Raw genomic sequence first — 56,199 nt, 5'->3', positions numbered from 1 at the left:
TCCTCCCAAACAGGATGAATCACAATCAGCCTCCAAAAGGAATCCCTCACGATTCAGGTTTTTCTAGAAACGCTTTAATTGAAAGGGAACCGCTTTTTTGAGGTGTCCATAGACTCTAATTCACATGGCTTCTATAGCTAGGGCAATCCCCTGCCCACCACCGATACACATGGTAATCAGCGCGCGTTTTGCGCCGGTACGCTCCAGCTCGTAGAGCGCTTTGACAAAGATAATGGCCCCCGACGCCCCGATAGGATGTCCAAGAGCAATTGCGCCGCCGTTGGGGTTCACCTTGTTGCCATCCAGACCAAGAGTTTTACTCACGGCCAAAGCCTGAGCCGCGAAGGCTTCGTTTGACTCGATGACGTCGAAATCAGAAACTGTCAGGCCTGTACGTTTCAAAAGTCCTTCGACAGCCGGAATTGGCCCGATTCCCATGATGTCCGGGCGTACTCCTGCAATATGATATCCAAGCAGGCGTGCGCGCGGTTTCAACCCTGCATCTGATGCAGAATCTGCCGTGGCCAGCACAACTGCGGCGGCCCCATCATTGAGACCCGAAGCATTCCCCGCCGTCACGGTGCCATCCTTCTGGAAGGCCGGACGCAGTTTGCCGAGCATTTCAACTGTGCTCGCCTTGGGGTGTTCATCGGTGTCGAAAAAAGCAGTGTTGCGTTTGACCTTGACCTCGACGGGAACGATCTGGGATTTGAAATACCCCTCTTTGAGCGCGTTCAGAGCGCGCTCCTGGCTTTGAAGGGCAAACGCATCCTGAGCTTCGCGCGTGATGTCGTATTCGGCGGCGACGTTTTCCGCTGTTACGCCCATATGCCCGGTGCCAAACGGACAGTTCAACGCGCCGAGCATCATGTCAGTTGCACCCGTGTCACCCATTTTCTGCCCCCAGCGAATGGCTGGCACGATATAGGGCGAGCGGCTCATGCTTTCGCTGCCACCGGCAAGAGCCATTGTTGCATCACCCAGCATCAGCGACTGCGCCGCTGACACAATCGCCTGTAGCCCAGAACCGCAGAGCCGATTGACGTTCATTGCGGGCGCCATTTCTGGCACTCCAGCGGCAATAGACGCCGCGCGGCTAAGATACATGTCGCGCGGCTCTGTGTTAATAACATGGCCAAAAACAACGTTTCCAACCTGCTTGCCTTCGACACCTGAACGCGCAAGCGCCTCTTTCGCCACGATGCTACCCAGTTCGATCGGAGACGTGCCCGCAAGAGAGCCGCCAAAGGTTCCGATGGCTGTTCGCACACCATCCAATACTACGATATCTTTCATTTTCACTCCGGTTCTTCATTTTTTGCGTCACGCAGGCCGTGTACTGCCCAGTGTCAGCCCGTTACCCTGACCTGCGCGTTCGGTGCCTTGGTGGAACTTGCTTGGGAGTAGGAAGTTGATACCGCGCCTGTTCAGGAAAGCCGTCTCTAGCAAGATAACGCTGTGTTTGCCTTGAGACTGGGCCATTGCCGAAAAAATAACAGATGTTAGATTTATGGCAACACCAACCTTAAGAATGGATTCCAACATGTCTCTGATCACGAATAGTTCGGCCTGGACCGCGGATGAACACAAGATGTTCGCGGATAGCACACGCAAGCTTTTTGATGCCGAAATGGCTCCAAACATCGAAAAATGGGCTGAGCAGGGCATTGTTGACCGCGACTTCTGGAAAACAGTCGGTCAACAGGGTGTCATGGGCGGCTCGATTGCCGAAGAATATGGCGGGTTCGGCGGCGGCATCGGGTTCGATGCAATTACCGTTTATGAGCAGGGGCGCACCGGTGACACGGGTTGGGGCTATGGCATCCAGTCCATCGTAATCCATTATATCAACGCCTATGGCAGCGAAGAACAGAAGAAAAAGTGGTTGCCGAAGCTGGTCAGCGGCGACAGTGTCGCGGCGATCGCGATGACCGAGCCAGGAACGGGCTCTGACCTCCAGAACGTCCAGACCCATGCGGAAAAGGATGGCAACCACTACAAGATCAACGGCTCGAAGATCTTCATCACCAACGGACATACAGCCGATCTAGTTGTTGTCGTGGCAAAGACCGACCGTAACGCTGGCGCCAAGGGCGTTTCGCTGATCGTTCTGGAAACCGAGGACGCCGAAGGCTTTCGTAGGGGACGAAACCTGAAGAAGTTGGGCATGAAGGGATCGGATACGGCTGAGTTGTTCTTCGAGGATGTGCGCGTGCCTACGGCAAACCTGCTTGGCCCGGAAGAAGGGCAAGGTTTCTACCAGTTGATGAAGCAGCTCCCTTGGGAACGGCTGATGATTGGCGTTACCGCGCTAGGCTTCATTGACTTTGCCATCGATGAAACTGTGAAATATGTACAGGACCGCAAGGCATTTGGTAACCGCATCATGGATTTCCAGAACACACGCTTCAAATTGGCGGAATGCAAGACCAAGGCCGAATTGCTGCGCACCTTCGTCAATGACGGGCTCGTGCGCCTCGAAAAGGGCGAACTTGATGCGGCCACGGCGTCGATGGCGAAATGGTGGGGCAGCCAGACGCAAAACGAGGTCATGCATGAATGCCTGCAACTGCACGGCGGTTATGGTTTCATGATGGAATACCCGATCGCGCGCCTGTATGCCGATAGCCGGGTCCAGATGATCTATGGCGGCACCAACGAGATCATGAAAGAACTGATCGCACGTTCGATGGATGTTTGATCCGCCCGGTGCCGGGGGGGGTTATTCTTCTCCCGGCCCGATGATATCTTCGCTGTGCTCCCCCAGTCGAGGGGCAGGGCGGTGATCATGCCGCGCCGGCGTTGCCGAGAATCGTATCGGCGGGCGTGTCGTCCAGATCGCCCCTTCGGTTGGGTGATCAATCTGTTGAAAGAACCCGGTCGCGGCAAGATGGGGATCGTTCGGCAAATCCGACAGGTTGCGCACCGGCATGGCGGGTATGTCGGCCTGCTCCATCAAGGCAAGCCAGTCATCTGTTGTCCGAGTTAGGGCAATCTGCGCCACCATATCGTATACAGCGCCGATGTTGCGGCTACGGGTGTCCATGTCAGTGACCCAGACGTGGTCGATCATGTCATCGCGCCCGACCGCCTTGAAGAACCGCGCCCATTGTACGTTGGTGTAGGGCAGAATTGTGATATATCCATCTGCCGTCTTAACCGGACGCCTATGCGGAACCAGCATCCGGGCATAGCCGAAATCCTGCGGGGTCTCTTCGAAGGTGGCACCATCCAGATGTTCGGCCAGCAGGAAGGCGGCCAGCGTCTCAAACATCGGCACCTCGACATGCTGGGCTTCTCCCGTACGCTCGCGGTGGAACAGGGCTCCCATCACGGCGCCAAGCTTGTCGGCGAGAATCGTAGGGCATATGCGGGCGGCGCTTCGCGATCGCGCAATGTTGCCAGGCTAGCCAACCCAGAAACCGACTGGACAGCATCGTCGAACGCGGGTCGGGCGGCATAGGGTCCGTCCTGCCCGAATCCAGTGGAAGATACCGTGATCAGGTTCGGATTTTCCTGGCGTAGGGTTTCGAGATCGAGAGACAATCTGGCTAGCGCCGTCGGCCGTATGCTTGAAATCATCACGTCGGCATCGGCCAGTAGCTTGCGCAGCCGATTGTGACCGGTTTGCGTTTTCAGGTCGAGTACGACACTGCGCTTGTTACGGTTGGTGCCCAGAAAAGCGGCACCCATCAGATTGTTGCGTGAAGGCTGGACCTGGCGAAGAAGATCGCCCTCGGGACCTTCCACCTTGATCACATCGGCCCCCAGATCGCCCAGCATTTGCGTGGCCAAAGGTCCGAAAACCACAGAAGTAAGGTCGACGATCTTCACGCCCTGAAGGATCGCGGGTTTTTTCTCAGCGGTCATTTAGTTGCCCAACCTTTTTATGAACGAGGGCAGAACTCGGCGCGAAGGGCTTTGCCTTCAGCATCGAAGGCCGGGCAGGGGCCCAGTGTCGTTTCGCCTATGCTGCGCCGGATCGGGGGTGTCGGGACCTTGATCTCGCCGGAGGGTGTGCCAATCACGGACCGGTCAAGCTGCGGGTGATCGGACAGGGTCGCCACGTCGTTCACGGCCCCGGAGGCAATGCCCGCAGCGTCAAACCGCTTCAGCATCTCGGCGCGGTCATGAGAGGAGAACACGGCCTTGATGAGCGCCTCGAGCGCGGGCTTGTTTTCAATTCGCGCCGTGTTGTCATGAAACCGGGGGTCGTTAGCCAGAGTCGCGTCGCCCAGTATGTGTTCACAGAACCGTAGCCATTCGCCGCTGTGCTGCACGGTAATGACGACAAGCTGACCGTCCTTGCACGCATAGGCCCCGTATGGGCAGATGACCGTGTGGTTCAGTCCGACACGCGGTGTCGGCTTGCCAAGGTAATCGTGATAAAGCAGCGGAACCGACATCCAGTCGGCCATCACGTCAAACATTGCCACCGAAACACCGCTGCCCTTGCCGGTGCGATCACGCCCGACAAGTGCTTCGCAAATTCCGGCATGGGCTGTCATACCGGTGGCGATATCGCAGACGGAAACGCCAACCCGCCCCGGTCCGTCCGCCGTGCCGGTCACCGATGCCAGACCGCTTTCGCATTGCACCAGAAGATCATAGGCCTTGGCATTGCGCATCGGGCCGTCCTCACCGTATCCGGTGATGTCGCAGGTCACGAGACGCGGGAACCTCTCTCGCAGACTCGCGGAATCGAGCCCGAGCTTGGCCAGCGCGCCCGGCAGCAGGTTTTGAACAAACACATCCGCGTTTTCCAGCATCCTGAGCAGGATTTCCCGGTCCTCGTCAGCTTTAATGTCCAGGGCGACCGATTCTTTGCCTCGGTTCAGCCATGTGAAATAGGCGCTTTCACCGTTGGCGGCGGCATCGTAGGCGCGGGCAAAATCGCCTGCGCCCTTGCGTTCGATCTTGATCACGCGCGCGCCGGCATCGGCCAGCCGCGAGGAGCAAAAAGGCGCTGCGACTGCCTGTTCGAGCGCAACGACGAGTTTGCCAGAAAGGGGGGCTAAATCTGAACCTGACATGAGTATCCCGCAAATGTTCCAAAGAGGTTGACTAAATCTAACATTTGTTAGAAATATTATCAATACGCTTAACCAGAGACTGGATTACTTGAAGGAGAACGCCGGTGCCGGACGCCAAAGGACCAGACCATATTTTCCAGGGCGCGCTGACAAAGGGAGAGATCCTGCTGCCAAAGTGCGAAGACTGCGGGGCCTATCATTTTTTCCCGCGAGTCCTGTGTCCCCATTGTCATGGCACTGCGATTTCGTGGAAGCAGGCTACCGGCAAGGGACGGGTCCACACCACAACCGTCGTGCGCCGAAAGCCTGAACGGGGGGGCGACTACAACGTGTGCGTTGTCGAACTGGACGAGGGCGTCCGGATGATGAGCCGGGTCGAGGGCATTGCTCCGGGTGAGGTCGCCATCGACATGGCTGTAACCGCTTTCGTGGGCGAGGCCGAGGGCGCTCCGGCCGTGCTTTTCAAGCCGTCGGAGGGATAAGATATGACCGCTGAACTTCGGGGAAAATCCGCCATCGTGGGAACCGGTCATGCCGGTTTCGGCGAGGCCCATGGTCTGACGGCATATGATGTCATGGCGCAGTCCGCACTTGCAGCGCTTGGCGATGCCGGGCTGAAACTGTCCGACGTGGACGGGCTGTTCTGCACCATGATGGAAGACAGTATGCCGGCGCTTATGGCGGCAGAGTATCTGGGCATTCAGCCGCGTCTCATTGATGGCACGATGTCGGGCGGATCATCCTTCGTGAATTATCTGACGTCTGCGACCATGGCGCTTGATGCCGGTCTGTGTGCTGTCGCCCTGATTGTCTATGGCTCCAATCAGCGCACCGCGTCGGGCAGACTGGTGACCGCCTCGCGCCCGCCGGCCCATGAGGCGCCGTACAATCCGCGCTATCCGATCTCGGCATATGCGATGGCCGCGGCGCGGCACATGCATGAATATGGCACCACCCGCGAACAGCTGGCCGACGTGGCCGTTGCCGCGCGGGCCTGGGCGCAGCACAACCCCGAAGCTTTCGAGCGCGGCCCGCTGACCCGCGAGGACGTGTTGGGCGCGCGCATGGTGGGCGATCCGTTGACCGTGCGCGATTGTTGTCTTGTCACCGACGGCGGCGGTGCGATTGTTCTGGTACGCGCGGACCGCGCCCGGGATTTCCCAAAGGCGCCTGTCTATGTGCTGGGCAGTGCTGCGGAAAGCTCGCACCGGCAGATTTCGCAGATGAAAGATTTCACCGTGACCGCCGCCCGCGACTCAGGCGCGCGCGCCTTTGCGGCGGCCGGAGTGACCGCTGCGGACATCCAGGCGGTCGAGCTTTATGATGCCTTCACCATCAATACCATCCTGTTTCTTGAAGATCTGGGGTTCTGCGCCAAGGGCGAGGGCGGGGCCTTCGTCGAAGGCGGGCGAATCGCGCCTGGCGGCGTCTTGCCTGTGAACACGAATGGCGGGGGCCTGTCCTGCGTACACCCCGGTATGTACGGCATCTTCACGGTGATCGAGGCTGCGCGTCAGATCCGTGGCGACGCGCCTGGCATTCAGTTGAGGGATGTCGACCTGGCGCTGGCGCATGGCAACGGCGGTGTGCTGTCCAGTCAGGTCACGGCAATACTTGGATCGCAAAACACGCTCTGACGGCAATTAAGGGAGGAAAGATAATGCCATTGGATTTTGATGCACTGTCGAACTGGGACTTTGAGGAAATTGAACAGACACTGACCGAGCGGGATACCATCCTGTATGCGCTCGGCCTTGGGTTCGGCGAGGATCCGACCGACAAAAAGGAACTGGCCTATGTCTATGAGAACGGGCTTAAGGCGGTGCCCGCAATGGCGGTCACTATGGGGTACCCCGGCTTCTGGCTGCGCGATCCCAAGACCGGTGTGAACTGGCAGCAAGTGCTACATGGTGAACAGTGGCTGGATATCTACAAGCCGCTGCCGACCCATGGCCGGATTATCGGCCGCAGCAAGATCGACTTCATCTCCGACAAGGGCGAGGGCAAGGGTGCCGTCATCTACCAAAGCCGCGATATTATCGACGCGGACAGCGGTGAAAAGCTGGCGCGCGTGGCGATGTCGGCCTTCTGTCGCGGCGATGGCGGCTTTGGCGGTGAAAACAAGGCGGGCCCGGCACCGGCAGCGCTGCCTGACCGCGCGCCCGATCACGTCTGTGAAATCGAAACCCTGCCACGTCAGGCGCTCATTTATCGCCTCAGCGGCGATTTCAATCCGCTTCACGCTGACCCGGATGTCGCCCGTTCGGTTGGGTTCGATCGCCCGATCCTGCATGGTCTGGCAACCTACGGGCTGGCGGCCCGGGCGATCCTCAAGACGTTGCTCGACTATGATGCGGCCCGGCTTGTCGGCTTGGATGTTCGGTTCTCGGCGCCGGTCTATCCCGGCGAAACCGTGCGGTTCGAAATTTGGGAAGAGGACGGCGAGGCCCGGTTTCGCGCGTCGGTCCCGGCACGCGACGTCGTTGTTCTGAACAATGGCGCCGCGCGCTTCGCGTGAAGAGCAGAAGATGACCCAACCGCTCAAGGGTATTCTGGTGTTGGATTTCAGCACCCTTCTTCCCGGTCCGATGGCAACGCTCATGCTTTCCGAGGCCGGCGCCGAAGTTGTCAAGTTCGAACGGCCTGGGGTCGGTGAGGACGCGCGCCACACTGAACCCATGATCGAAGGAGAGAGCATCGGCTTTGCTGTGTTGAACCACGGCAAGCGATCGGTGGCCATCGACCTAAAATCAAGGGGCGCAGTGAATCTTCTGCGCCCCTTGATCGAGAAGGCCGATATTCTGGTAGAGCAGTTCCGTCCCGGCGTGATGGGCCGGCTCGGTCTTGGTTATGAAGCTGTGCGCGAGATCAATCCCGGTCTCATCTATTGTTCGATCACCGGCTATGGCCAGACCGGACCAAAGGCCAGCGCCGCTGGCCACGACCTTAACTACGTCGGTGATGCGGGTATCCTGTCGCTGAGCTGCGGACCGGATGACCAACCAACGGCACCGTTCGGGCTGGTCGCCGATATCGGAGGCGGAACCTATCCGGCGGTGATGAATATCCTGCTGGCCCTGATTGCGCGGCAGGCAAACGGGCAGGGGACGCATCTGGATATCGCCATGTCCGAGGGGGTGTTCGCCTTTGCCTATTGGGCCCATGCCGAAGGTGTGATCGCCGGGCAAAACATCGAAAGCGGCGGCAGCCGCCTGACGGGCGGCCTGGCCCGGTATCGGCTTTATACGGCTGCGGACGGGCGTCAGATCGCCGTTGGCGCGTTGGAAGAAAAGTTCTGGCAGTCGTTCTGCGATGTCATCGGTTTGCCGTCGGCGCTTCGCGATGACTGGTCCGAGCCTGATTCCTGTGCTGCGGAAGTTGCGCGTCGTCTGGGGAAACAGCCCTCGACCCATTGGGAGCCTTTGCTGGCGACGGCCGATTGTTGCTGTTCGGTCGTAAAAACGCCCGCCGAGGCGTCGCGTGACCCGCATTTCAAAGCGCGTGACGTTTTTGGGCGAACCCTGAGCGTATCCGGCCAGAATGCGCCCGCATTGCCGCTACCAATTGCGCCGGAGTTCCGGTCTCCGGCCAACTCGGTCGGAGTTGCGGCCGCCTTGGGAGAAGACAATGCGCGTTACGGGCTGGACGCGCCGGATACAGATTAAATCCCGTTGACGTGCTGGTGGTGAATCACTATTCTAACAATTGTTAGAAAAATGGAGAGATCCAATGGCCGAGTCCGATGATCACCTGCCTGCAGAAGCCGAGCGCTATGTCATGCCGTCGCACTATGTCGAAAGCGACAGCCTCGAAGTGCAGGAGTTTGTGACAGCGGCTTTGCGCGATCTTTCGCCGGATGCAACCAAGCGGGACAAGGCGATCCGTCTGTTTGAAGCGGTTCGCGACGACATTCGTTACGACCCATATTGTTTTGCGCTGGATGAAGATTCTTACCGTGCCAGCCGGATCGCAGGGGCAGAAGCGGCATTTTGCGTTCCCAAGGCGATCCTGCTTGCGGCCTGTTTGCGTGCTGTGGGTATCCCCGCCGCACTTGGGTTTGCCGATGTGCGCAACCACCTGAACACCCCTAAGCTGCAGGAGTTGATGGGAACTGACCTATTCATCTATCACGGCTACGTTCAACTGTGGCTGGATGGTGAGCCCTACAAAGTAACACCTGCATTTAACATGGAGCTGTGTAAAAGATTCGGGGTCAAACCACTGGTCTTCGACGGCTATCACGATGCGCTTTTCCACGAGTTCGATGAGCTGGACCACCGGCACATGGAATATGTAAACGATCGGGGACTCTATTTCGACGCGCCCATGGGCGAATTCCTAGTGGCCTTCAAGGAAACCTATCCGAAGCTGGAAGAATTCAACCGCGTACGAATTTCCCGGGATGCCAACGGATATGATTCCGGTTTCGCAAAGGAGGGTGCTTCTTGAAGTATCTGGAGGATTTCGCGCCGGGCCAAGTCTATCACTTTCGCAGTGCCCCGATGAGCGCAGACTCGATAAAGGCATTTGCCGAGGTATGGGATCCGCAGCGGCTCCACACCGACGAAGCCTATGCGGCCACCATTCACGGCAGCCTGATTGCCTCGGGCTTTCAGACGATGCTGGAGGCATTCAAGCCCGTCATGACCGAAATGATGGTCGATGTTGCCAATATCGGTGGCATGGGCTTTGACAATCTGCGCTGGCTGCGGCCGGTGCGCCCGAACGAACCCCTTGATGTCGAACTGACAGTCAACGCGGTCACGCCTTCAAGAAGCAAGCCCGACAGAGGTGTTTTGCACTATACGCTTAGCGCCAAAAACCCCGAGGGCGAGGTCGTTTTTTCGACCGACACCCCCGTGATGATCCAGCGAAAACAAAATGACACAGACTGATACAATTTCCAGCGAACAAGAAGACCTTCGCCTGTTGCGGGAGAGCGCGCGCACCCTGTTCGAACGCGCGGGCGGAAGTGGAAGAGCCCGAAAACTCCGTGATGCCGGGGGCAGTTTCGACCCGAAGATGGTCCGGGAACTGGCTGAGGCCGGCGTTTTCGGCGTGGCGGTGCCCGAAGAGCAGGGGGGTCTTGGCATGGGCCTGGCCGCCGGGGGCGTTATCGCAGAAGAGGCCGGTCGCGTGATTGCACCGGAACCGGTCGTGTTGACGATCGGTCTGAGTCTCGGCCTTCTGCGTCGCCTTTGCCCGGAACATCCGAAGATGGCGCAGCTCATCGGCGGCGAGGTTTCACTGGCGGTTGCCTGGCAGGAACGTGGCCCGGGCGGGGCGCCCGCCGATGCGACCTGCCGATACGCGGACGGGCGGCTAACCGGAAACAAGGCTTGGGTGGTCAGTGCGACCGGATCGCGAGGGTTCCTCGTCGTGGCCGAACAAGATGGTGGACCGGTTCTCGTCTTGGCCGAGGCCACCGCGGACGGGGTTGTCATCGACAAGCGGGCGCAGGCCGACGGCAGTTCCCTGGGCGAGCTTTCGTTTTCAGGAACACCGGCCGCGGAACTGGCCAGCGGCGACGCGGTTCAGGCTGCGCTTGCCGAGGCTGTCGCCGATGCAACGGCGCTTGCCGCGGCCGAGCTTGTCGGCCTGAGCGAGTGCGCCTTCGAGATTACGCTCGAGTACATCAAGACCCGCGAGCAGTTCGACAAGCCGATCGGGTCATTCCAGGTCATCCAGCATCGTGCTGTCGACCTCAACGTGATGTGCGAGGTTGCACAGGCGGGCGTCCGCGAAGTTCTGGCGCTGATGGACAGCGAAACCGATCCGAAAGTTCGGGCGCAGCTTGCCAGCCGTGCCAAGGCGCGTGCGGTTACGGCCGGCAAAAGAATTACCCGTGATGCGATCCAGTTGCACGGGGCGGTCGGGTACACGGATGAGTTCGATATCGGGCTCTACCTGAACCGGGCGCTGGTGCTGTCGGCCTGGTTGGGCGACGACGCCTATCACAGGCGGATTTGGTTCGATGCACGCGAAGCAGAGGGGGCAGCACAATGACCGACTGCAACGCAATGAGCGATGCGGACTTCCGCAAAGAAGTGCGCCAGTTCTTCGAGGCGGAATATCCCGAGGAGCTGCGCCACCTGCCGCATCGTCCCAAGTTCGCCGAGATCGAACATTGGCACCGCAAGCTGCACGCCAAGGGCTGGGTCGCGCCGGCCTGGCCTGCGGAATACGGCGGCATGGGGCTGAACGCCGCCAAGCTTCTGATTTTCTACGAGGAGCAGCAACGCTGGGGCGTCAATCGTGGCCGCGACATGGGCGTGCAGATGGTCGGCCCGCTGATTATCAAGTTTGGCACCCAGGAACAGATAGACTATTGGCTGCCGCGTATCCTGAGTTGTGAAGACATCTGGTGTCAGGGCTATTCGGAACCCGGCGCCGGATCCGATCTGGCCAACCTGCGCACACGCGCAGAGATTGATGGCGGCGAATTTGTCATCAACGGACAGAAGATCTGGACCACGATGGCGCATGATGCCACGCACATCTTCATGCTGGTGCGCACCGATCCGGACGCGCCCAAGAAACAACAGGGCATCAGTTTCCTGCTCGCTCCGATGGATCAACCTGGAGTCGAGGTGCGCACGATCACTACCCTGTCGGGCGAGACCGAGTTTTGCGAGGTCTTCTTCGACAATGCCCGTACGCCCAGTGAAAACCTCGTGGGCGAGTTGAACAAGGGCTGGACGATGGCCAAGGCGCTTCTGAGTTTCGAGCGCATCTTCATCGGCTCACCAAGCCTGGCCCAGAACGCACTGGGGCAACTGGAAAGCTTTGCCCGGGGCCGTGGCGCTTTCGATGATCCGGTGTTCCGCGACCGCTTTGCCCAAGCCGCACTCGATGTTGAAGATCACGCCGCGCTATACGCCCGTTTTGCCGATCAGCTCAAGCGAGGTGAAACGCTCGGCGCGGATGTCTCGATGCTCAAAATCTGGGTGACTGAGTGCTTTCAGCGCATTACCGAGCTTATGATCGAAGCGGCCGGCCCCGACGGTGGCACAATCGGGCCACTTCAAGTCGGCAACGTAAGTGTCGATGTCCTTGCGAGCTTTTATAAGGCCAGACCGACCACGATCTACGGTGGATCGAACGAAATCCAACGAAACATTCTGTCCAAGGCCGTCCTCGGACTGCCTGGCTGAACCCATACTCATACCCACACCCTACGGAGGAAAAGAACTATGTCGGAGCGCTATGCAAAGTACGACAAACTGAAATTTGACTACCCGGCGGATCGCGTCCTGCGCATCACTTTTGACCGCCCTGAGTCCTTTAATTCCGTGGACGCGGAAACCCATACCCAGATGACGGACATGTGGATCGATATCGACCGCGATCCCGACATCAACGCGGTCATTGTAACCGGCGCGGGAAAGGCGTTTTCCGCCGGCGGTGATTTCAGCTTGATTGAAAAAATGATCGGCGACTCGCACGAGATCATGAAGACTTGGAAAGAGGCCAAAGACCTTGTCTACAACATCATCAACTGCAACAAACCCATTATTTCCGCGATCAACGGACCTGCGGCCGGTGCCGGTCTTGTGGTCGCCATCCTCGCCGACATCTCGATTGCCGGGAAGAAGGCCAAGATTGTCGATGGTCACCCGCGCCTGGGTGTTGCCGCTGGCGATGTCGCGGCGATCATCTGGCCGCTGCTGACTTCGATGGCCAAGGCGAAATACTATCTGATGACTTGTAAGCCGGTTTCGGGCGAAGAGGCCGAGCGCATCGGCCTTGTCTCAATGTGCGTCGAAGATGACGAGTTGCAACAAATCGCTTTGGACACGGCCGTCGAGCTGGCCAACGGCTCGCAAAGCGCAATCCGCTGGACCAAGTATTCGCTGAACAACTGGCTGCGCCAGGCTGGCCCGATCTTCGATGCGTCGACCGCGCTGGAGATGCTCGGTTTCATGGGTGAAGACGTCAGGGAAGGCGTTCTGTCACATCGGGAGAAGCGCGCGCCGAACTTCCGCAAGGACTGCCCGCTTTAACGCCTGATTGGACGAGGAGGCATGGAAATGTCTGAAGATATCTACCAAGATATAGCGCAAGCCTATGCCGCTGCGGCCGAAAAGGCTCCTGGCCTGAAATCGCGATTTACGGCTGCCGGATTTGATCCGGCAGCCGTCACATCGGTGGCGGACCTCTCGCGTCTTCCGGTGATGAAGAAGGAGGAGCTTCTGAAGATCCAGCGTGACAATCCACCCTTCGGCGGGTTCCTCGCCTCGGATCTCAAGGATATCGGGCGGATCTACGTATCCCCCGGCCCGATTTTCGAACCGGCACTTTCGGGCGGTGGCGGCCACGGTCTGGACCTGCTGTTCAAGGCGGCCGGCGTGGGGCCCGGGGATATCATCCTGAACACCTGGATGTACCACCTCGTGCCGGCAGGCTTGCTGTTCGATGAAGCGGCACAGTCCGCCGGCGCCACGGTTATCCCCGGAGGCGTTGGAAATACCGAGCTTCAGGCACAGATCATCGTCGAAACCGGCGTGACCTCGATCTGCGCCTCGACCGCGTTTTTCCTGACGCTGGCGGACAAGGTGATCGAAACCTATGGCCGCGACGCATGGAAGGTAAAGACGGCCTTCCTCGGCGGTGAGATGGGCGACTGGATGGCCAAGCGCCGCCGGATCGAGGCCGACTATGGCGTCTCCACCTGGGCTGCCTATGCCACTGCGGATCTGGGCCTTGTCGCCTATGAGGATGGCGGCGAAGGCTATGTGGTTCACCCCGACCGCGTGGTGCAAATCTGCGATCCGGTCAGCGGAGAACAGGTCGCTCACGGGGAACCTGGTGAGGTTGTTGTGACCGCGCGCGATGCCACCTGGCCGATGATCCGGTTCGGTACCGGCGACAGCGCCTTTGCGCTGGAGAGCAACGCGGATGGCACCGTCAGCCGGATTTCCGCACTGCAGGGCCGGGTCGGCGCAGCGGTCAAAGTGCGTGAGATATTCGTTTACCCGCGCGTGATCGAAGAAGTTGTCATCGGCACGCCCGGCGCAAAGGCCGCGCAGGCCATGGTAACGCGCGAGAACGATCGCGACATGATCCGCCTCTCGCTTGTGCTGGATGATGGTGCCGACGCTTCTGCTGCGGAAACAGCCGCCGTCGAAACCTTCAAACTGCATGCACGAATCCGCGCCGACGAGGTGAGCATTGTTTCGGAACTACCCGAGAATGCAGAACTGATCATCAACCAGAAAGACGGCTGAGATCGCTTCTCGATCATCTGCGACAACGGCAGGAACAGAAGGGCGGCTGGGCAACCTGCCGCCCTCTTTCGTCAGGGACCGAGGGCATCTTTGGCGGCGTGGTATTCCCGGTCGAGACGGTCGACATACGCCGCCGTCGTCATCACCTCTTTCACCGCTCCGATCCCCTGACCGCTGCCCCAGATGTCGCGCCAGGCCTTGGGGCGAACGGCGCCGGTGGCCAGATCGAGCTTGTTGCCGATACCGGCTAGGTTGTCAGGATCAAGGCCAACCGCCCGTACCGACGGTTTCAGATAGTTGGCATTCACGCCGCTGAAATAGTTGGTATACACAATATCATCGGCCCCGCCGTCGACAATCATCTGCTTGTAATCCTCCGACGCCACCGCCTCGGTCATGGCAATGAAGGGCGATCCGATATAACCAAAATCCGCGCCCATGGCCTGTGCCGCCAGAACGGCACGCCCGGTCGCGATGGACCCCGACAGGGCAAGCGGACCATCGAACCATTCCCGGATTTCCTGAACCAGCGCAAAAGGTGACAAGGCACCGGCGTGGCCGCCCGCGCCAGCGCAGACCGCGATCAGGCCGTCGGCGCCCTTGTCGATTGCTTTCCTGGCGTATTTGTTGTTGATCACGTCGTGCAGTACAATGCCGCCGCAATCATGCGCCGCCTGATTGACGTCTTCTCGTGCGCCCATTGATGTAATCCAGACCGGCACTTTCCAGCGCGCACATATTTCGACGTCCCGCTCAATCCGATCATTCGAACGATGGACGATCTGGTTGACCGCAAAGGGCGCGGCGGGCCGATCGGGATTGGCCTGATTGTGCGCGTCAAGCTCTTCGGTGATGCGCTTGAGCCAAGCGTCGAGCAGCGGCGGCTCCCCTTCGGACTCGCGTGCGTTCAGCGCCGGAAAGCTGCCGATAACGCCGGCCTTGCACTGGGCGATGACAAGATCCGGCCCGGACACCAGGAACATGGGCGAGCAGATCAAGGGCAGGCGCAAGCGGCCGAGAGGGGTGTCGGAGTACATTGTCTACTTCTTCTTTGCTGTTTCAACAGGGGGTGCCGAGGCCCGTAGCCTTGACGGGCGCGCATGGGAAGGGAAGCCAAAACAAGCGTGCCAGTAGACCGCAAGGAAATACACAGAACGGGTGAATTTTACGCATGTGTGATATTCCGCACCGGACTATAGCCCGTCGATCAATGCCACTCCTATCGTGTTCCATGCTAGCCCATTCTGGGAGGAGGAAGCGGTGCCTTTGCTCTACAGCCGCTCGGAAAGCGTTGGTCGGATGACCTTCGATTTTCCCGAGAAGAAGAATGCCCTTGATCAAGACGCACGCAAAGAGATGGAACACATCGTCACCCAGGTGCGCGACGATGACCGCGTGCGCGCGCTGTTGATCACGGGCGCCGGGGGCGCGTTTTGCGCCGGAGGTGACATCAACACTTTCGCCGGTTCTTCGCCTGTGGCCATGCGGGACCGCATGAAACAACAGCACCGCGTAACCCGGATGCTATATGATCTTGAAAAGCCGGTCGTCGCAGCGGTTGCCGGGCCGGCCTTTGGCGTGGGGTTCAACATTGCACTTCTGGCTGACGTGATCCTGGCAGCGCCCTCGGCCCGCTTTTGCCAGGCCTATGCGCGCGTGGCGATCGTGCCCGACGGTGGCGGGCTTTACTTGCTAGCGCGGACGGTCGGGACGCACCGGGCGAAGGCGATGTTCCTGACGGCCCAGGTGATCGATGCCCAAGAGGCGCACGACCTTGGGATCGTCCACGCAATCCACAAAGAAGACGCGCTCGACGCAGAGGCCGCTGCGCTGGCCGCGCGTCTGGCCGAAGGGCCGACCCGAGCCTTTGGGCTGGGCAAGTCGATGCTGAACCGTGGCATGGATTGCGATTTCGCGACCTATCTCGAGATCGAGGCAACCGCCGAAGCCCATATCATGCAGACCGAAGATCACCGCGAGGCGGTCGCCTCTTTCAAGGAAAAGCGTCCGCCGCGCTTTGTCGGATCATGAACGCGGCGGCTGACAGTGGCCCGCTGGCCGGTCTCAGGGTGATCGACCTCGGGCAGGTCTACCTTGGGCCCTATTGCGGTCTGATGTTCGCGCTCATGGGGGCAGAGGTCATCAAGGTCGAGCCGCCCGGCGGCGACAGTATCCGCGGCATCGCGGGTGGGCGCGAGAACCCCGCAGCGATGATGCTCAATTCCAGCAAACAGAGCGTGACGCTCGATCTGGGGTCCAAGGACGGGCGCACCGCCCTGCTGGCGCTGGCAGATACGGCCGATGTTCTAATCGAGAATTTCCGTCCCGGTACGATGGAGAAACTGGGGCTGGGGTGGGAAACACTCTGTGCCCGCAATCCGCGCCTGGTCATGGGGTCAGGAAAGGGCTACGCGGCTGATTCCGTCTATCGCGATGCACCGGCGATGGATTTTCCTATTCAGGCCCTGACGGGTCTGATGTCGGTGGCCGGGTTTCCCGATGGTCCACCGGTGAAATGCGGTGCAGCGATCACCGATTTTCTGGGCGGTATCCACCTTTTTGGTGGCATTATGGCAGCGTTGCATGCGCGCGGCGCGACAGGGCGCGGGGATTTTGTCCAAATCGCAATGCAGGACGTCGCACACCACGCGCTGGCATCGAATATCGCAAGTTTTCTGTTGGCGTCCCACGGTTTCGCTGACCGGGCCGGCAATAGTCAGGCTGTGCTCAAGGTCGCACCCTACGATCTGTTTCCGGCGCAAGACGGACAGGTGGCCATCATGTGCCTGAACGATCGCCACTGGCAGCAACTGATCCGCGCCATGGGCCGCCCTGAACTGGCCGAAGATCCCGACCTGGCCGAAGGGCCCGCGCGCTGCGCGCAGCGTGCCCGAGTCGATGGCTGGGTGACGGCGTGGACCTCACGTCATACCCGCGCCGAGATTTTCGCGGCCCTGAGCGGCGCACATGTGCCGGGCGCCCCGGTGCGCACGCTCGCTGAAGTGGTGTCGGACGAAGACATGCGCGCCCGCGGTATGATCCATGACCTTCCGCATCCAGACCTGGGCAAGGTCCCTGTTCCAGGGCTGCCGATGCGTTTCGCGGCTCACCCACAGGTCGCCCCTATCCCCGCACCAGCCGCAGGCGCCGATACGGCGCGCATCCTGAGCGCGCTGGAACAGGACCTGCCTTCTGCTCAATCAAAGGACACCTACTGACATGTTCAACCTCGATCCGGAATTGGAGGATTTTCGCAACGCGGCCCGCAAGCTGGCTGAGCGCGAGTTTGCTCCCATGGCCGCCCATTGGGACGAAACCGAAGAGTTTCCGACCGTAAACCGCGACAAGCTGGCCGAACTTGGCTATCTGGGCATGTTCATCCCTGAAGAATACGGCGGCTCCGGCGCGCCGGTGATCCAGGGCACGGTGTTTCTAGAAGAAATGGCGCGGGTCTGTTTCAACACGGCGCTGGTCTCGCAGCTCTACCTGAACGGCCCATCCCGGGCGATCAGCGTTCTTGGCAGCGACGAACAGAAAAAGCGGTTCCTGCCAGACATGGCGGCCGGCAAGAAATTCATCGCAATCGCCATCAGCGAACCCGAGGCTGGGTCGGCCGTGACCGACCTGCGCACCACGGCCACCAAGGATGGCGACGGCTGGGTGCTGAACGGGAACAAATGCTGGTCCACGGGCGCCCATGTGGCCGATTATGCGTTGGTCTTCTGCCGTTTCGGCAAGGCCAGCGGAGCAAAGGGGATCGGTGCCTTTGTCGTCGATCTGAAGAAGCCGGGCGCGCGGATCGGCCACATATCGCTGAAGATGGGTGGCCGGGGTCTTACAGAGGCCGAGATCATCCTTGAAAACTACAAGGCCGGCCCAGAGGACGTTCTGGTTGAGGGCGATCCCGAAAGCTCGCGCTCCTTCGCGCTGTTGATGAGCAGTTTCGGTCCCGAGCGGGTGGGCAACGCAGCGATGTGCGTCGGGCTGGCGCAGGGTGCTTTCGAGGCTGCCAAGTCGTATTCCGAGATCCGCCATCAGTTCGGGCGCCCGATCAAGGAATTCCAGGGCCTGCAATGGAAGATCGCCGACATGGCCACGCAGCTCCATGCTGCGCGCCTGATGGTCTATCGGGCGGCAACCAACCCGGCCCCGAACGGCTTTCCCGATCCGATGGACGCAACCATGGCCAAGCTCTACGCCAACGAAATGGCGCAGCGGGTCACGAACGACGCGCTCCAGATTCATGGCCATAACGGCTATACACGCGAATACCCCCTGGAGCGTATGGTGCGGGACGCGCGCGGTTTCGCGCTGGGCGGTGGCACCGTTGAGATCCTGCGTAACACGATTGCCGCCATGGTCTATGGCCACAGCTTCAACCAGCGGCGGGGGTAGGGCGGATGCATCCCTCTTTGTTGACGACAGAACAGATCGCTCTCAAGGATGCCGCGCACAAGCTGGCACTGGGGGAATTCCGAGACCGCGCCGCGCGCTGGGACCGCGAAGGTATCTACCCCGAGGAAAACCACAATCGCCTGGCCGCGCTTGGCTATCTGGGCATGACCATCCCCGAGGAATTTGGCGGCGGTGGTGCGCCGCTGGTGGATTGCTACCTCGTGATCGAGGAACTGGCGAAGGTGGATTTCAACACCGCGCTGATCGTCCACGATCAGAACGTCTCGCCCCGGATCATCGCCACCTGCGGCAGCGACGCGCTGAAGCGCGATTTCCTGCCGCGCTTTGCGGCGGGTGAGATCGAATGCGCGATTTCCTGGACCGAGCCTGAGGCAGGCTCGGACGCCACGGCAGTGACGACCTCGCTGCGGCAGGACGGCAACGACTATGTACTGAACGGTGGCAAGATTTTTACCACCTTCGGCGACCGGGCCGATTATCTTCTGGTTTATGCGCGGTTCTGCGACAGCAAGGGCGCGCGCGGCATTGGCACGGTTCTGGTGGAACGCGAAAGCCCCGGCGTGACGGTGAAAATCCTCGAACAGAAGATGGGCGCACGCGGCTGCAACGAATGCGAGATCCACTTTGACGACGTTCGGGTGCCGTCCGAAAACATCGTGACCGAAGGGCTGGCCGACAATTCCAGCGGCTTTGTCCGCCCGCTGGGCGTTTACAACGCCACGCGCGTCGGCATGGGGATTCTGGCGCTTGGTGTCGCCGAAGGGGCGTTCGACCTCGCGCGCGACTACATGAAAACCCGCCGGCAATTCGGCAAGGCGCTGTCTGAAATGCAAGGGCTGCAATGGATGATGTCGGACATGAAGGTGCAGATCGAGGCCGCACGGTCGCTGTGCTATACGGCGCTGTCGTTGATCGACCGCGGCCAGCCCGATCCCACATTGTCTTCGATCGCCAAGGTTCAGGCCACCGAAATGGCGCAACGCGTAACCCATGACGCCATGCAGATGTTCGGCGGCTACGGCTATTTCGGTTCGCTTCCGTTGGAGCGGATGGTGCGGGATGTGCGGATGCTGACGATCACCGGGGGAACGACCCAGATACATAAGAACGGGATTGCACGGTCGCTGTTCACTGATTGACGAAAATGCGCCACAGGGAGGGGCGGTCATGGCAAGTGATATCACTGTAGAACACTCAGAAGGTCTGGCCATCGTATCGTTGAACCGGCCCGACAAGCTGAATGCGCTGACCCTCGAAATGCGCGTCGAACTCATGGACACGTTTCGCGACATTCAAACCGACCCGCAAATAAGGGCAGTTCTATTCCGGGCCGAGGGCCGAGCCTTTTGTGCGGGCGCGGATATTTCGACCATGGGCAAGGACGATGTCTGGGGTGATCGGGCCCGTTTGTACAGGGCACATCAGATGATCCTGTCCATATTCAATTGTGAGAAGCCTGTGGTTGCCGCAGTGCGCGGTCCCGCAGTCGGGATCGGTCTGAGCATGGCGCTGGCCTGCGACGTCGTCCTGCTTTCCGAGACTGCAAAACTCGGTCAGGTCTTTCGCAAGGTCGGCCTGGCCCCGGATGGCGGCGCGGCGTTTTTTCTTCAGAACCTGATCGGGCGGCAGCGTGCAACGGACCTTGCCTTTTCTGCGCGGCTGGTGCCGGCCGATGAAGCCCTGAGCCTTGGTTTGGCAAGCCAGGTTCATTCCGATGATGCCCTCGACACGGCGGCGCTGGATTATGCGGCAGATCTGGCCGCAGGACCGACCTTTGCCCTGGCCGGTACCAAGCGGCTGATGCGCGCCGCGATGCAACCTTCGCTGGAGAGCTTTCTTGAAACAGAAGCCATCGTTCAGGGGCAAATCATCAAGAGCACGGATCACGCCGAAGGCATCGACGCCTTCCTGAGCAAGAGAAAACCGGTTTTCCGTGGCGCCTGACCAAGCGGTTTGCGCCCTTATTACGACAGGGAAGAGATAGCGATGGAAACAGTTATTGCACGACTTGGCTGGGTGTCGCGGATTATCACCTATGTTGCGACTACCCTGGCGGCGCTGATGATGGTCCATGTTACGCTCGATGTTGTTCTGAGCCAGTTTGTCGCCGAGCCGCTGCCTGGAACGGTGGATTACGTGTCTTATTACTACATGGTTGGGTTGGTCTTCCTGCCGCTACCCTTCGTCGAATTCACCAACGAGCACATCAAGGTCGATCTGATCCACGATCTGATCCCGGCGGCGGGCAGGACCGTTCTGGACATGCTGGCGCTGGCATTATCTGCGATGTTCTACGGCCTGCTGACCTGGCAGACCTGGATAGACGCCGTCGAGAAATACACCGTTGGAGAAAAATCCATGGGCATGGCGGCGGTGACCGTCTGGCCCGGTCGCTTCTTTCTGCCAATTGGCGCGGGGCTGATGGTGCTGCTTTTGCTGGCAAAGCTGATCCAACGCCCCTTCACCGAAACAGGCATGGCCAGTCTCAATCACGACATGTACGAATAGGAGCACGACGGTGAGCTTTTTTCAAATCGGCCTTTTCGGCATCGTCTCTGTGATCGTGCTGGTATTGTTGCGCCTCCCAATAGCGGTTGCACTGGGTATCGTGTCCTTCTTCGGGTTCTGGGCCATGTTGGGCAGCGGGGCGGCATTCGGTCTGCTGACGGCCGTGCCCTATGATTTTGCAGCGCACTGGACCCTCAGTTCGATCCCGATGTTCCTTTTGATGGGTTACGTCTGTTATCAGACCGACATCACGCGCGGGATTTTCAAGGCCGCGCGGATTTGGCTGTCGTTTCTGCCCGGCGGGCTGGCAGTGGCCAGTGTCGGAGGGGCCGCGCTGTTTTCGGCGGCGGCCGGTTCCAGCCTTGCCTGTGCTGCGGCCATGGGACGGATCGCTGTGCCGGAAATGCTCAAGCGGAAATACGATCCCGGTTTGAGCACCGCCGTCGTCGCTGCGGCCGGGACGATGGGATCGCTCATTCCACCGAGCATCCTTCTGATCATTTACGGGATCTTCGCTGAAGTCGCGATCAGCAAGCTGTTTCTTGCCGCAATCGTCCCGGGTCTGCTGACGATGCTGGGCTACGCGGCGGTGATCATCATTCGCGTGCGGATCAATCCCGAACTTGCGCCTCCGCTGGACGAACGCTCGACTTGGTCGGAGCGATTTGAAGCTTTGGGCGAAACATGGCCCTTGTTGTTGCTGGTGTTGGGCGTGTTTGGCGGGTTGTTCTCAGGATTTTTCACCCCCACCCAAGCTGGCGCGGTCGGAGCTGCGCTGTCTTTCGGGATTGCGGCTGCGCGCGGCACTCTGAACTGGAGAGTCTCAAAGATCGCGCTTCTGGACACGGCGAAAATGACTGCGGCGATCTTCATCATCGCGGTGGGCGCCAATCTGTTCTCGCGTTTCCTGGCCATCAGTGGGGTTCCCGAAGCCATGTCGGGCCTGGTGATCGACATGGGCGCCAGCTATCTGACGCTGGTCATCGGTACGGCAGTCATTTTTTGCCTGCTGGGCATGATACTCGACCCTTTGGGAATCCTGCTGCTGACGCTGCCCATTCTTCTCCCGATCTACGAAGCAAATCATATCAGCCTGATCTGGCTTGGCGTGCTCGCAACCAAGCTCGTCGAGATGGCTTTGATAACCCCGCCGGTCGGGCTGAACGTCTTTGTCATCAAGGGCATCGTCGGAGATTCTATCCCGATCTCACTGATCTTCAAGGGTGTCTTGTGGTTTCTGGCTGCGGATGTGGCGGTCCTGATCATCATGGTCGCCTTTCCCGACCTGATCATGTTCCTGCCGGAACTCGGCAACTGATTCGGCCATCCCGGCCGTGACGAACCCCGCGCAACAGCGGGACTTTGAGAAAGAGGAGGAGACAACATGAAACGTACCAATGCGCTGGCCGCGCTGGCGGCAACAGCCGTCCTTGTGGCGACACCGGCCCTGGCCGAGAAGCGGGTGACTATATCCAACTGGACCTCGCCCAATCACGCGACATCGCGTGGCCATGCCGCCTATGCCGAAATGACCGAGGCAGAATTTCCAGATGCCTTCGACTTCAAGCTGTTTACTGGCGGTGCCTTGCTTGGCCCCAAGCCGACTTTGTCCGGCCTGCGCGACGGGGTTGCCGATGTCGGCCTACTGGCTTTGACGTATTTCCGCTCGGAAATGCCCTACGCGCAGCTGGTTGCCGATCTCGCGCTTCTCGGTGAAGACCACTATGCGATGGCCGGCGCGACCAGCGAATTCGTGATGCTGCACTGTCAGCCCTGCAAGGAGGAGTTCGCCAAGAACGGCATGGTGGCGCTTAGCGGGATCAGCACGGCACCCTATGTACTGCTGACCACCAAGCCGATCATCGACATCGCAGACATGCAGGGCGTCAAGCTGCGCACCGGCGGGTCGGTCTGGGACCGCTGGGCGGTGCGTCTGGGGGCAGAGCCTGTGAACGTGCCGTCGAGCGAGATGTACGACACGATGAGCCACGGTGTCGTGACCGCCGCAGTGCAGCCGATCGGTGCGCTCAAGGGGCACAGCCTGATCGAGGTTGCCAAGCACCTGACGGAACTGCCGCTGGGCACCTATCATTCCGGTTCGATCTTTGCCGTCGGCCCGAAGTTCTGGGCCTCGCTTTCGCCGGAGCAACGCGAGCAATTCGCCAAGAAAATCCCCGAAGCCGTGGCGCAGACCGAGGTGTATTACGAAACCGACGATCTGGACGTGCTGAAAGAGGCCAGTGACCTTGGTCTGGAGGTGCACGAACCCTCGCCTGAGTTTCTTCAGGATCTCATCGATTTCCGCACCGCGGATCTTGAAGAGATCGCCCGCATCTCGCGCGAGGAACGCGGCATCGAAGATCCGGACCCGCTGATCGCGACCTATCGCGAACTGATCGAGAAATGGCACGGTCTGACGGGTCCGCTGCAACCGATCCGCGACAACCCGCAGCCCTATGCCGACCTTCTGCGTCAGGAAATCTATTCCAAGATCGACCTGGCAACCTATCCGAACTGAGCTGCCTCAGGCAGAAACGCAAAGCGGCCCTCCTTGCAGAGGGCCGCTTCTGTCTTGCCCGATGGCCTGGTCAGAGCGTGGCGTCGGTGCCCAAGATATTCGTAACCTGGCTGGACAGGACACCGCCGTTGCCGTGGGCCAGGGCCAGTTCGGCGCTGTCGATTTGGCGGTCGCCAGCGTCACCGCGCAACTGCCGCACCGCCTCGATCAGCGTGAAGATGCCGTACATCCCGGGATGCACGCAAGACAGGCCGCCACCATTGGTATTGACTGGCAGGTGGCCGCCAGGCGCGATGCCGCCGTTCGCCACAAACGCACCGCCTTCGCCTTTCTTGCAAAAGCCCAGATCCTCGAGAAACAAGATCACGTTGATGGTAAACGCGTCGTAGAGCTGCACAACGTCGATGTCTGCGGGCTTGACGCCCGCCATCTCCATCGCCGTTTGACCCGACTGGACGGCGCCTGTCTCGGTCAGGTCGGCCATTTCGGAAATGTCTCGGTGAGTCGTGCCCTCGCCACCGCCCAGCAGATACACAGGCGGCCTGGGGTGATCCTTGGCAGCCTCAGAGCGCCGCATCACGATGGCGCCGCCGCCATCGGTGACCAGGCAACAGTCGCGCACCCGCAGCGGGTCTGAAACCAGCCGCGACGCAATGACATCTTCGCGCGTCAGCGGATCGCGCAGGAAGGCTTCGGGGTTCTTTTGGGCCCAAGCGCGTGCGGCAACGGCCACGTCGGCCAACTGTTCGCGCGTGGTGCCGAATTGCGTCATGTGGCGGTCCGCGGCAAGCGCATAGGAAGACAGCGGGAACAACGGCCGGTAGGGCGCCTCATAGGTCGGCAGGCCAAGCGCGGTCATCAGCTTGCCCGAGGCGGTGCGCTGGTTCGATCCGTAGCAGATCAGCACGGTATCCGCGAGCCGCAACTCGAGCAGCATCGCGGCCCAAAGCGTATGCGACAGGAACGACGAGCCGCCCATGCGGTTATTCATGGTGAACTTGGGAGACAAGCCCAGTTCCTGCGCCAGCGTCAGCCCCGACAGCATGTCCAGCGGCTGGCAGGTGGCGATGGCGTCAACCTCGCCAAGCGCAATGCCCGCGTCGGCCAGAGCGCCATGCACCGCTTCGATTGTAATCTCCATCGCGCCTTTGCCATGGGCCTCGCCGCAGCCCGCAAGCGCGGTACCGACGATGGCGGCTTTTCCCCGCAGACTCATTGCGCACCTCCTTCCGGCTCGAAAACCACGGCGGGTTTTCCCTCCGCGCCTTCGCCGACCGAAGCGGTGACCTTCAGACCGGTAACAATCCGGTCATGCTCGATGCCGTCGATCCGCGACATCATGCGCACGCCCTCCTCCAGATCCACCAGAACCACATTGTAGTCGCCGCCTCTTTCCGGCTTGCGGCGGACGACTGTACGCGCATAGACAGTGCCCCTGCCGGTGGGCGCGACCCATCCCAGGTCTGCGCCTCCGCAAGCCGGACAAATCACGCGCGGATGAAAGACATGGGTGCCGCAGCCGCCGCATTTCTGAATTTCAAAGGTGCCCTCGGCCAGTTTCGCGGCGAAGACAGCATCCGGCCCAGGGCCTTTTTCTATACCTGTCATCTCAGAACCCGATGTGGAAGCCACCGTTCACGCTCAGGTGCTGGCCGGTGATATAGGATGCCGCGTTGGACAACAGGAAACAGACGGGCTGTGCGACTTCTTCGGGGGTGCTCATCCGGCCCATCGGGATCTGCGCCATGTACTTGTCGACAAACTTGTCGGAGCGGATGGTCTCGGTCATCGGTGTCTCGACCATTCCGAAACAGACCGAATTGACGTTGATGCGGTAACGGCCCCATTCGCGCGCGGCACTCATGGTCAGGCCCAGAACCCCGGATTTTGCCGCCCCGTAATTGATCTGGCCGATGGTGCCGCGACGCCCGGCATCGGACGAGATATTCACGATGGCGCGGCGCGCAGCGCTCTCCGGATCTTTTTCGGTCTGATCCTTGTAATAGGTGCCAACAGCCTGAAGACAGGCGAAGACACCGGTGAGGTTCACGTCGATGACCTGCTGCCACGTGGCCCGGTCCATCTTGTGGATCATCGCCGCGCGCACGATGCCGGCATTGTTCACGAGCCCATTGATATCGCCGAATTCGTCGAGCGCAAATTTCACCAGCTTCCCGGGAAAGTCAGGGGCGGCCACATTCCCTACGATGGCACGGGCATTGCCACCGATCTGTTCGGCGGTTTCCTTGACGCCGTCTTCGTTCAGGTCGTTCACCACGACCTTGGCGCCTAGCTCTGCCGCCAGCGCCGCGACGCCGCGGCCGATACCTTGTCCGGCGCCTGTGACGATAACCACTTGATTGTCCAATGCCATCGGGTTGATCATTTCTGTCTCCTATTGTCCTTCGTTTGTTTGGTCTCGTTCACTGTCGGTTCACTCAGGTGTTTACGACGGTGGTGCGAGCCGCTTGATCACGGCATCGCCATGGGCCAGACGGTGCCCGTCTTGATTGAAGATCTCGCCCTGTACAAAGACCAGTTTGCGCCCGCCGCCCACAAGGCGCGCGCGCGCCGTCAGCGTGTCATCTTCGGCTGCCGGGCCGACAAAACTGGTTGTGAGCGAAAGCGTAAGGCAGCGATGACCCGGGCGGCCCTCCCCCGCGTAGGCCGCGCAAAAGGTGACTGCGTTGTCCAACATTGTCGCGAAGACACCGCCATGTACGGCGAAAGCGCCGTTCAGATGGTCGCGGCCGATAGGCAATTCCAGTTCGGCCTTGCCATCGGACCACGAGACAAAGCGCACACCTAGCAATGCGTTGAACGGGGCGGGGATGTCTGGTCTGCCGTCCTGCGCGCTCATCTTACGCTGTCTCTTGCTTGGTCGAGAACATCACCAGAGCGACTGCCAGTGCCGCCAGCCCGATACCTGTTCCTACCGCACCGAGGATCGGAACGGCTAGGTCCGGATGCGATGGAAAGGCGAAGGCCAGTCCGGCAATACCGAGCAGGATCCGCGCAATTGCTCCAATCGGGTCGGATTCGATCCGCCCGACGCCCAGCAAGTAACCCTGAATACCGGCGCAGATCAACAGAATGCCGACACCGGCGCGCAGAACCGTGAGCAGGCTTTCGAGCGGACCGGCTTGCAGGGTGAACGCGGGGTCAAGGACGAAGAAGAAGGGAATAATGTAGATGATGGTGCCAAGTTTCATCGCTTCGAAGGCTGCCGCGAAGGGTTTGGCCTGGGCAATGGCCGCCGCGGCGAAAGCCGCCAAAGCAACCGGGGGTGTGATATAACTCAACATACTCCAGTAAAGGATGAACAAATGGACGCCGATCGGATCGAGCCCGCCGGCGATCAGGGCAGGTGCCAGCGACACTGCGAGGATCACATAGGCGGCGGTCACGGTCATGCCCATTCCAAGAATGAAACTGGTCAAGGCCCCCAGAAGCAGCAACAAAAAGGTGTTGCCGCCCGCGATGAACAGCAGATCGTTGGAGATAGTCCCGGACATCCCGGTCACCGCAAGCCCGCCGACGATCAGTCCGACCGCCGCCAAGATGGCCACCAGTTCGACGAACAGCCGTCCCGTGGCGATCAGGAAGTTCATCAGCTCCTTCCGCCCCCAGCGTGATTTTGACAGCAGCTGGTTCAGGACAAGAAGCAACGCGGTGGCATAGAACGGGGCGATGGCCTCACGCTTGAGGTAGAGCAGCATCCAGATCAGCAGCCCGAAGACGGCGAGAAAGTACCAGCCTTCGCGCAGCACTTTGCCGATTCTGGGAAGGTCGGCGCGCGGAACGCCTTTCAGCCCGTTGCGCGCCGAGTACGCGTCGATTTGTGCGAACAGGCCGAAGAAGTAGAACAGCGATGGCAGAACCGCCGCCATCACGATGTTGGTGTAGTCTGTCGCCAGAAAAGTCGCCATGACAAAGGCGGTGGCGCCCATGATAGGGGGCATCAGTACCGCCCCCGTCGATGCCGCCGCTTCGATCCCTGCTGCATAGCCGGGCCTGAAGCCCACTTTTTTCATAGCAGGAATTGTGATCGACCCGGTCGTCAGCACATTGGTGATCACGCTGCCGCTCATCGAACCAGTTAGCCCGCTGGTCAGAACACCCACCTTGGCCGGCCCGCCACGGACATGCCCGAGCGCGGCAAAGGCGATGTCGATAAAGAACGGACCCGCGCCGGTATGTTGCATCGCGACCCCGAAGATCATGAATCCCACGACAAGATTGACAAAGCTGCGCATCGGTATGCCCAGCACGCTTTCGCCGCTCATCGCGTGGAAAATCGCCGTCTCGACGGGCGAGCGCTGGAAGCCCTGGATCGGGCCGGGCGCATAGTTTGCGATCATGGGGTAGATGGAAAACGAGAGGATGACCGCGAAGAGCATCCAGCCGCCGGTGCGCCGCGCCGCGACAAGCAGCAGGAACCAGAAGGCGAAGCTGGCGATTACGGCATGAAGGGGCGCGGCGAAATCCCACCCTTTGTTCACCACGCTGCGCCCGTAGTAGGCAAAGAAAGCGCAGGTGATCAGAGCCAGCAGCGCCAGAAAGTAATCCCACCACCGCGTCGATCCGTAGGGGTCTGACTTTGAGCAAGGGAAGACAAGGAACACCAACGGCAGCGTCAGCAAGAGCATCACGTACAGGTAGTGAATCTCAAGCAACCGGATGTTTATGAAGAACCCCAGATTGAAGAGATGGTTGACCGAGGCCGCGGTCAAAAGAACCGCTGAGGCGACGAGCAACCAGCGCACAAATGCGGGCAGGGTGCCCATGCCGGCCGGTTGCGCCGGCGCGTCCTGTGTTACTTGTGACATGCCCGTATTCCTGTTGTGTGCTGCGTTGCTTATTGCGCGGCGCCCGCTGGACGCCGCGCTGCGTCGCATCAGCGGAAAAAGACCTCGTGGCCGGCCTCTTCCAGTGCCTGAGCGCGGGCTTTCATCCATGCAGCGGCAAATTCTTCTTCACCGTCAGGTGCGTCGGCGACAAATCCGCTCCAAGCCTGGGCGAGGACGTCTTGCCGATTCACCAGTTTGTCCTGATTTGCCTGGGCCTCTGGTGTCCAAAGACCCTTTTCCTTGAAGTAGGCCACGCTGCCATCGCTCCATGGCATCACCCAGGAAAGGATCTGGCGGTTAATCGCATATGCATTGGCACCGGGGGCGGCATCCTTGTAGTCGTCGAACCCCTCGTCAAGCGCGGCGACGATGTTGCGAACTTCGGTGCTATCCTGATCGGTTTCAGTGACAAGGATCGGATAGGGGTACAGCGCCATAGGTCGTGGAGAGGCAGGGTCGATGGTTGGCCCCACCGACACCATGTGCGGTGTTACAAAGGGCGTCACGCTGGTGTAGCGTTCCCATGCTTCCCTTTGGTCCGCAGGTGTTTCAAGCCATTTGAGGCCGCGCGGGCTCGATTCGATCTGGTAGTTCACAGTGGTCGTCGTCAGAGCAAACGCCGCATCCACACGGTTTTCGAGAATGCCCTTGAGAGAGTTCACATAGCCCGAAAACTCCACAGTCTCTACGTCGTCCCATGTCAGGTCCGCAAAGGCCAGCAGACCCTCCATGTTGTTGTCAATCGCGGGAGAGCTGACGGCGCGAGCGACCCGTTTCCCCTTGAGATCTGCAATCGTGTCGATGCCCGCATCGGCGGCGACAGCAACACCCAGTCCGTAGTCGCCAACGGCCTGAAGAACTGCCCGGATCGGCTGCGGCCCCCATTCAGGCGCAGCAAAAAGGAAAACCCCTTCGGCCGCGAAATAGGAGGCGATACCGCACAGGCAGTAATCGACCGTCCCGTTCTTGAGAGGCGTCATTCGCGAGACATCGTTCCGTCCCGGAAGCACGCGGACCGTCGATCCGTATTTGCTGCGCATCATGTTGCCGATGGCAATGGAATGGGCATGACCGGCCGATCCCGTGTCATAGGCCGACCACGCGATCACGTCAGGCAGATCGATGTCTTGTGCGCCCGTCGAGGTCGCAATTGCCAGACATGCGGCAGCGATACCAGTTATCTTGAACTTCATGGTTTTCTCCTCCTTATTGGTCGTTGGTCCCGGACGTCTCCCTGTCAGATCAAAGCTCTGAAAACGCGACATCCTTGTCGATGCGTATTTCGGGCGGCAGTCCGAGAATACGTTCGCCGATGATCGTGCGCTGGATCTCGTCCGATCCTCCGGCAATCCGGTTGCCCGGCGCGGTCAGGTATTCGTTTCGCCAGCGCGCCACGTCATCTCCAGATTTGGCCGATATACCGGCCGCAGTTCCGGCCAGTTCCATCCCGAAAGCGCCCATTTCCTGCCGCAGCTTGCCCAGCAGCAGTTTTCCGATCGAGCCCTCTTCACCCGGCGCATCGCCGCGCGACAGCGATGTCATGACCCGGTAGGAGGTGAATTCCAGCCCGCGTTGCCGTGCGATAAAATCGGCAATGCGTGCGCGCACTTCGCCGTCCTCGAAGGCCGGGCGGCCGTTCCGTTCGACACGGGTGGCCAGATCGATCAATTCCTCGGCCCGTGCGCCGCCACTGGCCCGGCCGACGGAAATGCTGAACCGTTCATTCATGAGTGTGGTCAGCGCTACCTTCCACCCTTCGGATTCGCCGCCCAGGCGGGCGCTGTCCGGCACGCGCAGGTCGTCGATAAACACTTCGTTGAAGCTGGAGCTGCCAGAAATCTGGCGAATGGGACGGGTTTCGATGGCCGGGTCGGACATGTGCACAAGGAACATGGTCATTCCCTTGTGCTTGGGCACCTGTGGATCTGTGCGCGCCAACAGGATGCCGTGGGTGGAATAATGTGCCCCCGAGGTCCACACCTTCTGACCGGAAATCACCCATTCGTCGCCTTCGCGGCGCGCACGGGTGCGGATACCGGCCAAATCGGACCCGGCTGCGGGTTCGGAAAACAGCTGGCACCAGATGTCTTCGCCCGTGAGGGCACGGGGCAGGAATGTGGTTTTCTGGTCATCGGTGCCGTGAATCATGACCGTAGGCCCGACCAGCCCAATCCCGATCAGAAAGACGTTGGGCGGTACGGCATAGCGTCCTTCCTCCTGATTCCAGATCACCTGCTCGATCGGGGTGGCGTCACGACCGCCGAACGCGCGGGGCCATGTCAGCCCCGCCCAGCCAGCATCGGCCTTTCGCGACTGCCAGTCGCGCGCACGGGCAACTTCGTCGGCGTCGCGCGCCATGAAATGATCCTGTGCCTTTTCGCTGCCATCGCGGCGAGTCGCGTTGGCATCCAGCCAGTCGCTCGCTTTGGCGCGGAATGCGGCTTCTTCTGGGCTATCGCTGAAATCCATTCGTTCAATGTCCTTGTCAGTTAGCGGCCGCTGGTCCGTTCGCCAGATCGCAAAGCAACCGTTCGCGCCAAAGATCGGCGGGGCCGAGTTCGGCCTTCAATTGCCAGCCGCGCCGCAGAAACAAGTGCGGGTCGGCGGCCCAGGTGAATCCGATCCCACCGTGAAGTTGCACCGATTCCTCGGTGGTGAATTGCACTGCATCGAGTGCGGAGAGGCGCGCCACCGCCGCGGCTTCGGCCAGTCGGTTATCCCCGCTCGCCAGCGCCCACGCACCGAAAAAGGCATTGGACCGTGCCAGTTCGATCTTGGCGAACATGTCCGCGAGCCGGTGTTTGACCGCCTGAAAACTGCCGATCTGGCGTCCGAATGCCTGCCGCTCACAGGCATAGTCTCTGGTCAGGGAAAGCGCGCGTTCGGCCAGACCGATCTGTTCGAAGGCAGCCAGCACTGCGGCGCCGTCCAGAAGGGTCCGGATCGCCGCGGGATCGGAACCGGGAAGCAATTCAACCGGCGCACCGTGAAAGACGATTTCGGCTGCCGGACGCGTCCGGTCGATCGCATCATGCGGATTGATCGACACTGAAGGATCGGAAAGATCCGCCAGGTAAAGGCGCACGGTGCCGCCTTCGTCCAGCGCAGCGACCAATGCAAATGACGCATCGGCTGCAAACAAAACCGGTGATTTGCGTCCAGAAAGGCGATCCTGCACCACTTTTGCCGAGACCCTTTCCGGTGCAGACCCTCCATCCTCGGCAAGCGCGGTGGCGACGATCAGGCGGCCTTCGGCGATGCCCGGCAACAGCTTTTCTTTTTGACTTTGCGTGCCCAAGTCCTGAATCGCCGGGGTCGCCAGGCCAAGAACCGGGGCAAAGGGTACGGCGGCCAGGCTGCGGCCAATCTCTTCGGCGACAATGGCCAGCTCGACCGCCCCCATCGCCGAACCCCCGTAGTCTTCGGCAATCGCAAGACCCAGCCATCCGCCGCCCGCCAAGGCGGCCCATGTTGCGGAATCGAACCCTTCGGCAGTCTCAAGACAGTCATGCACCACCGCGAGAGTGGCGTGATCGCTCAGCATTCGTGCCAGCGTGTCGCGTATGGCATCCTGTTCGTCGGAAAAACCGAAATTCATGCTGGTCCCCTTCGGATCATGGCATTGGGTGCCCACTCACGAAAGGGTAGTTCAGCGTTCGGTATGTCCCAAACGCTATCCGGCACCAGCCGCGCGAAACCACATATGTGCTGTGGTGCCGAAAAAGCGGTCCTTGGAGCGAAGGATGTGATTCATCAAGAATGTGCTCAATCGGCGTGAAAGCCGTAAAAAACGAGGCGGTCGATTGATTGCTGCCGAGCTTGCCGCCTAACCTTGAGAAACCGGGGCGTGTTCCGGGCGCAGGACAGGTGTGGCCGAACCCTCTCAGAAAATCGAACTGATCAAGGGAATTGTGCGGAATGGAAACTGTAGGACTCGGATTTTGCCACGAAGATTTACCGGTCGGGCGCAGGTTTCGGACCATTGGTCGCACCGTGACCGAAACCGACATCACGAATTTTGTCAGCGTCACCGGCATGCTTGAGGTCTTGTTCATCAATCGTGACTTCCGGGAGAAGGAATCCAATATTCCCGGTTTCGCCGCGCCCGGTGCGCTGGTCTATACTTTCATGGAAGGGCTCTTGACCCAATCCACAATGCAACATACGGGCTTTGCCTTTCTGGACATGGAACTTAAGGTCATGGGACCCACGTTCGCGGGGGACACCATCCATTGTGAAGTCGAGGTAATCGAATCGCGCCGGTCGAAGAGCCGGCCGAACCGAGGACTGGTGCGGACGCGAAACAAGGTGTTCAAGCAAACTGGAGAACAGGTATTGGAGTATACGCCGTTGCGGATGATCAAGGCACGCACGACGGATACTGAGCCGGGAAAGGCATAGGCCTGTTCCGGATAGCGGCACTGGAGACACGATTATGAAAACCGCGCGATCTGACCGAGCTGAAGCCGCCGGAGACACATCAGGCGCGCCCCGGTCTCTGACACGTATCCTCGCGCTTTTCGACCTGTTGGCGTACAGCAAACGGCACATGTCTCTTTCGGAGCTCAGCAACGCGATTGGTTGCCCCAAAAGCAGTTTGCTGGTGCTTCTTCGCCCTCTCACCGAGAAGGGGTACCTGATGCGCGAGAAAGACAATTACTTTCTGGGCCCGAGAATTTTTCAGTTCGCCCAGTCGATCCTGACCAACCACCCGTTCGAATCGGTCCTGCGCGGGGTTATGAACGATGTAGTCAACCAGACCGGAGAAACCATCCTGTTTGCTGTCCGGGACGGCGAAAATGTCGTTTACTCGTCGGTCATCGAAAGCCCCCAGCCTGTACGGTACGTGGCCCAGCAGGGGATCAACCGGCCATTGTATTGTTCGGCATCAGGGCTGGTCATGTTGGCCTTTGACACGCCGCAGGAACAGGACGCCTACTTTCAGTGCACCGAATTGAAGTCTCTCACACCCAATTCCATCACCGACGAAAATGAACTGCGCGGGATAATTTCCGAGATTCGCAGATCCGGTTATGCCAGCACGGTCGGTACGGCGCATGTTGATGCTGCGGGTTTCGGGGTTCCCGTCTTTCGCGCGGACGGAAATCTGGCAGGGGCTTTGGTCATTGGTGCCCCTGTGGAACGCGCCAAACGAAACAGAAAACAGTATGTGGCGGCAGCCAAGACTGCAGCGGATCGGCTTTCCAGAGCACTTGGCCATCGTTCCGGGGTTGTTGACGAAACCGCCCTGCACTAGTTGCTTGCAGAGCGCCCCTGTTGTGTCAGCACGGTCGGTCTCACCTCAGCCCCAGGCCCCGCGCGATGATGCCGCGAAGAATTTCGCGGGTGCCCCCGCGAAGTGAAAACGAGGGCACCGCAAGTTCGGTATACGCCAGAACTGCCGCATAACTGTCGCGCCCGCCAGGCACTGCCGGGCGCGTGACAAGACTGCGGGCCAGTCGCGGAATGTCCTGTTCAAAGAGCGCACCAAGGTCCTTGACGATGGCGGCCTGAAGTGACGGGTTCTTTCCTTCGTTCAGCATTCCGGCCACAGAACGCGACATCTGACGCAGCACCATCAGATGCGCGGACAGACGGCCGATCTCGGCCTGCTGCGCTTCGGTTGCGTCTTCACGCAGCAATCGGATCAGTTCCTCGATCAGGGCAAAGGACGACAGGAACCGCTCGGGGCCGCTGCGCTCGAAGGCCAGTTCACTCATGACCTGCGACCAGCCTTCGCCCTTCTCGCCCAGCAGCGCATCGGACGGCAGAAAGGTATTGTCGAACACCACCTGGTTGAAATGATGCTCGCCACCCAGGTCGATGATCGGGCTGATCGAGATGTGGTCGGTGGCCTTGAGATCGACGAGAAACTGGCTCATCCCGCCGTGGCGATCGTCGCTCTTGCCGGTGCGGCAGAACAGGATCATGTAGTCGGCGACATGCGCATAGGTCGTCCAGACCTTGGTGCCGTTGATCCGGAACCCCCCGTCAACCTCGGTGGCAACCGTGCGCGTGGCCGCAAGGTCCGAGCCGGAATCCGGTTCGCTCATCCCGATGCAGAAACAAAGCTCGCCCGCGGCGATCCGTGGTACGATCCGGCGTTTCTGTTCATCGGTGCCCTTGGCCAGTATGAGCGGGCCGCTCTGTCGATCTGCGATCCAGTGTGAAATCACCGGCGCACCGGCGGCCAGCAGCTCTTCGGACACGACATAGCGCTCCAGTGCACTGCGCGCGTGGCCGCCGAATTCCTTGGGAAAGGTCATGCCGACCCAGCCGCGCCGTGCCAGCTTTCGTGAAAAGTCGCGGCTGAACCCATTCCACGACTCCGCGCGTTTTTCGGGCGGGAAATCGGCCAGTTCCTCGGCCAGGAACGCGCGGACCTCTTGCCGGAGGTCGTCATAGTCGGTGCAGGACGGGGGGGGCGGAAACGCTGTGAGGCTCATGCTGGCGCTCCTTGTACAGCGCTGTCGGTGATGAAATGCCAGAAGGTGTCGTGCGGGCTCGACAGGGCGGCCCGCCCCAATTCCCCGGTCCAGTCAAGCTCGGTGCCGAACTCGTCACGCCAGCCCCAGATCCGCTTGGTGAAATGGTGAAGCGAATGTTCCTGGGTGTAACCGAGTGCCCCATGGATCTGATGGGCCAATGCCCCGACTTTCTCCACCGCTTCCCCGGCGCGGGCCTTGGCAGCGGCAACGGTCAGTGCAAAGGCTGGTGTATCATAGCTGCTTGCGGCCATCTCGGCGGCAGTGCGCGAGGCAGCGGTTTCTCCGGCCATGGTCGCAAGATAGTGCTGGATCGTCTGAAACTTGCCGATGGGCCGCCCGAACTGCACCCGGTCGTTGGCGTACTGAACGCTCATCTCCAGAATGGTCTCCATCGCGCCGGCGATGGCCAGACTGCGGATCAGTGCGCCGAGCGCGCGCATCCCCTCAACAGGCCGCGATACGACGCCGACATCGGCCTCTGTCAGCGCAAGATCGACCTCGGCATCGTCGCGTGGCATCCCGGCAAGATCCTGCGCCGGGTCCAGGGCCAGTTCCTTCACCGGCAAGGACAGGACGTGATCGGCGCCGTCCAGGACGGCGTTGGTCACGATCCGGTTCGCCCAGCGGGCAAAGGGCACCAGTGCCAGATGCCCGCTCGCGTGGATCTTCTCGCCGCGCCGTTCCAGCCGCAGCGCCTCGCCCTCGGCAATGGTCAGCCTGCCGCCGGGAAGGGCCAGATTCGCGCCCGCCAGTACCGCGTTGGCGATCAGGGTTTCTGCCAGCGGCAGGGGCAGGCCATGCGCCCCGGCGATGCGCACGAGCCCAAGCGCCTCGCCGGGGAGCACGCCGAACCCGCCTGCGGCCTCGGGCACCAGCGCCATGGCTAGTCCAGCTTCCTCGATCCGCATCCAGAGAGCCTCGGGGAATTGCCCGGAGGCGGCGTCTTCGCGCAGGCGGTGGGTGACATGGTCGCGGAACAGACGTTCGGCCATGTCATGGATCATCGAGTCCATCAGACGGTCCTTTCAGACGGTGCTTGATTGGCAGCGGACGTGCCATGCTCTGGTCTGTCCTGCCGCGTATAGGCTGCTTGTCCGTCGGGGGCCGTCGGCTCTTGCAACCCTGGAAGATGCAGCCGCGTGCGCAGATCCCGGCGGAACGCCCTGGCAGCGGGCGGCACGCCCCCGTCCCTGCGATATTTCCCGAGACAATCGGCAATCTTGTCCCCGATCGCTGCAGGCGTCGCCGGATCCGAGGGCGAACCGGGGTGCGCCGCGACCGAGGTTTCGGCCAGGGTTACGTTCCCTTTGCGCAGTCGGACATGGACCGCGCCACGGTCCACGCCGACGTGATCCCGCCCCGCTTCCGGTGTGGTTTGGATACTGACCATGTCCATAAGCCGGCGAACCGCGGGGCGATGGGGGCTGTCCCCCTCGAAATCCACCAGCCCGACCTGGCCCTGATGCAGGGCCACGGCGAGCGTATAGGCGGCGCAGAACTTGGCTTGCATTCCATCCTTGGGGTCGGTGACATGCAACGGGACCATGACGTTTTCAGGCACCGTCATTTCGATCACTGATCCTTCCGGCACCGCGTTGCCGCCGCGTTCGGCGTAAAGATGCCGCCCTGCGGCGATCATCCTGTGGGTGAGGTAGCAGCAGGGATACAGCTTGCGGGACACCGTGCCCAGATCGATCCGAGGTTCCACCTCTGCGGGGTCGGCCGCAAGCCCGTCCGCGCCAGCATAGAGATCGAAGAAGCCGCGCGCTGCGAATATATCGGGGGCTCCTGTGATTTCGGCCTCGGCCATCCGGGCAGCGCGCAGTCCGACAAGGGCGGCGTTTCCGGCTTGGATCGGTTTCGCCATGGCGCCGAAATTGATCTGCATCCCCCCGGCCAGCGACGCAGCCAGGGACAGGGCGTTGCTGACCGCATCGTCGTCGAGCCCAAGCTGATGCGCGACCGCTGCCGCCGATGCCAGAACCCCGATGGTCGATGTTGCGTGCCAGCCCTTGTTGTAGTGACCGAAACCCAGGATTTGACCGAGCGCGACATTGACTGCTGTTCCGACCGCAAGCGCGGGGGCGATGCGGCTGGCCGACTCCGGCCGTGCATCCGCGACGGCCAGCAGCGCCGGTACGATTACAACACTGGGATGGGTGACGCTGACCGTGTGGACATCGTCGAAATCGAGCGCATGACCGGCGACCGCGTTGAGGAACGCGGCCTGTTCGGGGCTGCCGCCTTCGGCGGCTCCCGCTGGGACTGTCGGCCCGCCCTCGTCGAGCGCGGCCAGTCGGCGAACCACCGGTTCATGCCACCCACCATAGATGACGGCCATGGTATCCTCAACGCAAAGCGCGGCCTGCTGGGCGTCGGCATCGCTGAGCCGGTGCGGCGTGGCGACGAACCGCGTCAAACGGGTGGTGAAATCGCTGATCATCCTTTTCCTTCTCTGACACTGTACACTGCCTCATCAAGCAGGACGATATCAACTCTCGGCCCCTCTCTGTCGCACATATGTGTTGGAGCAGATACTCGCGTTGTGATCTTTGCGGCCATTGGGCATTCTGGGTGTTCATCCTTCCCCCATATCCATGCCGGATCGGGCGTAGGCCGTGACCGACAAAGCTTCGGAAAGAAGAACAAACGTGGCTGAGGGTATCGGCGTGAAAAGTCGGGAAGACAAGCACGCAAGTGCGAAGAGACATTTCGAGGCGTCGTTGTCTTATTGTTCGCCTGCCGATGTATCCTCGGAGACCCGGAAACACGGGGGTCGGTTCTGCCGGAAATCCGGGCTCGCCGTCCCTGTGCCGATAAGATGAGTGCCTTGTGTGTCCTTGCGCGTTTCCTTGCGCGTGTCCCTGCTTGTGAAGGGGAAATTGTCGGCATCGCATTTCCGCCATCGTACCATGAGCGACCGCATCTGCCGTTGTGTCACAGACATAACGGACGCCTTCGGGAAAGGGGGGGCAGATGCCGCCCGTCGAGCCCCTGAAACGTTCCGGCAAGCGCAACGGGATTACCGCCATCTGTCTGCTGACTTGTCTCGGCGCTGCCATCGTGCAAGGTGTCTTCTCCTCCAGCGTCGCGTCCATTGCCGCCGTGCCGTTCTTCGGAATCTATCTCGTTATTGCCTCCCGCTATATCGCCCGCGTCGGATGGGTGCTGCTTTTCTTTTCCCTCGCGATTGCCCTTCTGGCGCTGGCCGATGGCATCGACACCGGCATCTTCGTTCAGGCGGCGGGGCGTGTCGTGTTCCTGTCCGCGCTGCTGACGGCTGTCGCATTCCTGCGCATCGCGGCCACCCAGGACCCGATTGTCGAGGTCGCCGGTGAATTCCTGACGCTGCAGCCGCCGACCCGCCGTTACGCCTCTCTGGGTGCGGGCGGACATCTGTTCGGCGTGCTTCTGAACCTTGGCGGGCTTGGTGTGATGCTGGAGATCATCATGAAAGGGCTGGCGGCGCATCGGCATGAGATGGACGAATTCGTGTTCCAGGCCCGCAAGCGCAGGATGGTAAGCGCCTGTATGCGGGGGTTTTCCTCGATCGCTTTCTGGACGCCGTTCGGGATCGCTCTCAATCTGATGATTCTCACGATTCCGGGGCTCGAATGGGCGGCCCTGGCCCCCTACGGGATTGCGCTGGCCGGGGTGCTGTTTCTTCTGGGATGGCTGTTCGACACGGTGGAATGGTGGCGCCCGCCCTCGGCGCGCGGCCGGGCACCGGCCCTGTCGGGTGACTTGCCTGGCTGGAGCCGCTGGGCAGTCCTGATCGTGGCCGGACATGTCCTTTTTCTGGGAGCCGCCGTTGTGACGCTGGACAGGTTGACCCAGTACAGTTTCCAGACCGTCCTGATCACCATCGTTCCGATCTATGCGCTGCTCTGGTCGGTTCTGCGCAGCGGCAGTGGCAACCTCACCGGTATGTCGCGCCGGTTCGTGGCCCAGGCACCGGGTTTCGCGACCGAGATGAGCGTCATCGCCTCGGCGGGGTTCATCGGTCTTGTCGCACTGGAAGTTGCGCCGGTTGAATGGGTTGCCGACCATCTCGGCTGGATTGCCGCGCGACCGGTCACGACAGTTGTGTTATTGATCATGACGGTGTTCCTGACGGGGCTTCTGGGCGTGCACCCGATGATCTCGGTGGTCCTGCTGGCAGAAGTGGTCAACCGCGTCGGCGTGGATGGTTTGTCGCCGCTTGCTCTGGGCCTTGCGCTGGCGGGCGGCTGGAGCAGCATCATCTGCATGGGGCCGGCCATCACGGCCGTGGTCTATACCTCTTCCATCGTGGGAGAGCGGCCGCTGACCATCGGTTTGCGGTGGAACGGAATTTTCGGTGTTGCGAGCATCCTCCTCATCACGCTCATCGTTGGCGGCGGTGTCGCGGCAGGGTGGTTCTGACCGGTCTCAATTCCCTGTCAGGATCCGGGCGCAAGCATTCCCACATATGTGTTCGATCAGACTTTGCGCCAGCCGGAAGGTGATGGATCGCGTGCCGTCGACTAGGATGGACAAGCGCAAATCTTGAGTGATCTGCGGAAATCAGTATAGGAGTGGCAAGCCCAACGATGGATGGCCAAGCGAAACCCACACGTCGCAGCAAGGTCACAAGCCTGCAAGACGCAGCGCGTCTGGCACGAGGAGCTTTGGAAGAACGTCCCGAGTTGTGCCTCGGCGGTCTGTTCAAGCAAAGCCGCCCGATCGCGCTGGTGCGCGCATTGCTGGCCGTGGGCGCGGATGGCCTGCATGTGTATTCCTCGCCGGGCGCGGGGTTTGACATCGACCTGATGATCGCGTCAGGGGCCGTCGCGCAGGTTTTCATTCCCGGTGTTACGCTGGAGAACCGGCTTTGCCCCAATTTCCGGCGCGCGGTCGAAGCAGGGCAGGTGACCGCCCATGCGCTGGATGCGCTGACCGTGGTGGGCGGGCTGATGGCGTCGGCACATGGCGTGCCATTCCAGCCAATCGACGCGCTGCGCGGATCGGACGTTCTGAAACACAACCCGCTCTTGCGCGAGATTGACTGCCCATTCTCCGGTCGCCGCATTCACGCCGTCGGGCCGATCCGGCCCAGAGTGACGTTCCTGCACGCGCAGGAAGCCGACCGTTGGGGGAACCTTCGCCATCTCAGCACAATGGTCTACGCCGATCAGCTGATGGCGCGCGCATCTGACATGATCATTGCCAGCGTCGACAGGATCGTCCCGGAGGAGGTCGTTCTGGACGATCCTTCGCGGGTCACCGTGCCGTCTCATTATGTCGATGCCGTGGTCGAAGTACCCTATGGCGCGCACCCGACGGCGAGCTTTCCCAACTATGCGATGGACGAGGAACATATCGATGCCTACGCCGATCTGGGCGATGCCGCCCGGACCGGCGACGGCACGGGGCTGGACGCTTATATGGCCCGCCATGTGACCGGACCGAAAAGCCAGGAGGACTACATCGAAGCGGTGGGGGGAACCGCGCATTTTGCCCGTCTCGAAGCCGAGGCCCGGAACGGATGAGTGCAGCGGTTTCCCCACTTGAACAGATGGTCGTCGTACTGGCCCGCGATTTGGCAGACGGCGAACTGGGTGCGGCGGGTGCTGCCGCGTTGGTGCCGATGGCGGCCATCGCGCTGGCCCGCGAACTGCACGCACCGAACCTGACGGTCGGCGGCGAGATGTTCTTCAACCCCGAGACGGGGCGCCTGTATCCGTCGATGCTGGACGATCGCGCGCTCGGCCGCTGCGAGGCCGCAGAGACCTTCATCGAGTTGTTCGGCCACAGCCATCACGGGTTGGATTTTTTCTTTCACAGCGGCTTGCAGCACGATGCTTACGGCAACATCAACCTGCACCACGTCGGCGGGACGCTGCACGCACCCAAGATGCGCGGACCGGGGGCGGCCAACCTGTCCTACTGCCACACCTCCACGCGGTTCTACATCTGCCCCACCGTGCATACCGCGCGAAACTTTGTGGAAACGGTCGATTTCATCACGATACCCGGACATCTGTCCGGGCCTGCCGCGAAACGTGACGCCGGGCTGGTCAATGAAGGACCGCGTCTGGCGGTGACACCGCGAGCGGTTATGGATTTCGACGACACGACGCTGCGAATGCGACTGAAATCGGTGCATCCGGGCAATACGACCGAAGAGGTCCAGCGTCACACGGGGTTCGATCTGGCGATCAGGGGCGAGGTGCCTCAGACGCGGCCACCAACGGAGGAAGAACTGCGCGTTCTGAGAGAGCGGATCGACACATCGGGGGCCCTGCGTGCTTAGGCGGCCGGGCTGACGTTATTTTGAAGTCAAAAACGGGAGGATAAAATGTTCCAACGCAAATTGACCGGATACCGGGCTGCACTCGGTATTCTTGTTGCCGTGGGTGCCATTGCCCTTGGCGGCGCTGCATCCGCCAAGGATCTCACGATGGGCACGACCAGCCCGACATCGAGCCATTTCACCATTTCGGTTGCGATGAGCAAGGCGATCGAGACCGGTATGGAAGACACCAACGTCAGCGTGATCGAAACGGGGGCCAGCGTGGACAATGTGCTGCGGTTGGCGCGCGACGAAATCGACCTTGGTCTTGCCACCACCGACATCCTGATTTCCGCCAGGAACGGGACCGGCAAGTTCGAAGGGAACGCCATCCCAGATACGGTTGCGCTTTACCCCTACAGCGCCTCGATTCTGCTGATCGCGGTCACCGAAGAATCGGGTGTGACCACGCTTGAAGAATTGGACGGGAGGAAGTTCAATCCCGGCATCCGCGGATCGGCCGCCGAGACGCTGACGACCAATGTTCTGTCGATGTTCGATATCAACGCGGACCTGGTGCATGGTGCTGTCGGTGACGCAGTGGAAGGTATCAAGAACCGCCAACTCGTCGGTTACAGCAAATACGGGGCCGCGGACTCTGTGGATGCGACCCTGCAGGAGTTGATGACCAGCACCGCAATGCGCTTGATCGGCTTCTCCGAAGAGCAGGAGAAAGCGGCGACAGAGGATATGGAGGGCGTCGGTTTCACGACTCTTCCCGCAGGGCTTATTCCTGGCTCCGAAGAAATGCGGGTTCCGAAGCTCAACGTGTTCTTCCTGACCCGCATCGGTGTCATGGATGAGCAGAACGCCTATGACATCGCCCGCAGCATCCACCAGAACATGAACCTGCTGGCCGAAGCCTGGCCGCAACTGGCCGACTACGACATCGCCGCCGATGCTGTTGCCACAATGGAGGCGGGTGTCACCTATCATCCGGGTGCGGAGCGTTACTGGAGAGAGGCCGCCGGCAGCTGACCAGAATCGCAGGCTGTCACGACGGTCGCGCAAACTGACCAGGCGGAGGTGCTCCGGGCACCCCGCCGCTGCCGATATCGGAGAGAACATGACGCAGACAATGGCCGCAATACCCTATTGGGAACGGCGCGGAGGGCAGGCGCTTGGCCTATTGTTCGCAGCATTCGTCGCGCTGCATTTCTACAATGCCCTGTTCGGGCAGTTCGAACCGCTGGTTCAGCGACCGATTTTTATCGGTTTCGGAATCGGCGGCGCGTTCTTTCTTTATGCGGCGCGGGCCTCGCGCTCCGGCGCGCGAAGCGGACTTGAGCGGGCAGTGGACATCACGCTCGGCCTGCTGGCTTTTGCGGTTTGCCTCTATGTGATCCTGAACCGGGATCGCTTTTCGGATATCATGGTGCGCTATGGGCCGCTCGACAAGGCGGCCGGTCTGGTGGCTGTCCTGCTGACCCTTGAGGCGGCGCGCCGGGTGATCGGCTGGTTCCTGCCGCTTCTGGCGCTTTGCACCGTGATCTATTTCTATTTCGGTTATGACCTGCTCGAAGGCGCATGGCGCCCGCCGCGCGTGTCGGCACGCACGGCCGTCGAGACTTTCTACAGTTCGACCACCGGACTCTTTGGCTACCTCGCGGATATCGGGGCGCGGGTTATCGTGATCTATGTGCTTCTGGGGGCGCTGTTGCTGTCAACCGGGGCGACGGATGCCTTCATGAAAATGGCCACATGGGTCGCGGGGCGCTCTTTTGGCGGTCCGGCAAAGGTCTGCGCCCTGTCTTCGGCGATGTTCGGGACGGTTACCGGCTCGGCAGTGGCCAATGTCATGGCGACCGGCTCGATCACCATTCCCACGATGAAGCGGCTGCGCTATCCGCCGGCCTTTGCAGGGGCGGTCGAGGCCGTTGCCTCGTCCGCAGGCCAGCTAACGCCGCCGGTGATGGGGGCAGCGGCCTTCATCATGGCCGAGTTCCTGAACATCCCCTATACCGAAATTGTCATCGCGGCGATCGGTCCGGCATTTCTATACTATCTTGCCGTATGGCTCGGGGTGGATCTCTATGCGCGCCGCACAGGGCTGCAACCGACACCGAAGAGCGAAATGCCCGAACGGGCGGAATTCCTCGCGCTTGACAAGTCGATCCCGCTGTTTCTTCCCATCGCGGCGATGGTCTATTTCCTGTTCAACGGCTACACGCCGAGCTATGCGGGTGCAGGTGCGATCATCATGCTGGTTTTGACCTGCGTGGTGGTGCGACCATTCTCGCGCGACGGCAGAGAACAGGGTGTGCTGGCCTGCTGGGCCAAGCTGGCGCGCGACATCTATGAAGGGATGGTCGAAGCAGGGCGGGCGTTGGTGATGATCGCGGCGCTGCTGGCCTGCGCCGCCATCGTCGTCAAGGTTCTGACGGCGACGGGTGCCGGGGTCAAGGTCTCGAACCTGTTGTTTTCCGTGTCGGGTCAGGGGCTGATCGTGGCCTTGTTGCTGGCGGCTGTACTGGCGATCCTGCTGGGCATGGATGTTCCGACGACTGCCTCCTACGTGCTGGCAGCGGCGATTGCAGCGCCGAGCCTCGTACGGCTTGGCCTGCCCGAACTGACCGCTCATCTCTTCGTCTTCTACTATGCGATCCTGTCAGCCATCACGCCACCAGTCTGCGCCAGTGTCTATGCGGCCGCCGCCCTGGCGGGGGCCAATTTCTGGCGGGTGGCGGGGCGCGCGCTGATGCTGGCCGGAGCGATCTATGTGGTGCCATTTCTCTTTGTCTTCCGACCGGGCATCATGGGCCAAGGCACAGCGGGCCAAATCCTTCTGGACATGGGTGTGGCCTGCGCGGCGGTTTTTGCCGTCAGCGTTGGCACGAGCGGCTGGTTTCGTGGAAAGGTGCCGGCCCTCGGCCGGTTGCTGTTCCTGTCGGCGGCGGCCTTGCTGTTTTATGCCGCGCCGACGGCTGACATTCTTGGCGGGCTGGCGCTGGCCGGGCTTTTAGCGTGGCGGTTTCTGCAAGGAGCGCCGCAACCCGGCCGCGCCGGGTGACCCCCGAAAAGCGAAGAGCCGCCGCAGATAAACTCTGCGACGGCCCTTCGACATCCGAACCCGAGGGGGCGATGCCTCCGGCCTCAGATTATTTTGAAGTAGGGAAAGGTAACTTCGTCGGTTGCCTTGACGAAGGTCACCTCTACCTTGGCCCCGATATGAACCTTTTCGGGATCGTCGGTCTGGATCCGGCTCATCATTCGGGGGCCTTCCTCCAGCTCGATCAACGCAACCACATATGGCACATCATCCGCGAAAGTCGGCCCTGCCGGGCGGCGCGCAATGGTGAAGGTATGCACCTCGCCACGTCCGCTTACGGTATCGAAGCCGAGCTTGTCGGAATGGCAATACGGGCAGACAGAGCGGGGATAGAAATGATGTTTGCCGCAATCGCCGCAAAGCGGGATGTCGAGACGGCCCTCGCGCGCGGCCTCCCAATAGGGGGCGCTGTCATGGTCGATCACCGGAAGCGGTTCTTCAGTGCTCATTGGTTCAGTCCTTCTGCAAAATCACGGTCGCACCAGAGGACAGCGTGCCCCCGGTACCATGCACCAAAGCGATCTCGGCGCCCTTGACCTGGCGCTCGCCGCAATCGCCGCGAAGTTGCCGGACGGCCTCGATCAGCAGGAACATACCGAACATGCCCGGATGCAGCGCCGAGAGGCCGCCGCCACTGGTGTTCATCGGGAACCTCCCGCCCGGTGCCGTGCGCTGGCCCGACACGAAATCGCCGCCCTCGCCGATCTTGCAGAAGCCCAGAGCCTCGAGCGAGAGCAGAACAGTGATGGTAAAGCTGTCATAGATCTCGACCACGTCGATATCCGAATGGCTCACCCCGGCCATTTTCATCGCGCGTTCCCCGGCCTTTTGTGCGGGAAGCAGGCGGGCAAGGTCCGGCATTTCGCCGATAGCCCAATGGGTATGCGCCTCGCCATAGCCCTTGACCGCGACGGGTTTGGATTTGAGGTCCCTGGCGCGTTCGGCGGTGGTAATGACGATGGCACCGGCCCCGTCGGTGACGAGACAGCAATCGAGCAGATGCAGCGGCTCTGAGATCATCGTGCTGGACAGCACGTCGTCGATGGACAGCGGATCGCGCCGCGTCGCCTCGGGGTTCAACTGTGCCCATTTCCGCGTCGCGACTGCGATTTCGGCCAGGTTCTCGGACGTGGTGCCGTATTCATGCATGTGACGCTGTGCGGCCATCGCATAGCCGCCCACAGGCGTGGGCATTCCGTAGGGTGTTTCATGTTGCATGGACAGGACCGACGGCCGACCACCCAGGTTACGGCTGCGCAGGGACTTTTGGTCCGAGCTGTAGACGATCAGCGCAACCTCGCAATAGCCTTCGCGAAGGGCCATGGCGGCGTGTGCCACATGGGCCTCGAAAGCCGAACCGCCAATATTCGTGCCATCGACGAATGTCGGCATGATGTTGAGATATTCGCCCAGCGTCACCGTGGCCAGTTGGCCGGGTCCCGGTATCCCCCACATGCCGGCGGTCAAAAGACCGTCGACATCGCTCAGTTTCAGTCCGGCTTCTTCGACGGCGGCTTTTGCCACCAATGCGGCATGACCAAGGACCGAAGCGTTAGTGACGAATTTGCCGTCCTTCAATGGCGCGTCGGCAATGCCGACGATCACCGGATCTCGTCCGTTTTTCATATGCTTTTCTCCTTCTTGACGGGCTGTCGCGATATGGTCCGAACGGTCAGCCCGGGCGCATGGTCTTGGCGATGAGCGTGCGCTGAATCTGCGAGGTCCCGCCGCCGATGGTGCTTTGCATCCCTTCGCGGAAATAGCGCTCCATATCCGCTTCGGGCAGCATCGAGTGGCCGCCCAGGATTTGCATTCCGTTGCGCGTCACCGTCTGCAGCGTCTCGGAGGCATAGAGTTTCGCCATTGAGACTTCTCGCATGCAGGGCGTCTTGGCTGCGGCCAGGCTAGCGGCGCGATAAACCAACAGCCGGGCGGCATCGACTTGGGTTTGCATGTCGGCCAGCATGTGGCGGATCACCTGAAAGTCGAAGATCGGCTTGTCGAACTGAATCCGTTCATGGGCGTAGCGCAGGGCATCGTCTACCGCTGTCTGGGCATTGCCCACATAGGCGGCGGCAACGGCCACGCGTTCCAGTTCCAGATGGTCGGTGATGATCTTCCAGCCATCGTTTTCCGTGCCCAGCAGCGCATCGGCCGGCAGTTTCACGTCATCCACGAAAATCTCGGTGGTGCCGGTCGCGCGGCGCGCCATGGTCGGCAGCTTGCGGATGTCCAGCCCTTCGGTGTCGTTGGGGATCAGGAAAACCGAAAGCCCCTTGTGCTTGGGCGCGTCCGGGTCGGTCCGGGTCAGCATTGCAAGGATTGCGTTGTCCGCCGCAGCGCCCGAGCACCACAGTTTCTGCCCGTTGACCACCCAGCCGTTGCCGTCGCGCCGCGCGCGGGTCTTTGTCGAAGCCGCATCCGACCCGGCGCCCGGTTCGGAAATCGATATAGAAAAGCGGATGTCGCCATCGAGGAAAGGCTGGATGTACCGCTCTTTCTGTTCGAGCGTGCCGAATTTCTCGACATTCATCGCGGTGAACGTTGCCACCATCAGGCCGGTCGAGAAGTCAAAGCCGTATTTGGCCAACCCCTCGCACATCAGGGCATAGTCCATGATGTCACCACCAAGACCGCCGCTCTCTTCTGAAAACAGAATGCCAAGCCAGCCCTGCTTGGCCACTTTTTCATAGGCTTCGTAGGGGTATTCGCGCTCGCGGTCGCAATTGCGGATATAATCGCGGCCGATCTCTTCGTCGACGAAACGCTCGACGGTCGCGCGCCACATCTCTTGCTCTGGTGTCAGAAAGTTCATGCACTCTCTCCTTGTGTCTTGTCGTGCGCCGCACGGACTTTGGCCGGCTCTCCGGGGCGATCCAGGCGCGACTTGCGGATCAGAAGGCTGAACTCGCAGCGCAGGACCGTTTCGTCCCGCTGGTTGATGCCTTCCAGTTTGCTGGTCACGACTCCGTGCTTTTCATCATGGTCCTTCAGATTGATGATTTCGGCCCGGGCCCAAAGGGTGTCGTTGATGAAAGTGGGTCGCAAAAAGCGCAGCTTGTCACAGCCATAGAAAGCGGCCAGCACAGAGCTGTCGAAGGGGATCATCGCATTGACGATCGAGAACACGAGGCTGCCCTGAACCAGGCGCTGGCCGTAGAGAGAGGTTTGGGCGTGCTCGACGTTGGAGTGCAGTTCCAGCCAGTTCCCGGTCAACATGCAGAAATTGACGACATCGGTTTCGGTCATCGTCCGTCCGCTCGAAATGCCGGTCTGGCCGAGTGACAACTCTCCGAAAGGGTGACGTATCACGTGAAATTCTCCTGTTCGTCTGCTTCGGGTGACAAAACGATCAAGGCATCGGCGGCGACCAACCCCTTCCCGTCCGCCCGAACCATCACAGGGTTGATTTCGATTTCCGAGATCAGATCGGCGTTCTCGGAAAAGAAAACAGATATGCGTGAAATCAGGTCTGCCAGGGCATCTTTGTCGGCCGGTTCCGCGCCGCGCAATCCTCCCAGCAACCGCGCCCCCGGACCCGATCGTACCATGGCCTCGGCGCTTTGCGGCGTTGCGGGCGCAAGCCTGATTTCGGCTGCATCAATCAGTTCCACAAGAATGCCGCCTGGGCCGGCCAGAACGATCGGACCAAACGTGTCGTCACGCTTGCAGCCGATGATCCATTCGGCCACGGACCCTTCTTCCATCTCCTCGATCAGCGCTGTCCCGCCCGCAAATCGCTCCGCCATATCGGCAGCGGCCTGTTTCGCCTCGTCGGGGGAAAGACCCAATCGGACGAGCCCATGATCGGATTTATGCGGATAGTCATCGTGACACAGCTTTGCGACACAACGCCCGTGGGCAGGGTCACGTTGGGGCACCGGCACCCCGATCCGTTGCAGAAGATCCTTCGCATCGGCCTCGTGGACTACCTTGCGCCCGGCACGCTGCCAGTTTTCCAGTGTTTCCCTGGGAGTCATGTCACTTCTCCTGTCGTGGCGGCCAGTGCGGCGAGGCCCGATGCCGCCCGTGCGGGCGAATCATAGACAGGGACAGCCCGTTCGCGCAGCGCCTCACCCGAGGCATTGCTGCGCGCCGAGCCGGTCCAGACGATCAGGATCGGCTTGTCAGTGCTGTCGTACGCCTCGGCCATGCCCTCAATGAACTGCTGATCCGGCACGAATGTGATAATTGCGATGGCAATATCGACCCCTGGATCGGCGGCAATGGCCTCCAGGCAGCGACCTACATAGGTGGGATTCGCCAGAACCACGCCGGTCAGATCGACCGGGTTTGTCACCGAACCGTAGAAGGGCACGTAGCGCGACAGTGCTGTCTGCGTCGTTTCATCCAGCACCGGAATCTCGAAACCCGCGCTTTCGGCCAGGTCGGTCATTTCGACCCCGAGCCCGCCGGTGACAGAAATGATCCCGACCCTGTTTCCGGCAGGTCGCCGGCCCGCGGCGAGAGCCGTCACGGCATCGACAGCGGCGACGGATTCACGGGCGCGAATCACACCGGTTTCGCGAAAGACCGCGCTGATCACCCGGTTGTCCCCGGCCATGGCGCCGGTATGCGACTGGACCGCGCGTGACCCGGCGCGGCTGCGCCCGCCCTTGACCGCGACAACGTGCTTCCCTGCCTTTGTCAGTCGTTGGGCCGCTTCAGCAAAGCGGCGTCCGTCGCGCAGTTCCTCGACGTAGCAGAGAACCACCCGCGTCTGGGGGTCGTTGCCCAGATAATCGAGCAGATCCGCTGCGGTTAGGTCGGTCTCGTTGCCGCTGGAGACGATGGCGTTGATGCCCACGCCGCGTTCGCCCAAGCGCAACGCCATAAGGCCTGCAAGCGCGCCGGACTGGGAAATCATCGCCACGGGACCAGGGTGAAGATCGTTGAACATCGGGCTGAAGGTCAGTTGCAGGTCCGACGCGGGGCGCACCACGCCTTCGCAGTTCGGCCCCACCAATCGAAAGGGCGCGTCTTGCATGATCCGGCGCAATCGCTCCTCGTTCTCATGCCCTTCTTCCCCGGCTTCCGAAAAGCCCGAGGTGACCCCGACCACGACCCTTACATCGAGCCGAGTGCAGGCTTCCAGAGCGCCGAGTGCGACCCCGACCGGCGTTGCCAGCACAACCACGTCGATCGGGCTGTCGATCTCTTCCAGACTGCGCACGGCAGCAAGGCCTTCGATCTCGCCACCCGAAGGGTTCACGGGGATAATCGTGCCGCTGTAACCGTTGCTCTTCAGCAGAGCCATCACGGCCTGCCCCAACTTGCCCTTGGTGCGGGACGCGCCCACTACCGCGATGGTGCGAGGATTGAACAACCCGTCCAGTGCTTCGGCAACCGTGGGCCGGCCTGCCGCCATTTGATTCGTGTTTGGCTCTGGCATACTTTCCTCCGTCAAGTAAAAAAAAGTCGGCTCGTTCGACGATCTAACGGCTGTTCGATTATTCTCGCAATGGATTTCTGTTCCGGCCAGACTGTGGCTGTCAGAACCGAAAACTAGGGCTTGACGTAGAGAATTTTCGCAAACGAGGCAGATGCGTGAAAATGGATAATGGACCACTGAGCGATGTCAGGGTGATTGAACTGGGGCATGTGATCGCTGCACCGATGTGCGGCGCATTGCTGTCCGATTTTGGAGCCGACGTGGTCAAGATCGAGCGTCCGGGGCAGGGTGACATGCTACGGGTGCTGAGCGCGCGCGCCAGCGATGGCGTGGGCGTCTGGTGGAAGACCCTGGCACGAAACAAACGTCTGATGGCGCTGGACTGGAAGAGTGAAGACGGTCGCGCCATTCTGCGCCGACTGGTCGAAAACGCCCATGTACTCATCGAGAACTTTCGCCCCGGCGTTCTGGAAAGAGCAGGGTTGGCACCAGAGGTCTTGCATGACTGGAACCCCGATCTGGTGATCGTGCGGATCTCGGGTTACGGCCAGACGGGGCCGCGCGCCTCTTGGCCTGGTTTCGGTCGGGCCGGTGAAGCCATGAGCGGTCTGGCCCACATCACGGGCTTTGCTGACAATGCACCGATGCATCCCGGTTTCCCTGCGGCGGATTCGACCACCGGTCTCATGGCGGCCTACGGCACGATGATGGCGCTGCATGCGGTGCGAAACGGCAGTGCCCGGGGACAGGTGGTAGACTTGGCCATTTTTGAGCCGCTCTTGCGTTTGATCGACTACCACGTGCCCACGCGCACCGGCGCGGGACTGCCGGTTGACCGAAATGGACTTCAGGCCCCGAATTCCTACGCCCCGGCGGGGGTGTTCCGTGCCCGGGACGGAAAATGGATCACCGTCAGCGCGGGCAGTGCGGCAACCGGGCGGCGCCTGCTGGAGGCGGCAGGTGGCAAGACATGGGCGGAACAGCCGCAGTTCCAGAGCCTCGACGGTTTTGCAGAGCATATGGACGAAATCGTCGACCGGCTCGGGGCATTCGTTGCCGAGCATGACGCGAAGGAGGCAATCGACATCTTTGACGCCCACGATGCGGTGGCAGCGATGGTCTATGACGTTGATGATATCCTGGCCGATCCTCAGATCGAAGCCCGGGGGAATATTGTCGGTGTGGATGGCGACGACACCAAGGTCGTAGGGCCGTTGCCAAAGCTGGACAAGACGCCGGGGCGGCTGCGCTGGCTTGGGCGCGGCGAACTGGGCGCCGACACCCGGTCGATTTTACAAGAGCTCGCGTACGACATCGGGCAAATCGACCAGCTTATCGAAAAAGGCACTGTGGTCGAACCGGGCCGCTGAGCCGGGTCTGCAAGACTTGAGGAGAAATTCATGACTTATCAGATGACATCCGAGCAGCAGGGAATCCGCGATGCGGTCCTGCGGATTTGCGAAGAATTCGATGACGAATTCTGGCTAACCCGCGATCGCGAAGGCGGTTTCCCGCGAGAGTTGCATCAAAAGCTCGCCCGCGATGGCTGGCTGGGGATTGCCATTCCCGAAGAATACGGTGGCGCCGGTCTTGGCATCGTCGATGCTGCGATCATGATGCAGGCCATTGCAGAATCCGGCGGCGGCAACAGCGCCGCCTCGGCGATCCACATGAACATCTTCGGCCTGAACCCGGTCGTGAAATTTGGCACCGATGACCAGAAGAAGAAATACCTTCCGCCTTTGGTTGCCGGCGATGAGCGTGCGTGTTTCGGGGTGACCGAACCGACAACCGGCCTGGACACCACAAAGCTGAAAACACGCGCCGTGCGCCAGGGGGACCGTTACGTAGTGCATGGCCAGAAAGTCTGGATTTCGACCGCCCAGGAGGCCGACAAGATCCTGCTGCTGGCGCGCACGACCCCGCTTGAGGACGTCAAGAAACCGACCGAAGGTTTAAGCCTTTTTTACACTGATCTGGACCGCACGTTCGTTACCGTGCGCGAGATCGAAAAGATGGGCCGCAAGTGCGTCGACTCGAACGAGTTGTTCATCGACGGGCTTCCGATCCCGGCCGAGGATCTGATCGGCGAAGAAGGCCAGGGATTTCGCCAGATCCTGCACGGGCTGAACCCCGAACGGGTTCTGGTTGCCGCCGAAGCGGTCGGAATCGGGCGCAATGCGCTTCGGCGCGCCGCGGATTACGCCAACGAGCGTGTCGTTTTTGGCAGGCCGATCGGTCAGAACCAGGGTGTACAGCACCCCTTGGCGGTCAGCTGGGCGGAACTGGAGGCGGCCAACTTGATGGCGATGAACGCAGGCGCGCTCTACGACGCTGGCAAGCCCTGCGGAAATGAAGCCAACGCAAGCAAATATCTGGCCGCCGAGGCGGCGGTGAAGGCGACGCAGACCGCGCAGCTGACGTTCGGCGGATTTGGATATGCCAAGGAATACCATGTCGAGCGCCTGGTTCGGGAGGCCATTCTGTTCCGCATCGCGCCGGTGACCCCGCAACTGGTGCTTTCGTTCATCGCGGAACATGCGCTCGGCCTGCCAAAATCCTACTAATACGAAAGAATCAAAGGAAGACCCATGCGAATTCACGGAATGGATGCCATTTTCAACCCTCGATCAGTGGCTGTGATTGGCGCCTCAAGCGACCCCAAGCGCATCGGCGGCAGGCCGGTAGACTTTCTCAAGCGGCACGGCTTCGACGGCCCGATCCTGCCTATCAACCCGAGATCGCCCGAGGTGCAGGGCCTGACGGCGTATCCGTCGATCTCGGAGGCGCCCGCGACACCGGACCTGGCTGTGATCGCGCTGCCTGCGCCGCTGGCCGTTCAGGCAGTCGAACAATGCGCGGCCCGCGGTGTGCGGGGGGCGGTGATCTTCAGTTCGGGGTTCTCGGAGGTCGATGCCGAAGGGGCCGCGCTGCAGGCGCGCATGGTAGACATTGCGCGCGAGGACGGCATGCGACTTGTGGGGCCGAACTGCCTTGGCATCGCCAATGTTCGCCACAACCTCTATGCAACATTCACGCCTGGGGTCGAAAAGCACCTGCCAAAACCCGGCGGCGTGTCGATCGTCAGCCAGAGCGGCGCTTTCGGATCGTATTGCATGACGCTTGTTCGAATGCGCGGACTTGGGGTCAACATCTGGGCGACGACGGGGAATTCCTGCGATGTCGATTTTGCCGATGCCGTGGCCTATTGCGCACAAGATGATAATACCCGCGTCATCATGGGATATCTCGAAGGCGCAACCGATCGCGACAGGCTGGTCGAGGCACTGGAGCTGGCGCGCGCCCGGGAAAAGCCGGTGGTCATGATGAAGGTCGGGCGCAGCGCGGTCGGAGCAGAGGCCGCGCAGTCGCATACCGCCTCGTTGGCGGGGGCCGACGCGGTCTATGACGCGGCTTTCCGGCAATACGGTGTTTATCGGGCGCAATCGGTCGATGAATTGTTCGATGTGACTTACGCTTGCGCGGAGTCCGATTCGATGATGCAGGGCGACCGGCTGGGCCTTGTGACGGTCTCGGGCGGCGTCGGGGTGCTGATGGCCGACGAAGCCGAAAAGCTGAAACTGGACGTGCCTGCGCTTCCCGATCACGCTCAGAAAAAGCTGAAAGAGGTGCTGCCCTTCGCGGGTGTACGCAACCCGGTCGATGTGACGGCGCAGCTGGTCAACCAGATCGACCTGCTGGAGACCAACATGGATGTGTTGTTTGGCGACGGCGAGATCGACGGAGCCATTATCTTTATGTCCACGGTCGGTCTTGTCGCCGACCTGAACGAAGCCATTCGAAGCGGTCTGGAGCGGATTCGCGAGAAGTATCCCGGTCGGCCGATGCTGTTCTGTTCGCTGACAGAGCCAGAGGGTCGTGCCGCATATGAAAAGTCAGGGTTCATCGTGTTCGAGGAACCGACCCGCGCCGTCCGCGCGATGGCCGCGTTGCGCTATTTCGCCCGATCCTTCGCGCGGGCAGGCGAAAATGATCCGATACCCGAACTGTCTAACCTGTCGCCGTTGCCGGACGGAATGGTGAACGAGATCGAGGCCAAGGCCCTGCTTGCCGAGGCCGGCATCGGGATCGTGCACGAAACCCTGGCCACCACCCCCGAAGCGGCAGCCCAGGCCGCGCAAGAAATGGGATTCCCAGTTGTGCTGAAGATTGCCTCGCCCGACATCCTGCACAAATCCGACATCGGGGGCGTTGCGCTGGACCTGCGTTCGGTCGAAGATGTCCGCGCCGCCGGGGCACGGATCCTGAAGCTGGCATCCGAGAAAATACCCGACGCGCGGATCGACGGGCTTGTCGTCGCCGAACAGGCAGCGCCCGGACTGGAAGCCATTCTTGGCGTGACCCATGACCCGGCTTTCGGGCCGGTGGTCATGTTCGGTCTGGGCGGCGTGTTTGTCGAGGCTCTCGAAGACGTGTCGTTCCGTGTTGCGCCGTTCGGCCCGGCCGAAGCGCATCGCATGATTGACGAAATCCGCAGCCGCAAACTTCTGGACGCATTCCGGGGCGCGCCCGAACGCGACATCGACGCGCTCGCCGACGCTCTTGCGCGGCTGTCTGCCTTTGCAGTGCATCACGGGGCAGCGCTTGAGACCATTGATGTCAATCCATTGATCGTCGGGGCCAGCGGGCAGGGCGCTGTCGCCGCTGACGGTGTGATCATACCCACCAAGCGACGAGGCCACTGATAACCGAGGCCGAAATCTCTCTTGCTATCCAAGCCGCGAGTGGCGCGCCTCCTGCGATTTTCTAACAGTTGACAGAATCTGTATGCGCAATCATTCTGCTTTACAGAACGCTGTGCACATAATCGCACGCAGGGGAGGGGAACATGGAAAACGCGCACCAGGCCTTGGTAAAGACAGGCGGCGATCACATCGTGAAATCGGTGGCGCGCACCTGTCAAACTTTGGTGTACTTCGATGAAGTTCGCCGTCCGCTGTCGGTCGTTGAAGTGGCCAAGGAACTGGGGTACCCACAGTCGAGCACCTCGGCGCTGCTTAAAAGCTTGGTCAAGCTTGGATTTCTCTCGCACGACGCCCGGAGGAAGAGTTACTTTCCCACCGAGCGCGTTCCGCTTTTGGGTTCGTGGATGAATCCAGATCTGTTCGGCGAAGGCACGATCCACCGGCTGCTAAGGACAATTTCGGAACGCACACAGCATGTGGTGGTTTTGGCAACTAAGAACGGGGACGAAGCCGAATACGTTCAAGTTATCCGTCCGAAAGAATCGCCGATCCACCACATATCACTCGGGACGCGTCGTCCGCTGGGGAATTCGGGTGTTGGGCGCGTTCTGATGAGCCGTTTCAGCGACGAAGAAGTGTGTAGTCTGTTCCGCAAGATCAACGCCTATCGCGCGCCCGACAAACCGGCAGTGGACGTGAAGGCCTTCGTTGCCTCGCTGGCAGAAACTCGAGCCAGAGGCTACTACCTGTCAACCGATCAGGTGGTTCAAGGGAGCGGCTTAATTTCCATGCCGTTTCCTAACCACCTGAGTTCGCGGCTTTTCGCTGTCGGGGTTGGTGCTCCAACTGATGTTATCTTGCGGTCCGAGAAAAAGATCGTAGGGATCATGCGCGAAGAAATCGTTCGAAATCTGAGAAAGATGAGTCAACGGTCCCTGACCTGCTGAACGTCTGAATCAGCAATCGTGAAATATGGTCCGACTTCACTAAAAAGAGGGACTGATCGGCGCCGAGGGCGAGGCGTTCGCCATCGCCAAGCATTACCTAAATGTGGGTCGCTGTTTCGTTTCCTTCACCTGTCTCGGCCTGTCAATTGCAGCCTATGAGGCGGCGCTGCGCTATGCGGGCGAGCGAGAACAGTTCGGACGTAAGATCGGAGGGTTTCAGCTGGTACAGCAGATGATCGCTGAAATGATGACTGGCGTGGAAACCTCGCGGCTGCTGGCCTGCCGCACCGCCGACGCACTGGATCGTGGGGCGCCGGATCGCGGCCGGGCCTGTTCCATGGCCAAGCGCCACAATTCCGACACGGCACTGCGGGTTTGCGAGACCGCCTTGCAGGTGCACGGCGGGGCGGGCTACACCCGTGATTTCCCGGTCGAACGCTACTATCGCGATGTGCGACATCTCACGATTGCTGAAGGCACCAACCAGCTTCAGGCGCTGCTTCTGGCGCAGGGGGCTTTGGGCATCTCGGCCCTGCGGGGCTGACTACCTTGCCCCCCCGGCCCGAGGCAAAGCCTGGATCAAACTGCGTAACGCCGTTGGGCGGGAACGATCATGAAGTGGCTGCATTGTCTGTGCCGTTCCCGCCCGGGCGTGTTTCAGAACGCATTCAGGCCCGTCAGGTTGCGCCCAATGACCAGCTTCTGGATCTCGGTCGTTCCGTCCGGGATTGGCATTACCTTGGCATTGCGGA

54 protein-coding genes (1 of these 54 cut by a window edge) are annotated in these 56,199 nt (G+C 60.9%); 31 read left to right on the top strand and 23 right to left on the bottom strand.

Annotation, left to right across the window (positions count from 1 at the left end):
• Positions 1-120: 120 nt before the first annotated feature.
• Positions 121-1,296, bottom strand: a complete 1,176-nt coding sequence (locus tag MF268_RS20660) for an acetyl-CoA C-acyltransferase family protein (RefSeq protein ID WP_238372756.1) — start codon at positions 1,294-1,296, stop codon at positions 121-123.
• Between the two features lie 247 nt (positions 1,297-1,543).
• Between MF268_RS20660 and MF268_RS20655 the strand changes: the two genes are divergently transcribed.
• Positions 1,544-2,701, top strand: coding sequence for an acyl-CoA dehydrogenase family protein (locus tag MF268_RS20655; RefSeq protein ID WP_238372755.1), 1,158 nt, complete (start codon positions 1,544-1,546; stop codon positions 2,699-2,701).
• Positions 2,702-2,722: 21 nt separating this feature from the next.
• Here MF268_RS20655 and MF268_RS25305 read toward each other — a convergent pair whose 3' ends face one another.
• From MF268_RS25305 to MF268_RS20645, 3 genes are read right to left on the bottom strand one after another with little or no spacing between them, the layout of a single operon-like run.
• Entirely contained in the window at positions 2,723-3,331 is a 609-nt protein-coding gene (locus MF268_RS25305; RefSeq protein ID WP_273545123.1) for a CoA transferase, read from the bottom strand.
• Complete coding sequence (locus tag MF268_RS25300) at positions 3,331-3,870, bottom strand: CoA transferase (RefSeq protein WP_273545122.1); 540 nt, start codon at positions 3,868-3,870, stop codon at positions 3,331-3,333. Before MF268_RS25300 ends, MF268_RS25305 begins: the two co-directional genes overlap by 1 nt.
• Before the next feature lie 17 nt (positions 3,871-3,887).
• Positions 3,888-5,033, bottom strand: a complete 1,146-nt coding sequence (locus MF268_RS20645; RefSeq protein ID WP_238372754.1) for a CaiB/BaiF CoA transferase family protein — start codon at positions 5,031-5,033, stop codon at positions 3,888-3,890.
• A gap of 104 nt (positions 5,034-5,137) precedes the next feature.
• Here MF268_RS20645 and MF268_RS20640 point away from each other — a divergent pair, with 104 nt between their 5' ends.
• The 10 genes from MF268_RS20640 to MF268_RS20595 all read left to right on the top strand — a co-directional run bounded on the left by MF268_RS20640 (position 5,138) and on the right by MF268_RS20595 (position 14,260).
• Complete coding sequence (locus tag MF268_RS20640) at positions 5,138-5,515, top strand: Zn-ribbon domain-containing OB-fold protein (protein WP_067624578.1); 378 nt, start codon at positions 5,138-5,140, stop codon at positions 5,513-5,515.
• A gap of 3 nt (positions 5,516-5,518) precedes the next feature.
• Entirely contained in the window at positions 5,519-6,670 is a 1,152-nt protein-coding gene (locus MF268_RS20635; protein WP_238372753.1) for an acetyl-CoA acetyltransferase, read from the top strand.
• Positions 6,671-6,693: 23 nt separating this feature from the next.
• Entirely contained in the window at positions 6,694-7,551 is an 858-nt protein-coding gene (locus MF268_RS20630; RefSeq protein WP_238372752.1) for a MaoC/PaaZ C-terminal domain-containing protein, read from the top strand.
• Between the two features lie 10 nt (positions 7,552-7,561).
• On the top strand, positions 7,562-8,698 hold the full coding sequence (locus MF268_RS20625) for a CaiB/BaiF CoA transferase family protein (RefSeq protein WP_238372751.1): 1,137 nt from the start codon (positions 7,562-7,564) through the stop codon (positions 8,696-8,698).
• 64 nt (positions 8,699-8,762) lie between these two features.
• Positions 8,763-9,482: a transglutaminase-like domain-containing protein gene (locus tag MF268_RS20620; RefSeq protein WP_238372750.1), complete on the top strand. Its 720-nt coding sequence runs from the start codon at positions 8,763-8,765 to the stop codon at positions 9,480-9,482.
• Positions 9,479-9,928 (top strand): MaoC family dehydratase, encoded by a 450-nt coding sequence (locus tag MF268_RS20615; protein WP_238372749.1) that lies wholly within the window; start codon positions 9,479-9,481, stop codon positions 9,926-9,928. Before MF268_RS20620 ends, MF268_RS20615 begins: the two co-directional genes overlap by 4 nt.
• On the top strand, positions 9,915-11,039 hold the full coding sequence (locus MF268_RS20610) for an acyl-CoA dehydrogenase family protein (protein WP_238372748.1): 1,125 nt from the start codon (positions 9,915-9,917) through the stop codon (positions 11,037-11,039). Before MF268_RS20615 ends, MF268_RS20610 begins: the two co-directional genes overlap by 14 nt.
• Positions 11,036-12,187, top strand: coding sequence for an acyl-CoA dehydrogenase family protein (locus MF268_RS20605; protein ID WP_238372747.1), 1,152 nt, complete (start codon positions 11,036-11,038; stop codon positions 12,185-12,187). The genes MF268_RS20610 and MF268_RS20605 overlap by 4 nt, the downstream gene beginning before the upstream one ends.
• Positions 12,188-12,226: 39 nt before the next feature.
• Positions 12,227-13,036 carry an enoyl-CoA hydratase/isomerase family protein gene (locus tag MF268_RS20600; protein WP_027238738.1) on the top strand — a complete coding sequence of 270 codons (810 nt, stop codon included), beginning with the start codon at positions 12,227-12,229 and terminating at the stop codon, positions 13,034-13,036.
• A 27-nt stretch (positions 13,037-13,063) separates the two neighbouring features.
• Positions 13,064-14,260 (top strand): phenylacetate--CoA ligase family protein, encoded by a 1,197-nt coding sequence (locus MF268_RS20595; RefSeq protein ID WP_238372746.1) that lies wholly within the window; start codon positions 13,064-13,066, stop codon positions 14,258-14,260.
• 71 nt (positions 14,261-14,331) lie between these two features.
• Here the strand turns inward: MF268_RS20595 and MF268_RS20590 are convergent, their stop codons facing one another.
• Positions 14,332-15,297 carry an NAD(P)H-dependent flavin oxidoreductase gene (locus MF268_RS20590; RefSeq protein WP_238372745.1) on the bottom strand — a complete coding sequence of 322 codons (966 nt, stop codon included), beginning with the start codon at positions 15,295-15,297 and terminating at the stop codon, positions 14,332-14,334.
• Between the two features lie 223 nt (positions 15,298-15,520).
• On the opposite strand from MF268_RS20590, the gene MF268_RS20585 reads away from it, so the two are divergent.
• The 8 genes from MF268_RS20585 to MF268_RS20550 all read left to right on the top strand — a co-directional run bounded on the left by MF268_RS20585 (position 15,521) and on the right by MF268_RS20550 (position 23,702).
• Positions 15,521-16,291, top strand: coding sequence for an enoyl-CoA hydratase/isomerase family protein (locus MF268_RS20585; protein ID WP_238372744.1), 771 nt, complete (start codon positions 15,521-15,523; stop codon positions 16,289-16,291).
• On the top strand, positions 16,288-17,478 hold the full coding sequence (locus MF268_RS20580) for a CaiB/BaiF CoA transferase family protein (RefSeq protein ID WP_238372743.1): 1,191 nt from the start codon (positions 16,288-16,290) through the stop codon (positions 17,476-17,478). Before MF268_RS20585 ends, MF268_RS20580 begins: the two co-directional genes overlap by 4 nt.
• A 1-nt stretch (position 17,479) precedes the next feature.
• Positions 17,480-18,655 (top strand): acyl-CoA dehydrogenase family protein, encoded by a 1,176-nt coding sequence (locus MF268_RS20575; protein WP_238372742.1) that lies wholly within the window; start codon positions 17,480-17,482, stop codon positions 18,653-18,655.
• A 17-nt stretch (positions 18,656-18,672) separates the two neighbouring features.
• The gene (locus tag MF268_RS20570; RefSeq protein ID WP_238372741.1) at positions 18,673-19,815 is read left to right on the top strand and encodes an acyl-CoA dehydrogenase family protein; all 1,143 of its coding nucleotides are present in this window, start codon (positions 18,673-18,675) and stop codon (positions 19,813-19,815) included.
• Between the two features lie 28 nt (positions 19,816-19,843).
• The gene (locus MF268_RS20565; protein WP_238372740.1) at positions 19,844-20,620 is read left to right on the top strand and encodes an enoyl-CoA hydratase/isomerase family protein; all 777 of its coding nucleotides are present in this window, start codon (positions 19,844-19,846) and stop codon (positions 20,618-20,620) included.
• A 42-nt stretch (positions 20,621-20,662) separates the two neighbouring features.
• Entirely contained in the window at positions 20,663-21,184 is a 522-nt protein-coding gene (locus MF268_RS20560; RefSeq protein ID WP_238372739.1) for a TRAP transporter small permease subunit, read from the top strand.
• Between the two features lie 10 nt (positions 21,185-21,194).
• The gene (locus MF268_RS20555) at positions 21,195-22,502 is read left to right on the top strand and encodes a TRAP transporter large permease subunit (RefSeq protein ID WP_238372738.1); all 1,308 of its coding nucleotides are present in this window, start codon (positions 21,195-21,197) and stop codon (positions 22,500-22,502) included.
• A gap of 66 nt (positions 22,503-22,568) precedes the next feature.
• On the top strand, positions 22,569-23,702 hold the full coding sequence (locus MF268_RS20550; protein WP_238372737.1) for a C4-dicarboxylate TRAP transporter substrate-binding protein: 1,134 nt from the start codon (positions 22,569-22,571) through the stop codon (positions 23,700-23,702).
• A gap of 70 nt (positions 23,703-23,772) precedes the next feature.
• On the opposite strand, the gene MF268_RS20545 is transcribed toward MF268_RS20550, so the two are convergent.
• The 8 genes from MF268_RS20545 to MF268_RS20510 form a co-directional block, all read right to left on the bottom strand.
• Positions 23,773-24,918 carry a thiolase gene (locus tag MF268_RS20545; RefSeq protein ID WP_238372736.1) on the bottom strand — a complete coding sequence of 382 codons (1,146 nt, stop codon included), beginning with the start codon at positions 24,916-24,918 and terminating at the stop codon, positions 23,773-23,775.
• Positions 24,915-25,310 (bottom strand): Zn-ribbon domain-containing OB-fold protein, encoded by a 396-nt coding sequence (locus tag MF268_RS20540; RefSeq protein ID WP_238372735.1) that lies wholly within the window; start codon positions 25,308-25,310, stop codon positions 24,915-24,917. The genes MF268_RS20545 and MF268_RS20540 overlap by 4 nt, the downstream gene beginning before the upstream one ends.
• Position 25,311: 1 nt before the next feature.
• Positions 25,312-26,088, bottom strand: coding sequence for an SDR family NAD(P)-dependent oxidoreductase (locus tag MF268_RS20535; RefSeq protein WP_238372734.1), 777 nt, complete (start codon positions 26,086-26,088; stop codon positions 25,312-25,314).
• 60 nt (positions 26,089-26,148) lie between these two features.
• Positions 26,149-26,562, bottom strand: coding sequence for a PaaI family thioesterase (locus MF268_RS20530; protein WP_238372733.1), 414 nt, complete (start codon positions 26,560-26,562; stop codon positions 26,149-26,151).
• A gap of 1 nt (position 26,563) precedes the next feature.
• A complete protein-coding gene (locus MF268_RS20525) occupies positions 26,564-28,531 on the bottom strand; it encodes a TRAP transporter permease (protein ID WP_238372732.1) in 1,968 nt (655 codons plus the stop codon).
• Between the two features lie 68 nt (positions 28,532-28,599).
• Positions 28,600-29,745, bottom strand: a complete 1,146-nt coding sequence (locus MF268_RS20520) for a TAXI family TRAP transporter solute-binding subunit (RefSeq protein ID WP_238372731.1) — start codon at positions 29,743-29,745, stop codon at positions 28,600-28,602.
• A 49-nt stretch (positions 29,746-29,794) separates the two neighbouring features.
• On the bottom strand, positions 29,795-31,021 hold the full coding sequence (locus MF268_RS20515) for an acyl-CoA dehydrogenase family protein (RefSeq protein WP_238372730.1): 1,227 nt from the start codon (positions 31,019-31,021) through the stop codon (positions 29,795-29,797).
• Between the two features lie 16 nt (positions 31,022-31,037).
• Positions 31,038-32,150 carry an acyl-CoA dehydrogenase family protein gene (locus MF268_RS20510; RefSeq protein ID WP_238372729.1) on the bottom strand — a complete coding sequence of 371 codons (1,113 nt, stop codon included), beginning with the start codon at positions 32,148-32,150 and terminating at the stop codon, positions 31,038-31,040.
• Between the two features lie 320 nt (positions 32,151-32,470).
• On the opposite strand from MF268_RS20510, the gene MF268_RS20505 reads away from it, so the two are divergent.
• Together MF268_RS20505 and MF268_RS20500 are read left to right on the top strand one after the other, a co-directional pair.
• Positions 32,471-32,953, top strand: coding sequence for a MaoC family dehydratase (locus MF268_RS20505; RefSeq protein ID WP_273545121.1), 483 nt, complete (start codon positions 32,471-32,473; stop codon positions 32,951-32,953).
• Positions 32,954-32,987: 34 nt separating this feature from the next.
• Positions 32,988-33,809, top strand: coding sequence for an IclR family transcriptional regulator (locus MF268_RS20500; protein WP_238372727.1), 822 nt, complete (start codon positions 32,988-32,990; stop codon positions 33,807-33,809).
• Positions 33,810-33,849: 40 nt separating this feature from the next.
• Here the strand turns inward: MF268_RS20500 and MF268_RS20495 are convergent, their stop codons facing one another.
• The 3 genes from MF268_RS20495 to MF268_RS20485 are packed head-to-tail and all read right to left on the bottom strand — an operon-like array spanning position 33,850 to position 37,483.
• The gene (locus tag MF268_RS20495; RefSeq protein ID WP_238372726.1) at positions 33,850-34,998 is read right to left on the bottom strand and encodes an acyl-CoA dehydrogenase family protein; all 1,149 of its coding nucleotides are present in this window, start codon (positions 34,996-34,998) and stop codon (positions 33,850-33,852) included.
• The gene (locus MF268_RS20490) at positions 34,995-36,053 is read right to left on the bottom strand and encodes an acyl-CoA dehydrogenase family protein (RefSeq protein WP_238372725.1); all 1,059 of its coding nucleotides are present in this window, start codon (positions 36,051-36,053) and stop codon (positions 34,995-34,997) included. Before MF268_RS20490 ends, MF268_RS20495 begins: the two co-directional genes overlap by 4 nt.
• Positions 36,053-37,483, bottom strand: a complete 1,431-nt coding sequence (locus MF268_RS20485) for an MmgE/PrpD family protein (protein ID WP_238372724.1) — start codon at positions 37,481-37,483, stop codon at positions 36,053-36,055. The genes MF268_RS20490 and MF268_RS20485 overlap by 1 nt, the downstream gene beginning before the upstream one ends.
• 533 nt (positions 37,484-38,016) lie before the next feature.
• Between MF268_RS20485 and MF268_RS20480 the strand changes: the two genes are divergently transcribed.
• The 5 genes from MF268_RS20480 (at position 38,017) to MF268_RS20460 (ending at position 44,363) form a co-directional block, all read left to right on the top strand.
• A complete protein-coding gene (locus tag MF268_RS20480) occupies positions 38,017-39,444 on the top strand; it encodes a hypothetical protein (RefSeq protein ID WP_238372723.1) in 1,428 nt (475 codons plus the stop codon).
• Positions 39,445-39,611: 167 nt separating this feature from the next.
• The gene (locus tag MF268_RS20475; protein WP_238372722.1) at positions 39,612-40,550 is read left to right on the top strand and encodes a CoA transferase subunit A; all 939 of its coding nucleotides are present in this window, start codon (positions 39,612-39,614) and stop codon (positions 40,548-40,550) included.
• Positions 40,547-41,314: a CoA-transferase gene (locus MF268_RS20470; RefSeq protein WP_238372721.1), complete on the top strand. Its 768-nt coding sequence runs from the start codon at positions 40,547-40,549 to the stop codon at positions 41,312-41,314. Before MF268_RS20475 ends, MF268_RS20470 begins: the two co-directional genes overlap by 4 nt.
• 45 nt (positions 41,315-41,359) lie before the next feature.
• Positions 41,360-42,331, top strand: coding sequence for a TAXI family TRAP transporter solute-binding subunit (locus MF268_RS20465; protein ID WP_238372720.1), 972 nt, complete (start codon positions 41,360-41,362; stop codon positions 42,329-42,331).
• 88 nt (positions 42,332-42,419) lie between these two features.
• Positions 42,420-44,363, top strand: a complete 1,944-nt coding sequence (locus MF268_RS20460) for a TRAP transporter permease (protein WP_238372719.1) — start codon at positions 42,420-42,422, stop codon at positions 44,361-44,363.
• An 83-nt stretch (positions 44,364-44,446) separates the two neighbouring features.
• Here the strand turns inward: MF268_RS20460 and MF268_RS20455 are convergent, their stop codons facing one another.
• From MF268_RS20455 to MF268_RS20430, 6 genes are read right to left on the bottom strand one after another with little or no spacing between them, the layout of a single operon-like run.
• Complete coding sequence (locus MF268_RS20455; protein ID WP_238372718.1) at positions 44,447-44,851, bottom strand: Zn-ribbon domain-containing OB-fold protein; 405 nt, start codon at positions 44,849-44,851, stop codon at positions 44,447-44,449.
• 4 nt (positions 44,852-44,855) lie between these two features.
• Positions 44,856-46,028 (bottom strand): acetyl-CoA acetyltransferase, encoded by a 1,173-nt coding sequence (locus tag MF268_RS20450; protein ID WP_238372717.1) that lies wholly within the window; start codon positions 46,026-46,028, stop codon positions 44,856-44,858.
• Positions 46,029-46,074: 46 nt separating this feature from the next.
• Entirely contained in the window at positions 46,075-47,217 is a 1,143-nt protein-coding gene (locus MF268_RS20445) for an acyl-CoA dehydrogenase family protein (RefSeq protein ID WP_238372716.1), read from the bottom strand.
• Positions 47,214-47,651 (bottom strand): MaoC/PaaZ C-terminal domain-containing protein, encoded by a 438-nt coding sequence (locus MF268_RS20440; RefSeq protein ID WP_238372715.1) that lies wholly within the window; start codon positions 47,649-47,651, stop codon positions 47,214-47,216. Before MF268_RS20440 ends, MF268_RS20445 begins: the two co-directional genes overlap by 4 nt.
• 59 nt (positions 47,652-47,710) lie before the next feature.
• Positions 47,711-48,382 carry an acetate--CoA ligase family protein gene (locus MF268_RS20435; RefSeq protein WP_238372714.1) on the bottom strand — a complete coding sequence of 224 codons (672 nt, stop codon included), beginning with the start codon at positions 48,380-48,382 and terminating at the stop codon, positions 47,711-47,713.
• The gene (locus MF268_RS20430) at positions 48,379-49,794 is read right to left on the bottom strand and encodes an acetate--CoA ligase family protein (RefSeq protein ID WP_238372713.1); all 1,416 of its coding nucleotides are present in this window, start codon (positions 49,792-49,794) and stop codon (positions 48,379-48,381) included. The genes MF268_RS20435 and MF268_RS20430 overlap by 4 nt, the downstream gene beginning before the upstream one ends.
• Before the next feature lie 161 nt (positions 49,795-49,955).
• On the opposite strand from MF268_RS20430, the gene MF268_RS20425 reads away from it, so the two are divergent.
• The 5 genes from MF268_RS20425 (at position 49,956) to MF268_RS20405 (ending at position 55,991) form a co-directional block, all read left to right on the top strand.
• Positions 49,956-51,164 carry a CaiB/BaiF CoA transferase family protein gene (locus MF268_RS20425; RefSeq protein WP_238372712.1) on the top strand — a complete coding sequence of 403 codons (1,209 nt, stop codon included), beginning with the start codon at positions 49,956-49,958 and terminating at the stop codon, positions 51,162-51,164.
• Between the two features lie 30 nt (positions 51,165-51,194).
• A complete protein-coding gene (locus MF268_RS20420) occupies positions 51,195-52,361 on the top strand; it encodes an acyl-CoA dehydrogenase family protein (protein ID WP_238372711.1) in 1,167 nt (388 codons plus the stop codon).
• Between the two features lie 24 nt (positions 52,362-52,385).
• Positions 52,386-54,500, top strand: a complete 2,115-nt coding sequence (locus tag MF268_RS20415) for an acetate--CoA ligase family protein (protein WP_238372710.1) — start codon at positions 52,386-52,388, stop codon at positions 54,498-54,500.
• Between the two features lie 143 nt (positions 54,501-54,643).
• A complete protein-coding gene (locus MF268_RS20410; RefSeq protein WP_238372709.1) occupies positions 54,644-55,447 on the top strand; it encodes an IclR family transcriptional regulator in 804 nt (267 codons plus the stop codon).
• 52 nt (positions 55,448-55,499) lie between these two features.
• Positions 55,500-55,991 (top strand): acyl-CoA dehydrogenase family protein, encoded by a 492-nt coding sequence (locus MF268_RS20405; RefSeq protein ID WP_273545125.1) that lies wholly within the window; start codon positions 55,500-55,502, stop codon positions 55,989-55,991.
• A 113-nt stretch (positions 55,992-56,104) separates the two neighbouring features.
• Here MF268_RS20405 and MF268_RS20400 read toward each other — a convergent pair whose 3' ends face one another.
• Positions 56,105-56,199, bottom strand: the 3' end of a protein-coding gene (locus MF268_RS20400) for an acyl-CoA dehydrogenase family protein (RefSeq protein ID WP_238372707.1). 1,072 nt of this gene lie beyond the right edge of the window; 95 of the gene's 1,167 nt are visible here — the last part of the coding sequence; its start codon lies off the right edge, out of view; the stop codon is at positions 56,105-56,107.

This window comes from Heliomarina baculiformis (assembly GCF_019966545.1).
Lineage (GTDB): Bacteria > Pseudomonadota > Alphaproteobacteria > Rhodobacterales > Rhodobacteraceae > Heliomarina > Heliomarina baculiformis.
Note: the sequence above shows the minus strand (reverse complement) of the source record. Positions and strands in the feature narration are given on the sequence as shown.

Excerpts from the sequence above, each read along its gene's own strand:
- MF268_RS20630 (WP_238372752.1), top strand. The coding sequence starts at position 6,694 with ATGCCATTGGATTTTGATGCACTGTCGAACTGGGACTTTGAGGAAATT.
- MF268_RS20635 (WP_238372753.1), top strand. The coding sequence starts at position 5,519 with ATGACCGCTGAACTTCGGGGAAAATCCGCCATCGTGGGAACCGGTCAT.
- MF268_RS20520 (WP_238372731.1), bottom strand. The coding sequence starts at position 29,745 with ATGAAGTTCAAGATAACTGGTATCGCTGCCGCATGTCTGGCAATTGCG.
- MF268_RS20500 (WP_238372727.1), top strand. The coding sequence starts at position 32,988 with ATGAAAACCGCGCGATCTGACCGAGCTGAAGCCGCCGGAGACACATCA.
- MF268_RS20540 (WP_238372735.1), bottom strand. The coding sequence starts at position 25,310 with ATGACAGGTATAGAAAAAGGCCCTGGGCCGGATGCTGTCTTCGCCGCG.
- MF268_RS20610 (WP_238372748.1), top strand. The coding sequence starts at position 9,915 with ATGACACAGACTGATACAATTTCCAGCGAACAAGAAGACCTTCGCCTG.
- MF268_RS20655 (WP_238372755.1), top strand. The coding sequence starts at position 1,544 with ATGTCTCTGATCACGAATAGTTCGGCCTGGACCGCGGATGAACACAAG.
- MF268_RS20620 (WP_238372750.1), top strand. The coding sequence starts at position 8,763 with ATGGCCGAGTCCGATGATCACCTGCCTGCAGAAGCCGAGCGCTATGTC.
- MF268_RS20605 (WP_238372747.1), top strand. The coding sequence starts at position 11,036 with ATGACCGACTGCAACGCAATGAGCGATGCGGACTTCCGCAAAGAAGTG.
- MF268_RS20575 (WP_238372742.1), top strand. The coding sequence starts at position 17,480 with ATGTTCAACCTCGATCCGGAATTGGAGGATTTTCGCAACGCGGCCCGC.
- MF268_RS20430 (WP_238372713.1), bottom strand. The coding sequence starts at position 49,794 with ATGCCAGAGCCAAACACGAATCAAATGGCGGCAGGCCGGCCCACGGTT.
- MF268_RS20545 (WP_238372736.1), bottom strand. The coding sequence starts at position 24,918 with ATGAGTCTGCGGGGAAAAGCCGCCATCGTCGGTACCGCGCTTGCGGGC.
- MF268_RS20490 (WP_238372725.1), bottom strand. The coding sequence starts at position 36,053 with ATGGACTCGATGATCCATGACATGGCCGAACGTCTGTTCCGCGACCAT.
- MF268_RS20420 (WP_238372711.1), top strand. The coding sequence starts at position 51,195 with ATGACTTATCAGATGACATCCGAGCAGCAGGGAATCCGCGATGCGGTC.
- MF268_RS20485 (WP_238372724.1), bottom strand. The coding sequence starts at position 37,483 with ATGATCAGCGATTTCACCACCCGTTTGACGCGGTTCGTCGCCACGCCG.
- MF268_RS20550 (WP_238372737.1), top strand. The coding sequence starts at position 22,569 with ATGAAACGTACCAATGCGCTGGCCGCGCTGGCGGCAACAGCCGTCCTT.
- MF268_RS20590 (WP_238372745.1), bottom strand. The coding sequence starts at position 15,297 with ATGTACTCCGACACCCCTCTCGGCCGCTTGCGCCTGCCCTTGATCTGC.
- MF268_RS20560 (WP_238372739.1), top strand. The coding sequence starts at position 20,663 with ATGGAAACAGTTATTGCACGACTTGGCTGGGTGTCGCGGATTATCACC.
- MF268_RS20440 (WP_238372715.1), bottom strand. The coding sequence starts at position 47,651 with ATGACCGAAACCGATGTCGTCAATTTCTGCATGTTGACCGGGAACTGG.
- MF268_RS20435 (WP_238372714.1), bottom strand. The coding sequence starts at position 48,382 with ATGACTCCCAGGGAAACACTGGAAAACTGGCAGCGTGCCGGGCGCAAG.
- MF268_RS20460 (WP_238372719.1), top strand. The coding sequence starts at position 42,420 with ATGACGCAGACAATGGCCGCAATACCCTATTGGGAACGGCGCGGAGGG.
- MF268_RS20425 (WP_238372712.1), top strand. The coding sequence starts at position 49,956 with ATGGATAATGGACCACTGAGCGATGTCAGGGTGATTGAACTGGGGCAT.
- MF268_RS20515 (WP_238372730.1), bottom strand. The coding sequence starts at position 31,021 with ATGGATTTCAGCGATAGCCCAGAAGAAGCCGCATTCCGCGCCAAAGCG.
- MF268_RS20530 (WP_238372733.1), bottom strand. The coding sequence starts at position 26,562 with ATGAGCGCGCAGGACGGCAGACCAGACATCCCCGCCCCGTTCAACGCA.
- MF268_RS20645 (WP_238372754.1), bottom strand. The coding sequence starts at position 5,033 with ATGTCAGGTTCAGATTTAGCCCCCCTTTCTGGCAAACTCGTCGTTGCG.
- MF268_RS20495 (WP_238372726.1), bottom strand. The coding sequence starts at position 34,998 with ATGAGCCTCACAGCGTTTCCGCCCCCCCCGTCCTGCACCGACTATGAC.
- MF268_RS20660 (WP_238372756.1), bottom strand. The coding sequence starts at position 1,296 with ATGAAAGATATCGTAGTATTGGATGGTGTGCGAACAGCCATCGGAACC.
- MF268_RS20595 (WP_238372746.1), top strand. The coding sequence starts at position 13,064 with ATGTCTGAAGATATCTACCAAGATATAGCGCAAGCCTATGCCGCTGCG.
- MF268_RS20525 (WP_238372732.1), bottom strand. The coding sequence starts at position 28,531 with ATGTCACAAGTAACACAGGACGCGCCGGCGCAACCGGCCGGCATGGGC.
- MF268_RS20415 (WP_238372710.1), top strand. The coding sequence starts at position 52,386 with ATGCGAATTCACGGAATGGATGCCATTTTCAACCCTCGATCAGTGGCT.
- MF268_RS20565 (WP_238372740.1), top strand. The coding sequence starts at position 19,844 with ATGGCAAGTGATATCACTGTAGAACACTCAGAAGGTCTGGCCATCGTA.
- MF268_RS20480 (WP_238372723.1), top strand. The coding sequence starts at position 38,017 with ATGCCGCCCGTCGAGCCCCTGAAACGTTCCGGCAAGCGCAACGGGATT.
- MF268_RS20625 (WP_238372751.1), top strand. The coding sequence starts at position 7,562 with ATGACCCAACCGCTCAAGGGTATTCTGGTGTTGGATTTCAGCACCCTT.
- MF268_RS20465 (WP_238372720.1), top strand. The coding sequence starts at position 41,360 with ATGTTCCAACGCAAATTGACCGGATACCGGGCTGCACTCGGTATTCTT.
- MF268_RS20470 (WP_238372721.1), top strand. The coding sequence starts at position 40,547 with ATGAGTGCAGCGGTTTCCCCACTTGAACAGATGGTCGTCGTACTGGCC.
- MF268_RS20510 (WP_238372729.1), bottom strand. The coding sequence starts at position 32,150 with ATGAATTTCGGTTTTTCCGACGAACAGGATGCCATACGCGACACGCTG.
- MF268_RS20455 (WP_238372718.1), bottom strand. The coding sequence starts at position 44,851 with ATGAGCACTGAAGAACCGCTTCCGGTGATCGACCATGACAGCGCCCCC.
- MF268_RS20475 (WP_238372722.1), top strand. The coding sequence starts at position 39,612 with ATGGATGGCCAAGCGAAACCCACACGTCGCAGCAAGGTCACAAGCCTG.
- MF268_RS20445 (WP_238372716.1), bottom strand. The coding sequence starts at position 47,217 with ATGAACTTTCTGACACCAGAGCAAGAGATGTGGCGCGCGACCGTCGAG.
- MF268_RS25300 (WP_273545122.1), bottom strand. The coding sequence starts at position 3,870 with ATGACCGCTGAGAAAAAACCCGCGATCCTTCAGGGCGTGAAGATCGTC.
- MF268_RS20535 (WP_238372734.1), bottom strand. The coding sequence starts at position 26,088 with ATGATCAACCCGATGGCATTGGACAATCAAGTGGTTATCGTCACAGGC.
- MF268_RS20600 (WP_027238738.1), top strand. The coding sequence starts at position 12,227 with ATGTCGGAGCGCTATGCAAAGTACGACAAACTGAAATTTGACTACCCG.
- MF268_RS25305 (WP_273545123.1), bottom strand. The coding sequence starts at position 3,331 with ATGGGAGCCCTGTTCCACCGCGAGCGTACGGGAGAAGCCCAGCATGTC.
- MF268_RS20580 (WP_238372743.1), top strand. The coding sequence starts at position 16,288 with ATGAACGCGGCGGCTGACAGTGGCCCGCTGGCCGGTCTCAGGGTGATC.
- MF268_RS20450 (WP_238372717.1), bottom strand. The coding sequence starts at position 46,028 with ATGAAAAACGGACGAGATCCGGTGATCGTCGGCATTGCCGACGCGCCA.
- MF268_RS20410 (WP_238372709.1), top strand. The coding sequence starts at position 54,644 with ATGGAAAACGCGCACCAGGCCTTGGTAAAGACAGGCGGCGATCACATC.
- MF268_RS20505 (WP_273545121.1), top strand. The coding sequence starts at position 32,471 with ATGGAAACTGTAGGACTCGGATTTTGCCACGAAGATTTACCGGTCGGG.